The sequence below is a fragment of the Streptococcus mitis genome, assembly GCF_002860865.1.
Lineage (GTDB): Bacteria > Bacillota > Bacilli > Lactobacillales > Streptococcaceae > Streptococcus > Streptococcus mitis_AT.
Window position 1 is genome coordinate 1 of the sequence record NZ_PKIE01000001.1, and the last position, 57,671, is coordinate 57,671.

General features: G+C 40.8%; 53 protein-coding genes and 1 pseudogene (1 of these 54 running past the window's edge). 48 read left to right on the top strand and 6 right to left on the bottom strand.

Annotated elements, in window-relative coordinates:
* On the bottom strand, nucleotides 1–3,644 hold a 3,644-nt coding region (locus tag CYK18_RS11220; protein ID WP_374702256.1), incomplete at its 3' end, for a hypothetical protein.
* Between the two features lie 94 nt (nucleotides 3,645–3,738).
* Here CYK18_RS11220 and CYK18_RS11225 point away from each other — a divergent pair.
* The 17 genes and pseudogenes from CYK18_RS11225 (at nucleotide 3,739) to asp5 (ending at nucleotide 20,574) form a co-directional block, all read left to right on the top strand.
* Nucleotides 3,739–3,915: an LPXTG cell wall anchor domain-containing protein gene (locus tag CYK18_RS11225; protein WP_261229883.1), complete on the top strand. Its 177-nt coding sequence runs from the start codon at nucleotides 3,739–3,741 to the stop codon at nucleotides 3,913–3,915.
* A 267-nt stretch (nucleotides 3,916–4,182) separates the two neighbouring features.
* Nucleotides 4,183–5,016, top strand: a pseudogene (locus CYK18_RS00025) (IS630 family transposase).
* Nucleotides 5,013–5,171, top strand: coding sequence for an IS66 family transposase zinc-finger binding domain-containing protein (locus tag CYK18_RS10910; protein ID WP_180947984.1), 159 nt, complete (start codon nucleotides 5,013–5,015; stop codon nucleotides 5,169–5,171). Before CYK18_RS00025 ends, CYK18_RS10910 begins: the two are co-directional and overlap by 4 nt.
* A gap of 226 nt (nucleotides 5,172–5,397) precedes the next feature.
* On the top strand, nucleotides 5,398–5,868 hold the full coding sequence (locus CYK18_RS00035; RefSeq protein WP_101784368.1) for a hypothetical protein: 471 nt from the start codon (nucleotides 5,398–5,400) through the stop codon (nucleotides 5,866–5,868).
* A gap of 5 nt (nucleotides 5,869–5,873) precedes the next feature.
* Entirely contained in the window at nucleotides 5,874–6,104 is a 231-nt protein-coding gene (locus CYK18_RS00040) for a glycosyltransferase family 2 protein (RefSeq protein ID WP_101784370.1), read from the top strand.
* Entirely contained in the window at nucleotides 6,095–7,372 is a 1,278-nt protein-coding gene (locus CYK18_RS00045; protein WP_101784372.1) for a hypothetical protein, read from the top strand. Before CYK18_RS00040 ends, CYK18_RS00045 begins: the two co-directional genes overlap by 10 nt.
* Nucleotides 7,359–8,870, top strand: coding sequence for a glycosyltransferase (locus tag CYK18_RS00050; protein WP_101784374.1), 1,512 nt, complete (start codon nucleotides 7,359–7,361; stop codon nucleotides 8,868–8,870). Before CYK18_RS00045 ends, CYK18_RS00050 begins: the two co-directional genes overlap by 14 nt.
* Before the next feature lie 252 nt (nucleotides 8,871–9,122).
* Nucleotides 9,123–10,007 (top strand): glycosyltransferase family 2 protein, encoded by an 885-nt coding sequence (locus CYK18_RS00055; protein WP_101784376.1) that lies wholly within the window; start codon nucleotides 9,123–9,125, stop codon nucleotides 10,005–10,007.
* Between the two features lie 189 nt (nucleotides 10,008–10,196).
* A complete protein-coding gene (secY2, locus tag CYK18_RS00060; RefSeq protein WP_060805473.1) occupies nucleotides 10,197–11,411 on the top strand; it encodes an accessory Sec system protein translocase subunit SecY2 in 1,215 nt (404 codons plus the stop codon).
* Between the two features lie 9 nt (nucleotides 11,412–11,420).
* Nucleotides 11,421–13,001 carry an accessory Sec system protein Asp1 gene (gene asp1, locus CYK18_RS00065; protein ID WP_101784378.1) on the top strand — a complete coding sequence of 527 codons (1,581 nt, stop codon included), beginning with the start codon at nucleotides 11,421–11,423 and terminating at the stop codon, nucleotides 12,999–13,001.
* Nucleotides 12,985–14,520, top strand: a complete 1,536-nt coding sequence (asp2, locus tag CYK18_RS00070; RefSeq protein WP_101784380.1) for an accessory Sec system protein Asp2 — start codon at nucleotides 12,985–12,987, stop codon at nucleotides 14,518–14,520. Before asp1 ends, asp2 begins: the two co-directional genes overlap by 17 nt.
* Complete coding sequence (gene asp3, locus CYK18_RS00075; protein WP_101784382.1) at nucleotides 14,517–14,957, top strand: accessory Sec system protein Asp3; 441 nt, start codon at nucleotides 14,517–14,519, stop codon at nucleotides 14,955–14,957. Before asp2 ends, asp3 begins: the two co-directional genes overlap by 4 nt.
* On the top strand, nucleotides 14,950–17,310 hold the full coding sequence (gene secA2, locus CYK18_RS00080; protein WP_474104089.1) for an accessory Sec system translocase SecA2: 2,361 nt from the start codon (nucleotides 14,950–14,952) through the stop codon (nucleotides 17,308–17,310). Before asp3 ends, secA2 begins: the two co-directional genes overlap by 8 nt.
* Before the next feature lie 12 nt (nucleotides 17,311–17,322).
* On the top strand, nucleotides 17,323–18,843 hold the full coding sequence (gtfA, locus tag CYK18_RS00085) for an accessory Sec system glycosyltransferase GtfA (protein ID WP_101784386.1): 1,521 nt from the start codon (nucleotides 17,323–17,325) through the stop codon (nucleotides 18,841–18,843).
* A complete protein-coding gene (gene gtfB, locus CYK18_RS00090) occupies nucleotides 18,827–20,164 on the top strand; it encodes an accessory Sec system glycosylation chaperone GtfB (RefSeq protein ID WP_101784388.1) in 1,338 nt (445 codons plus the stop codon). Before gtfA ends, gtfB begins: the two co-directional genes overlap by 17 nt.
* Nucleotide 20,165: 1 nt before the next feature.
* Nucleotides 20,166–20,345: an accessory Sec system protein Asp4 gene (gene asp4, locus CYK18_RS00095; RefSeq protein ID WP_001278708.1), complete on the top strand. Its 180-nt coding sequence runs from the start codon at nucleotides 20,166–20,168 to the stop codon at nucleotides 20,343–20,345.
* Nucleotides 20,346–20,349: 4 nt separating this feature from the next.
* Nucleotides 20,350–20,574 carry an accessory Sec system protein Asp5 gene (gene asp5, locus CYK18_RS00100; RefSeq protein ID WP_050230870.1) on the top strand — a complete coding sequence of 75 codons (225 nt, stop codon included), beginning with the start codon at nucleotides 20,350–20,352 and terminating at the stop codon, nucleotides 20,572–20,574.
* Nucleotides 20,575–20,738: 164 nt separating this feature from the next.
* Here the strand turns inward: asp5 and CYK18_RS00110 are convergent, their stop codons facing one another.
* Both CYK18_RS00110 and sstT read right to left on the bottom strand, forming a co-directional pair.
* The gene (locus CYK18_RS00110; protein WP_101784390.1) at nucleotides 20,739–21,692 is read right to left on the bottom strand and encodes an aromatic acid exporter family protein; all 954 of its coding nucleotides are present in this window, start codon (nucleotides 21,690–21,692) and stop codon (nucleotides 20,739–20,741) included.
* A gap of 67 nt (nucleotides 21,693–21,759) precedes the next feature.
* On the bottom strand, nucleotides 21,760–22,965 hold the full coding sequence (gene sstT / locus CYK18_RS00115; RefSeq protein WP_101784392.1) for a serine/threonine transporter SstT: 1,206 nt from the start codon (nucleotides 22,963–22,965) through the stop codon (nucleotides 21,760–21,762).
* Nucleotides 22,966–23,116: 151 nt separating this feature from the next.
* Here sstT and CYK18_RS00120 point away from each other — a divergent pair, with 151 nt between their 5' ends.
* The 25 genes from CYK18_RS00120 (at nucleotide 23,117) to CYK18_RS00240 (ending at nucleotide 45,692) form a co-directional block, all read left to right on the top strand.
* Nucleotides 23,117–23,683, top strand: a complete 567-nt coding sequence (locus tag CYK18_RS00120; protein ID WP_001154854.1) for a mechanosensitive ion channel family protein — start codon at nucleotides 23,117–23,119, stop codon at nucleotides 23,681–23,683.
* 51 nt (nucleotides 23,684–23,734) lie between these two features.
* Nucleotides 23,735–24,643, top strand: coding sequence for a magnesium transporter CorA family protein (locus CYK18_RS00125; protein ID WP_033678022.1), 909 nt, complete (start codon nucleotides 23,735–23,737; stop codon nucleotides 24,641–24,643).
* 14 nt (nucleotides 24,644–24,657) lie between these two features.
* Complete coding sequence (locus CYK18_RS00130; protein WP_101784394.1) at nucleotides 24,658–25,185, top strand: YqeG family HAD IIIA-type phosphatase; 528 nt, start codon at nucleotides 24,658–24,660, stop codon at nucleotides 25,183–25,185.
* A 2-nt stretch (nucleotides 25,186–25,187) separates the two neighbouring features.
* Entirely contained in the window at nucleotides 25,188–26,294 is a 1,107-nt protein-coding gene (gene yqeH, locus CYK18_RS00135; RefSeq protein WP_101784396.1) for a ribosome biogenesis GTPase YqeH, read from the top strand.
* A 212-nt stretch (nucleotides 26,295–26,506) separates the two neighbouring features.
* Nucleotides 26,507–26,818: a ribosome assembly RNA-binding protein YhbY gene (gene yhbY, locus CYK18_RS00140; protein ID WP_000060169.1), complete on the top strand. Its 312-nt coding sequence runs from the start codon at nucleotides 26,507–26,509 to the stop codon at nucleotides 26,816–26,818.
* 51 nt (nucleotides 26,819–26,869) lie between these two features.
* Nucleotides 26,870–27,502, top strand: a complete 633-nt coding sequence (locus CYK18_RS00145; protein ID WP_060805462.1) for a nicotinate-nucleotide adenylyltransferase — start codon at nucleotides 26,870–26,872, stop codon at nucleotides 27,500–27,502.
* Nucleotides 27,499–28,092, top strand: coding sequence for a bis(5'-nucleosyl)-tetraphosphatase (symmetrical) YqeK (gene yqeK / locus CYK18_RS00150; RefSeq protein ID WP_101784398.1), 594 nt, complete (start codon nucleotides 27,499–27,501; stop codon nucleotides 28,090–28,092). Before CYK18_RS00145 ends, yqeK begins: the two co-directional genes overlap by 4 nt.
* Nucleotides 28,093–28,593 (top strand): cysteine hydrolase family protein, encoded by a 501-nt coding sequence (locus CYK18_RS00155; protein WP_101784400.1) that lies wholly within the window; start codon nucleotides 28,093–28,095, stop codon nucleotides 28,591–28,593.
* 12 nt (nucleotides 28,594–28,605) lie between these two features.
* Nucleotides 28,606–28,959, top strand: a complete 354-nt coding sequence (gene rsfS, locus CYK18_RS00160) for a ribosome silencing factor (protein ID WP_101776495.1) — start codon at nucleotides 28,606–28,608, stop codon at nucleotides 28,957–28,959.
* Nucleotides 28,960–29,067: 108 nt separating this feature from the next.
* On the top strand, nucleotides 29,068–29,808 hold the full coding sequence (locus CYK18_RS00165) for a class I SAM-dependent DNA methyltransferase (RefSeq protein ID WP_025170714.1): 741 nt from the start codon (nucleotides 29,068–29,070) through the stop codon (nucleotides 29,806–29,808).
* A gap of 9 nt (nucleotides 29,809–29,817) precedes the next feature.
* A complete protein-coding gene (locus tag CYK18_RS00170; protein ID WP_101784402.1) occupies nucleotides 29,818–30,915 on the top strand; it encodes a nucleotidyltransferase in 1,098 nt (365 codons plus the stop codon).
* Between the two features lie 131 nt (nucleotides 30,916–31,046).
* The gene (locus CYK18_RS00175) at nucleotides 31,047–31,301 is read left to right on the top strand and encodes a type II toxin-antitoxin system Phd/YefM family antitoxin (protein WP_000388572.1); all 255 of its coding nucleotides are present in this window, start codon (nucleotides 31,047–31,049) and stop codon (nucleotides 31,299–31,301) included.
* A gap of 3 nt (nucleotides 31,302–31,304) precedes the next feature.
* Nucleotides 31,305–31,559: a Txe/YoeB family addiction module toxin gene (locus CYK18_RS00180; RefSeq protein ID WP_101784404.1), complete on the top strand. Its 255-nt coding sequence runs from the start codon at nucleotides 31,305–31,307 to the stop codon at nucleotides 31,557–31,559.
* Between the two features lie 198 nt (nucleotides 31,560–31,757).
* Nucleotides 31,758–33,371, top strand: a complete 1,614-nt coding sequence (locus CYK18_RS00185) for a ribonuclease Y (RefSeq protein WP_101784406.1) — start codon at nucleotides 31,758–31,760, stop codon at nucleotides 33,369–33,371.
* A gap of 128 nt (nucleotides 33,372–33,499) precedes the next feature.
* Nucleotides 33,500–34,126, top strand: a complete 627-nt coding sequence (gmk, locus tag CYK18_RS00190; RefSeq protein WP_000775041.1) for a guanylate kinase — start codon at nucleotides 33,500–33,502, stop codon at nucleotides 34,124–34,126.
* A 24-nt stretch (nucleotides 34,127–34,150) separates the two neighbouring features.
* Nucleotides 34,151–34,465, top strand: coding sequence for a DNA-directed RNA polymerase subunit omega (rpoZ, locus tag CYK18_RS00195; RefSeq protein WP_000979235.1), 315 nt, complete (start codon nucleotides 34,151–34,153; stop codon nucleotides 34,463–34,465).
* 65 nt (nucleotides 34,466–34,530) lie between these two features.
* Nucleotides 34,531–36,927, top strand: a complete 2,397-nt coding sequence (locus CYK18_RS00200; RefSeq protein WP_101784409.1) for a primosomal protein N' — start codon at nucleotides 34,531–34,533, stop codon at nucleotides 36,925–36,927.
* Between the two features lie 12 nt (nucleotides 36,928–36,939).
* Nucleotides 36,940–37,875 (top strand): methionyl-tRNA formyltransferase, encoded by a 936-nt coding sequence (gene fmt / locus CYK18_RS00205; RefSeq protein WP_101784412.1) that lies wholly within the window; start codon nucleotides 36,940–36,942, stop codon nucleotides 37,873–37,875.
* Nucleotides 37,868–39,181, top strand: a complete 1,314-nt coding sequence (gene rsmB / locus CYK18_RS00210) for a 16S rRNA (cytosine(967)-C(5))-methyltransferase RsmB (RefSeq protein WP_180947985.1) — start codon at nucleotides 37,868–37,870, stop codon at nucleotides 39,179–39,181. The genes fmt and rsmB overlap by 8 nt, the downstream gene beginning before the upstream one ends.
* Before the next feature lie 14 nt (nucleotides 39,182–39,195).
* Nucleotides 39,196–39,936: a Stp1/IreP family PP2C-type Ser/Thr phosphatase gene (locus CYK18_RS00215; RefSeq protein WP_000406242.1), complete on the top strand. Its 741-nt coding sequence runs from the start codon at nucleotides 39,196–39,198 to the stop codon at nucleotides 39,934–39,936.
* A complete protein-coding gene (gene pknB / locus CYK18_RS00220) occupies nucleotides 39,933–41,834 on the top strand; it encodes a Stk1 family PASTA domain-containing Ser/Thr kinase (RefSeq protein WP_000614551.1) in 1,902 nt (633 codons plus the stop codon). Before CYK18_RS00215 ends, pknB begins: the two co-directional genes overlap by 4 nt.
* An 88-nt stretch (nucleotides 41,835–41,922) precedes the next feature.
* Complete coding sequence (locus CYK18_RS00225) at nucleotides 41,923–42,681, top strand: threonine/serine exporter family protein (RefSeq protein ID WP_101784416.1); 759 nt, start codon at nucleotides 41,923–41,925, stop codon at nucleotides 42,679–42,681.
* Between the two features lies 1 nt (nucleotide 42,682).
* Complete coding sequence (locus CYK18_RS00230) at nucleotides 42,683–43,132, top strand: threonine/serine exporter family protein (RefSeq protein ID WP_020901615.1); 450 nt, start codon at nucleotides 42,683–42,685, stop codon at nucleotides 43,130–43,132.
* Between the two features lie 113 nt (nucleotides 43,133–43,245).
* A complete protein-coding gene (locus CYK18_RS00235) occupies nucleotides 43,246–44,418 on the top strand; it encodes a hydroxymethylglutaryl-CoA synthase (protein WP_180948005.1) in 1,173 nt (390 codons plus the stop codon).
* Complete coding sequence (locus tag CYK18_RS00240) at nucleotides 44,418–45,692, top strand: hydroxymethylglutaryl-CoA reductase, degradative (RefSeq protein WP_101784420.1); 1,275 nt, start codon at nucleotides 44,418–44,420, stop codon at nucleotides 45,690–45,692. The genes CYK18_RS00235 and CYK18_RS00240 overlap by 1 nt, the downstream gene beginning before the upstream one ends.
* A gap of 35 nt (nucleotides 45,693–45,727) precedes the next feature.
* On the opposite strand, the gene CYK18_RS00245 is transcribed toward CYK18_RS00240, so the two are convergent.
* Together CYK18_RS00245 and CYK18_RS00250 are read right to left on the bottom strand one after the other, a co-directional pair.
* Complete coding sequence (locus CYK18_RS00245; protein ID WP_101784422.1) at nucleotides 45,728–46,693, bottom strand: LacI family DNA-binding transcriptional regulator; 966 nt, start codon at nucleotides 46,691–46,693, stop codon at nucleotides 45,728–45,730.
* Nucleotides 46,674–48,128 (bottom strand): sucrose-6-phosphate hydrolase, encoded by a 1,455-nt coding sequence (locus tag CYK18_RS00250; protein ID WP_101784425.1) that lies wholly within the window; start codon nucleotides 48,126–48,128, stop codon nucleotides 46,674–46,676. The genes CYK18_RS00245 and CYK18_RS00250 overlap by 20 nt, the downstream gene beginning before the upstream one ends.
* Nucleotides 48,129–48,507: 379 nt before the next feature.
* Here CYK18_RS00250 and CYK18_RS00265 point away from each other — a divergent pair, with 379 nt between their 5' ends.
* Together CYK18_RS00265 and scrK are read left to right on the top strand one after the other, a co-directional pair.
* Nucleotides 48,508–50,394, top strand: a complete 1,887-nt coding sequence (locus CYK18_RS00265; RefSeq protein WP_084862947.1) for a sucrose-specific PTS transporter subunit IIBC — start codon at nucleotides 48,508–48,510, stop codon at nucleotides 50,392–50,394.
* A gap of 149 nt (nucleotides 50,395–50,543) precedes the next feature.
* Entirely contained in the window at nucleotides 50,544–51,431 is an 888-nt protein-coding gene (gene scrK, locus CYK18_RS00270) for a fructokinase ScrK (RefSeq protein ID WP_000164310.1), read from the top strand.
* 42 nt (nucleotides 51,432–51,473) lie between these two features.
* Here scrK and CYK18_RS00275 read toward each other — a convergent pair whose 3' ends face one another.
* Nucleotides 51,474–52,091 carry a TVP38/TMEM64 family protein gene (locus CYK18_RS00275; RefSeq protein ID WP_000076185.1) on the bottom strand — a complete coding sequence of 206 codons (618 nt, stop codon included), beginning with the start codon at nucleotides 52,089–52,091 and terminating at the stop codon, nucleotides 51,474–51,476.
* Nucleotides 52,092–52,238: 147 nt separating this feature from the next.
* Here CYK18_RS00275 and CYK18_RS00280 point away from each other — a divergent pair, with 147 nt between their 5' ends.
* From CYK18_RS00280 to CYK18_RS00295, 4 genes are all read left to right on the top strand, one after another.
* Nucleotides 52,239–55,229 carry a type I restriction endonuclease subunit R gene (locus CYK18_RS00280; RefSeq protein ID WP_101784427.1) on the top strand — a complete coding sequence of 997 codons (2,991 nt, stop codon included), beginning with the start codon at nucleotides 52,239–52,241 and terminating at the stop codon, nucleotides 55,227–55,229.
* Nucleotides 55,230–55,250: 21 nt separating this feature from the next.
* A complete protein-coding gene (locus CYK18_RS00285) occupies nucleotides 55,251–55,814 on the top strand; it encodes a hypothetical protein (protein ID WP_101784430.1) in 564 nt (187 codons plus the stop codon).
* Between the two features lie 122 nt (nucleotides 55,815–55,936).
* Nucleotides 55,937–56,980 carry an AAA family ATPase gene (locus CYK18_RS00290; RefSeq protein WP_000730173.1) on the top strand — a complete coding sequence of 348 codons (1,044 nt, stop codon included), beginning with the start codon at nucleotides 55,937–55,939 and terminating at the stop codon, nucleotides 56,978–56,980.
* 3 nt (nucleotides 56,981–56,983) lie between these two features.
* Nucleotides 56,984–57,671: the 5' portion of a S8 family peptidase gene (locus CYK18_RS00295; protein WP_001004235.1), read on the top strand. The gene runs 1,538 nt beyond the window's last position; only the first 688 of its 2,226 coding nucleotides appear in the window; it begins with the start codon at nucleotides 56,984–56,986; its stop codon lies beyond the right edge, outside the window.

The following is a 57,671-nucleotide window of genomic DNA, read 5'->3' on the forward strand; positions in this document are numbered from 1 at the left end:
AGCACATCGGCTTCAACAAGCGCAAGCACGTCAGCAAGTACGTCAGCTTCAACAAGTGCAAGCACGAAAAAAAAAAAAAAAAAAAAAAAAAAAAAAAAAAAAAAAAAAAAAACATCGGCTTCAACAAGCGCAAGCACATCAGCAAGCACTTCAACAAGCACTTCAACAGCTTCAACAAGCGCAAGCACATCAGCAAGTACGTCAGCTTCAACAAGTGCAAGCACTTCAACAAGCACATCGGCTTCAACAAGTGCAAGCACATCAGCAAGTACGTCAGCTAGCACATCGACTTCAACAAGCGCAAGCACATCAGCAAGCACGTCAGCTTCAACAAGCGTAAGTACTTCAGCAAGCACATCAGCAAGTACGTCAGCTAGCACATCGACTTCAACAAGTGCAAGCACATCAGCAAGTACGTCAGCTTCAACAAGTGCAAGCACTTCAACAAGCACATCGGCTTCAACAAGCGCAAGCACATCAACAAGCACATCGGCTTCAACAAGCGCAAGCACATCAGCAAGTACGTCAGCTTCAACAAGTGCAAGCACATCAGCAAGTACGTCAGCTTCAACAAGTGCAAGCACTTCAACAAGTGCAAGCACTTCAACAAGTGCAAGCACATCAACAAGCACATCGGCTTCAACGAGCGCAAGTACGTCAGCTTCAACAAGTGCAAGCACTTCAACAAGTACGTCAGCTTCAACAAGCGCAAGCACATCAGCAAGTACATCAGCTTCAACAAGCGCAAGCACGTCAGCAAGCACGTCAGCGTCAACAAGCGCAAGTACATCAGCAAGTACGTCAGCTTCAACAAGCGCAAGCACATCAGCAAGTACGTCAGCTTCAACAAGTGCAAGCACTTCAACAAGCACATCGGCTTCAACAAGTGCAAGCACTTCAACAAGTACGTCAGCTTCAACAAGCGCAAGCACATCAGCAAGTACGTCAGCTTCAACAAGTGCAAGCACTTCAGCAAGCACATCGGCTTCAACAAGTGCAAGCACATCAGCAAGTACGTCAGCTTCAACAAGTGCAAGCACTTCAACAAGCACATCGGCTTCAACAAGCGTAAGTACTTCAGCAAGCACATCAGCAAGTACATCAGCTTCAACAAGCGCAAGCACGTCAGCAAGCACGTCAGCGTCAACGAGCGCAAGTACATCAGCAAGTACGTCAGCTTCAACAAGTGCAAGCACTTCAACAAGCACATCGGCTTCAACAAGCGCAAGCACATCAGCAAGCACTTCAACAAGCACTTCAACAAGCACATCGGCTTCAACAAGCGCAAGTACATCAGCAAGTACGTCAGCTTCAACAAGCGCAAGCACTTCAACAAGCACGTCAGCTTCAACAAGCGCAAGCACATCAGCAAGTACGTCAGCTTCAACAAGCGCAAGCACATCAGCAAGTACGTCAGCTTCAACAAGTGCAAGCACATCAGCAAGTACGTCAGCTTCAACAAGTGCAAGCACATCAGCAAGTACGTCAGCTTCAACAAGTGCAAGCACTTCAGCAAGCACATCGGCTTCAACAAGTGCAAGCACATCAGCAAGTACGTCAGCTTCAACAAGTGCAAGCACTTCAACAAGCACATCGGCTTCAACAAGTGCAAGCACATCAGCAAGTACGTCAGCTTCAACAAGTGCAAGCACTTCAACAAGCACATCGGCTTCAACAAGCGTAAGTACTTCAGCAAGCACATCAGCAAGTACATCAGCTTCAACAAGCGCAAGCACGTCAGCAAGCACGTCAGCGTCAACGAGCGCAAGTACATCAGCAAGTACGTCAGCTTCAACAAGTGCAAGTACGTCAGCTTCAACAAGCGTAAGTACGTCAGCAAGTACGTCAGCTTCAACAAGTGCAAGCACATCAACAAGCACATCGACTTCAACAAGCGCAAGCACATCAGCAAGCACGTCAGCTTCAACAAGCGTAAGTACTTCAGCAAGCACATCAGCAAGTACATCAGCTTCAACAAGCGCAAGCACGTCAGCAAGCACGTCAGCGTCAACGAGCGCAAGTACATCAGCAAGTACGTCAGCTTCAACAAGTGCAAGCACATCAGCAAGTACGTCAGCTTCAACAAGCGCAAGCACATCAGCAAGTACGTCAGCTTCAACAAGTGCAAGCACTTCAACAAGCACATCGGCTTCAACAAGTGCAAGCACATCAACAAGCACATCGGCTTCAACAAGTGCAAGCACATCAGCTAGCACATCGACTTCAACAAGTGCAAGCACTTCAGCAAGCACATCGGCTTCAACAAGTGCAAGCACATCAGCAAGTACGTCAGCTTCAACAAGTGCAAGCACTTCAACAAGCACATCGGCTTCAACAAGTGCAAGCACATCAGCAAGTACGTCAGCTAGCACATCGACTTCAACAAGCGCAAGCACATCAGCAAGCACGTCAGCTTCAACAAGCGTAAGTACTTCAGCAAGCACATCAGCAAGTACATCAGCTTCAACAAGCGCAAGCACGTCAGCAAGCACGTCAGCGTCAACGAGCGCAAGTACATCAGCAAGTACGTCAGCTTCAACAAGTGCAAGTACGTCAGCTTCAACAAGCGTAAGTACGTCAGCAAGTACGTCAGCTTCAACAAGTGCAAGCACATCAACAAGCACATCGGCTTCAACAAGCGCAAGCACGTCAGCAAGTACGTCAGCTTCAACAAGTGCAAGCACTTCAACAAGCACATCAGCTTCAACAAGCGCAAGCACATCAGCAAGTACGTCAGCTTCAACAAGTGCAAGCACTTCAACAAGCACATCGGCTTCAACGAGCGCAAGTACGTCAGCTTCAACAAGTGCAAGCACTTCAACAAGTACGTCAGCTTCAACAAGCGCAAGCACATCAGCAAGTACGTCAGCTTCAACAAGTGCAAGCACTTCAACAAGCACATCGGCTTCAACAAGTGCAAGCACATCAACAAGCACATCGGCTTCAACAAGCGCAAGCACATCAGCAAGCACTTCAACAAGCACATCGGCTTCAACAAGCGCAAGTACATCAGCAAGTACGTCAGCTTCAACAAGTGCAAGCACATCAGCAAGTACGTCAGCTTCAACAAGTGCAAGCACTTCAACAAGCACATCGGCTTCAACAAGTGCAAGCACATCAGCAAGTACGTCAGCTAGCACATCGACTTCAACAAGTGCAAGCACTTCAACAAGTACGTCAGCTTCAACAAGTGCAAGCACTTCAACAAGCACATCGGCTTCAACAAGTGCAAGCACATCAGCAAGTACGTCAGCTTCAACAAGTGCAAGTACGTCAGCTTCAACAAGCGCAAGTACATCAGCAAGTACATCAGCTTCAACAAGCGTAAGTACATCGGCTAGCACATCAGCTTCAACAAGCGCAAGCACATCAGCAAGTACGTCGACTTCAACAAGTACAAGCACATCAGCAAGTACATCAGCTTCAACAAGCGTAAGTACGTCAGCAAGTACGTCAGCTTCAACAAGTGCAAGCACATCAGCAAGTACGTCAGCTTCAACAAGTGCTTCTGTTGTAACAAGTAAGGGGCTTCCAGAAATCAGCTCGCTCGATAGTTTAGATATCAATAGTATTATTGCATCAGATTCAGTAAGTACATCCGTATCGACAAGTGCTAGTACGTCAGCTTCAACAAGTGCAAGCACATCAGCTTCAACAAGTGCAAGTACATCAGCTTCAACAAGCGTAAGTACGTCAGCAAGTACGTCAGCTTCAACGAGCGCAAGTACTTCAACGTCAATGATTCATTCGAATTCAACTAGTCAAGCTCCTCAAACTGAAACGGCTAAAACACGTAAGCAATTGCCAAATACTGGTGAAACTTCATCAATCTCATCTGCTGTCTTAGGACTTGTAGCAGGTTTAACTGGATTAGGTTTAGTAGCTAAACGACGTAAACGTGATGAGGAAGAATAAGTCTTGTTCTAGATAATCGAAATAGACTAATTAGGTTATCGTAAACCTCCAAAAGTTAAAAACTTTTGGAGGTTTTTAGTATACTGACATGTCGTGCATCTGAGGAAGATGGAGATGTTCCCAGTTGAAAGAGAAGAAATACATACAAACGTAAAAATACTAAAGGAAGACGTCAAGCTCTTTTGACCCAATTTTATTGATAAGAAGTTCATCATCAACTATAATAAAATGAACCAAAAATAGTACACAATGTGGCATAATATTCTTATGGTATATTCAATAGCTTTTCGTAAAAAAGTTCTCGCTTATTGTGAGCGAACAGGTAGTATAACAGAAGCATCACAGGTTTTCCAAATCTCACGTAACACCATTTATGGCTGGTTAAAGTTAAAAGAGAAAACAGGAGAGCTAAACCATCAAGTAAAAGAAACAAAACTAAGAAAGGTTGATATAGATAGACTTAAAAAACACCTTACTGACAATCCAGATGCTTATTTGACTGAAATAGCTTCTGAATTTGGCTGTCATCCAACTACCATCCACTATGCTCTTAAAGCTATGGACTACACTCGAAAAAAAAGAACCATACCTACTATGAACAAGCTCCAGAAAAAGTAGCTTTATTTCTTAAGAATTTTAATAGTTTAAAGCACTTAGCACCTGTTTATATTGATGAAACAGGATTCGATACTTATTTTTATTGAGGACATGGTCGCTCATTAAAAGGTCAGTTCATAAGAGGTAAGGTATCAGAGGATTTCTTTGGTTGCAGGTCTAACAAATGGTGAGTTAATCGCTCCAATGACTTACGAAGAGGCGATGACGAGCGACTTTTTTGAAGCTTAGTTTCATAAGTTTTTCTTACCGACATTAAATACACCATCAGTTATTATTATGGATAATGCAAGATTCCATAGAATGGGTAAGCTAGAACTCTTGTGTGAAGAATTTGGGAATAAACTTTTACCTCTTCCTCCCTACTCACCTGAGTACAATCCTATTGAGAAAACATGGGCTCATATCAAAAAGCACCTCAAAAAGGTATTACCAAGTTGCACTACCTTTTATGAAGCTCTCTTGTCCTACTCTTGTTTTAGTTGACTATAGAATACTGCATTTGTCCTTACTGTCAGGGAAATCTAAAAGAGATTGGAGCGACTATTCAACGACAAGAATTGAACTTTGTTCCTTCGCAATTAAAAATAGTTGATTATATCCAATGTGCTTACAATACAATGGATATATCATACATCTGATGTATCATAAATATCGATTTTTAGTATACTTTATTATAGGATGATTTTTACTGTATAAGTTGGAAAATAGCTGTTTTTTTGATATAATATGTTTTGTATTATATATGGTATAAAATACGTTTGAAGAGATTTCTTACTTTCTGTCATTCACTATACTACAGGCTTGAAGCCGTGGCATCAACATCATTTTAATCGATTCAGAGAAGAATGGTGGTTTTACTATGGATTGTCTTGGGATGATGTTATACTTAGAAAATATCCTGCCAAAGAAGGATGGAGTGCTCTTGCTTCACTCCCTCCTTATCAAACAGCTATTTATACGAATACCGTGAACTTGCCTGAAGCAGATAATCTGATTAAAGCTCTTCCACAAGTGAATTTTAATATTTTGGCCCACTGCTATTTTGCACCAGAAATTTTAATGTTGGAAAAGTATAAAAATGTAACCCTTTTTCCGTGCTTTGATCCTTTGATGCATGAAAAAGTTTTCAATCAGTTAGATTTTTATCTAGATATTAACTATGAGGGTGAAATTTATAACATTATCCAAAAAGTAGCAGATAAGGGAATTCCTTTCTATTCTTTCCAAGCAACAAATCATGGACATGAAATACCTCACTATGTTTTTGAAAATCAGGATGTTCAAGAGATGATTCAGCATATCAAAAACTATTTGAATGCTCTAGAAAATAAGTAGAATGAATGCAAACAGAACCATTAATTAGTGTTATCGTACCAGTGTGTAATGTAGCACCTTATCTAGAACTAGCCTTAGATAGTATAAGATACCAGTCTTATCAAAATTTAGAAATTATTTTAATTAATGATGGTTCAACGGATGATTCAGAAAGTATTTGTAAAGATTTTGCATCTCAAGATGCAAGATTTAGATACATTTATCAAGAGAATGGGAAAAGTAAAAGATGTTTGTAATCGCAAAAAAAACAGATGATAAAGTTTCAAAAATTAAGGAAATTTTTCAAAATCTAGAGAAATCATTAACTGTATTCTACATTGATTGTTTTGACAATCTAGATAATCTTGAACAAGGGGAATTGACAGCACTGACATACTTCCTAATGAAAGAAAAGGGTCAACCTCTCTTTGTTAACAATTTACCTCTGCCCCCTTACTGGGAGATAACGACAGATGGTTTAGAAGGTTATGTTTATGACCAAAGTAAAAAGAAAGCACGAATAAAGTTTCGTCAACCACAATCAGAGCGTACTATTGCGAGGGTTTACTGGTATGATGAAGAAGAAACGTGCATCTGGATAGATTATTACAGTGCTTATGGCTGGAAAGTTTGTCGTGAACTTTTAGATGAAGAAGAAAAGAGTGTACTGAGAACTATTTACAACTCAGAAGGGAGAGAACTTCTAGTAGAGTGGTTACAACAAGATAAAATAGCTTACTTTGATTCACAGCAGAGTCCAACTATCTATCCGAATCGTCATTCTTTTCTCCTTAAAGTATTAGAAGAGATAGTAGAGAGAGAAGATATTTTAATTTTGGGAGAAGAGATTCTCTCGCTTCTTCCCTCAGGAAAGAAAGAAAATTACTATTATTTGGCAGATGATATAATAGAGGCTGATAAGATTGCAGACCGAGTTAATCAGGTTCTAGTAATGTCCCCTCGAAGTTCTGATCTTTCTCCTTACACACATCTATATGGGTTTGCTTTAAATAAGCCAGTTCCGGTTAGGCCACAAGCTATGATTATTACAAATTCTGAATGGATAGAAGGTTTAGAACAATTATTGATTCAATTTCCAGAGATTGATTTCCATGTAGGAGCAGTTACAGAGATGGGAAGTCGTATTACTAATTTATCTATCTATTCTAATATGCACATACATCCAGGAATGAGTTATCGACTTTTTCAAGAATTACTGGATAGCAGTAGTTTCTATTTTGATATTCAGTATGATATTGAAATTCTTGCCTCTTCTTTACGTGCGGTTGAAAGAGGAATATTACTTTATACATTGGACAATCTGACTCATCATGAAGAATATAAAAAATTAGAAACTTGTTGCGATACAATAGAGTCTCTCATTCAAAATGTACGCCAAGTTATAGAAAATCCTGATAAGTATTATCAACTTTCTAGAAATCAAGCTCAAATATTAGGGATAACTAGTTTAGAAGATTATCGTAGTTTATTTGGTAGATGGGAGAGAAAATTTGACTGTTTATAATTTTAATCTATTGCTAGGGTTTGAGCCAAATGGAGTAGATGTTGCACAAGCACATCGCCTTAAAATGTTTCGCAAGTTAGGTGTAGAGACATATTTTGTATTTACCCATTGGCCAAATAGGGATCAATTAGATTATTTTTTATCCAAAGGTTATCGATACAATGAACTTCTTTTTGCTCAACTTTTGTTTACGGATCAGTTAGTAATAGAACCCATTCTTTCTTCGAGTGAGATGGAAATGCTTTTGGGATTGGAGAAGTCACAACAAATTGATAGTTCTGACGAAAGTCAATCTTATAAACTAGATAATGGAGAAGTTATCGTTTTTCGGTACAGTAAATATTATTTAGATAAGGTTCAGTATGTGGATTATTTTTCAGAAGGATATTTACTAAGAAGGGAAATGTACTCTACAAGAAAACTAGTAACTGATTATTTTGTATTGAACTATCAAAATAATCACATTTCAGCTGAACTAGGAAAACGTGTTTATCATAACCAAGACGGAAGTGTAGCATTAGAGGAAATTTCTCAGAAAGAGAAACGTCTTTATCTATTAAAAGATAATAGACTAATAACACATGAAGAGCTGATAACTTTTTTTATAAATAAGCTCAATCTAAAAGAAAGAGATATTGTTCTGATGGATAGGGCTTCGAATATTGATTTTGCTCGTCCACTATTGGAGCAATCATCAGGTGCAAAACTAGGACTAGTGTTCCATTCGGAACATACTTTTGGTGAGCATCCCTTTAGCTATGAATATTACTACCCTGTAAAGTATGCTAATCGTTTTGACTTTATGATTACATCTACTAAGTTACAGGCAGAAATTTTGAAGGAGTCTTTTCAAAAAGAAGGACAGCAAGCTCCCAAAATTTATACTATTCCAGTAGGGAGTTTGAATTCTTTACGATATGCAGACAAAGTTAGGCAACCACAAAAAATTATGACGGCTTCAAGATTGATTTATTCAAAGCGAGTAGATTTAGCTATTAGAGCAGTTGTTTTAGCGCATCAAAAGGGTGCGAATATTGATTTTTCTATCTTTGGTCAAGGTATGGAATATAATGGGTTGAAAGAATTGATTTGCGAATATTCGGCAGAGGATTATATCCATCTAAAAGGGTATGCGAGATTGGATGACGAGTACATAAAACATAGTATTTATCTAACAGCTTCTACAACTGAGACTTTTGGTTTGACTTTGATGGAAGCTGTTGGATCAGGATTGGCTATTGTTGGATTTGATGTGAGATATGGTAATCCTACCTTTATACTAGATGGTAAAAATGGTTATTTAGTTCCTTTTGAAGGAAGAAGTGATCAGGAGTTGGTAGAGGATATGGCTCAGAGATTAGTTGAACTATCTTCTAAAGATATGGAGGATTTTTATAGCAATTCTTATCAGTTGGCGAGTGAGTACTTAGAGGAAAGTATTGTAGAGCTATGGAATGGTTTTCTTGGAGATCAGACTTCAAGAATAGCTATATCTTAGAGAGTTCAATATTCTAATGATAAATTTATAAAAGAGAGAGGGATATGAGTCTGGAAACGAAAGCAATCTATCAATCATGAGGAATAGATTGCGAAAATTATCGATGAAGTTTATCGTCTTAGAAAAACTATTTTTGATTTTGATAATACTTGTCATAATGTGTTGAGAGGTTCCTTTATTTGTGATCACTCTTATCCTGAAAATATGGTGTTTAAAATAGATAATTTGATAGATAATAAGGAGTTGACTTAGATGAAAGAAGAGTTAATTAGCGTAGTTGTTCCTATTTATAATGTGGAAAAATATCTTCGTCTTTGTTTAGATAGTTTATTGATGCAAACATATACTAATTTCGAAGTGTTAATGATTAACGATGGATCACCAGATGATTCAGCAAATATTTGTAAGGAGTATTTGGCTAAAGATAGACGCTTTCAGTACTTTGAAAAAGAAAATGGTGGTTTGTCAGATGCAAGAAATTATGGGATAGAATGTTCTAAAGGAGAATATATTACCTTCGTTGATTCAGATGATTGGTTAAAGGAAACATTTCTAGCAGATTTATATGAAGCTATTACTAGAACAGGAGCAGATATAGCTCTATCAACCTATATAAAATATGATGATTCAACATCTGTTTATGAGGTCCCAATTTTAGGGGAGTACTATGAGCGTATTTGGACGTCTGATGAGTGGATTAGAGAGTTACCCAAGATTGAAATGGAAGACAATTCCTTTTCTGTTACATGGGCAAAATTATTTAAAAGAGATATGTTTAATGTTATTCGTTTCCCAAAAGGTAAATTAATTGAGGATACTAGAACAAATATTAAATTATTTCTAGAGGCTTCAAGAATCACCTATATTCATAAAGGTTTGTACTTTTATCGGATAAGAGGGGGATCGATTATACAAACTATTACAGAAAAATTATTAGAAGATGTACTGGATACTTTAGTAGAACGACTGTGTCTTGTTACGATAAAAGGTTTGTACTCAGATATTTATAAGAATGCTCTTTTGGAGTCACTAAAGTTTAGAAGTTATCAAGCTTATACTTGTGGTTTAGAGAATACGGAAATCTATCGAAGATATCAAGAAATGCTTTACTTAATTGAAAAGATGGATGAAGAATGATTCTGTTTTGATTAAAATAGACAGCTTAAATTGAGGTCTTTCAGTTTAATTTAGTTTTTCTAGTAGTTCATTTGAAATCCTACCGTAAAGAGTTCTCATCTTGATTATTAGAGTTATTTTGAGATAATATTTCTATTATTAGTAGGGATAATTATTTATTTTATGATTGAAAATATGAAAGGACTTGTCATGAAAAACTATTTTTCATCTATAATAACAAAAAGTCTAATGACTTTCTCTTTGATTTTTATTTATGTACTAGGAAGTCATTTGACGTTACCATTTATTGATGTAAATAGTAGGGACTTTTTAGGTGGTTCAACAGCTTATCTTGCCTTTTCGACGGCTATTACAGGCGGAAATCTCCGCAGTCTTTCCTTACTTTCTGTTGGGATTTCTCCGTGGATGTCCTCTATGATTTTGTGGCAAATGTTTTCCTTTTCAAAACATTTAGGCTTGTCTTCGATGTCGATGGAGACTCAGGATAGGTGTCGGATGTATTTAACACTGTTTATAGCTATCATTCAATCTTTGGCTATTTCCTTAAATCTTCCGGTTCAACCGGCTTACTCTTTTGAACTTGTCCTGTTCTTAAATACAATGTTATTGACTGCAGGAACTTTTTTTTCGATTTGGCTAACTGATATCAATTCTAGCAATGGGGTTGGTGGAGTTATGGTTATATTGTTAACGAGTATGGTATTAAATATTCCGCAGGATTTGATTGAAATATCTAAACAAATCAATATATCGACATCTATTTTGATGTTTTTAAGTCTTATGGGTGTTTTCTTTGCTTATCTACTAGCCCTATTTTATAGAGCTCGCTATCGCATACCGGTTAATAAGATTGGTTTAAATAGTCGTTTTAAGAGATATTCATATTTTGAAGTGATGCTTAACCCAGCTGGAGGGATGCCTTACATGTATTTGATGAGCTTTTTATCTTTGCCAACCTATATTCTTTTGTTGTTACAGACGCTTTTCCCTGCAAATTTAATATTCTCTGAAATTGCAGCAAAGTATACAGTTGGAAAACCACTCTGGATTTATATGTATATCGGATTTCTTTTTCTTTTTAGTATCTTATTTGCTTTTGTAAATATGAGCGGAGAACAAATTGCAGAACGTATGAAAAAGTCTGGAGAATATATCTATGGAATCTATCCTGGTGAAGAAACTAGTCGATTTATGAATAGAATAATTTTTCGTTTTTCTATTATAGGTGCTTTCTTTAATGTGATTATGGCAGGTGGTCCCATGCTTTTTGTTTTATATGATGAAAAGTTATTGAGGATTGCTATGATTCCGGGTTTATTTTTGATGTTTGGTGGTATGATTTTTACAATCAGAGATGAGGTGAAAGCTCTGAGATTAAATGAAACATATAAACCATTGATTTAGGAGGATATCATGTATTATTTTATTCCAGCTTGGTATGGTTCAAATCGTCAATGGCACGCTGATTTGACTCCGTGGTACTATTCTAACTTTAAACTTGAATTTGATGATACTTTCAATCAAATTAGACTTTTTCAAAGACAAGGTCTACCGTCTCGACTATTAGTATTATCCTATCAGCCACATTTACGTTATTTTTTACACAGACATGGTGTCCTAGAGACAGAAGTCTATCCTATATTTGATGATTTGCAAGATTTGCATGATATACACAGCCAGGTTCTGAATATAAGAGATATAGAGTGGGATAGTGATTGTCAATTTATTTATAGTCCTTTTGCAATAGTAGTACAAAAAAATGGTAAAAAATATGCTAAAGTGGAGCATGGTGTAGAAGGATTTATCAGTGAAATCCAATATTTTGATCTCGATGGGCAAATAAGTACACATTATATAATGGACGATCGTGGCTTTGTGTCTAGTGTCATTTATTTTGATAATGGCCAGCCTATCTATCAAGACTATTTAGATCCTAAAGGTATTTGGCGATTTAGGGAGTATTTAAATGAGAGAGGCCGAGTAGAGGTAAATCCAATATTTGGTTACCGTTTTAAACAGCTTTACTACACTGATATGAGTCAACTAATCGCAGAATATTTTGATAAATACCTGCAAAAGAAACAGGAAAAACAGGATATTTTTATCATTCCGTCACATCCTTATCATGATCAGTTTATCTTTGATCATATTCCAAGTGACAATCCTAAAATTTTGAGTCTCTTTATAAATCGGAATTCACAGAATACCTTTGGAGAGTTATCAGTATCGGTTGATCGAGCTAGTTTAGTGTTAGTGGATAGAGAGGATAGTTTACAACTTTTACAGGAACTATATCCTGAACTTTCTAATAAATTTTACCATCTTTCTCCTTTTGATACGCGTTTACGACTAGGTCGAAGTCAGACTCGAAAAGAATCGATTATTTACTATCAACTTGATTTCAACGAAGAAATTGATAGGGAAGCATTGACTCAAGTTTTGTTATTTATTGCTGAAACTAAAAATACAGAGGTCATTTTTGGAGCCTTTTCTGCTAGTCAGGAACAAATGGATGAAGTGGAAAGCTTTGTAAATGAAATCATTCAGGGACAAATCCATACTGACAGCTTGGAAAAAGGCCTAGACTATGGTGGTGCAGAAAATCCACTAGAGGAAAACCAGGAGCAAGAACTGCGTTTTCAATTTGTCAATATGAATGATGAATTGGATTTGATTAAGACACTCGAGTTTGTTCGTTTGATTGTGGATCTCAATAAACAACCCCACCTCTATACTCAAATAGCAGGTATCAGTGCGGGAATTCCTCAGATTAATCTAGTTGAGACCGTCTATGTGGAACATTTAAAAAACGGTTATTTGATTTCAGATGTGACAGAATTTTCCAAGGCGGCACATTACTATACAGATAAACTGAAAGAGTGGAATCAAGCATTAGTATACTCTATTGATAAAATCAAAGAACACACTGGACAAAGATTCTTAGATAAGTTGCATCACTGGATTGAGGAGGTTACAGATGTCAAAGGATTATAAAATCCTACAGATAGGAATTGATAATTGGGCTCATCATTATGATATTCCTGAAAATATGGATTGGTACTATTTCTGTCCCAACTCATCGCTTGCCCTTCGTAAAATGATGGAAATGGATAGCATCACAAATTTTCATGCAATCTTGATAGAGGAGGGTCAGTATCTAGCTGATTTACTACCTTTTAGTTATCAGATTGCACCTTATACTCTTTTTTATGATCAAGGTTTTAAAACGACAGAATTGAGTATTCTTGATTTCTTAAAAAAGAGATGTGCTCAGGCTATAGATTTCTCAGATCCCCAGCAATTACTAAATGATTTATCAACTTCTCTCTTTGGCGGGGGATACGGAGATAAATTATTTCCATCAACAATACAAATACATCCCTCTTTTGAAGGTTCTATTTCCTATCAAGGATTTGAACATGTGATTTTAGAGGGAAATTTTAGTGACACTTTTTCTCAGGTTGCCCATTGGACCTACAATACCATGATTGGAGAAAATCTCCCTATTGAATTGTGGTTAGAGTACGAAAAACAAGGGGATTGTGAGTTTAGATTAGTGATTCGCAAAATATGGTCTGGGGCTGTTGACGAATTTTTTGAGGAGGAAATTTATAGTGAGGATGACCTTCAACAAGCGATTGTTATAGATAATAAGGAAACAAGTTTTTATATAACGGTATCTATTGAGGCACGAGGCAAAGGGAAACTTAAACTAGGGAATCTTCACCAGCGTTGGAGTAGAAAACAGTTTGGAAAGTTTGTTCTTGGTGGTAATATTTTACACGATAGTATACGTGATGAGATTAATTATTTCTTTCATCCTGGAGACTTTAAACCTCCTTTGGCAGTATACTTTGCGGGATATCGTCCTGCAGAGGGCTTTGAAGGATATTTCATGATGAAAAATTTAGGATGTCCTTTTCTTCTTTTTTCAGATCCTCGTTTGGAGGGGGGAGCTTTTTATCTTGGTAGTGAAGAATTAGAAAATAAGATTAAGGAAACAATTCAATACTATTTAGACTATCTTGGTTTGACTTCTAAAGATTTAATTTTATCAGGTTTATCAATGGGAACTTTTCCATCGCTCTACTATGGAGCCGCTTTTGAGCCACGTGCAGTTATTATCGGGAAGCCATTAGCTAATATTGGGACTATTGCAAGAAGAGGGCGCTTAGAGGCACCAGGAGTATTTAATACAGGATTTGATGTTCTGAGACATCAGACGGGCGGAGTTAGCTACCAGGATATGGAGAATTTAGATCGACGTTTTTGGAATGTGTTTAAAAAGGCTAACTTTACACAGACAACGTTTGGCCTCTCCTATATGAAAGACGAAGATATGGACAGTAAGGCATATGATCAGTTAGTAGAACATCTTTGTTATACAGGAGCTAAGATTCTATCTAAGGGTACATCGGGGCGACACAATGATGATACGGGTACAAATGTTACTTGGTTTTTACATTTTTATAATATGATCTTGGAAGAGGATTTTAAAAGGAGAGATAAATGATTATTAATCAAAGAGAAAGTATCTCTTGGGGAGAAGTACAGGGGACATTTATGTATGGTAGCGAAATAATATATCATAAGGATAAACACATTAGTTTATCTAATCCCTTGGTACCATCAGGAGAAATCTTAAAAACTTGGTTCTCCAGTGTGAACTATCAAGCCTTTAGAGCCCAGCCTAGTCTCCCTTTACTTAAAAGAAAACAGGATTATCAGTTGTGCATGAATTTTGATTGTCATCCTGAAAATGGCATATATATAAAGATTTCTTTTTTGGATAGATATGGGGATATTATTGAAGAGAAGATTGAAAAAATGAAAGTTTTTGATTTTACTTATCCAGCAGATACCTATACCTATCAAGTTTCCCTTCTAAGTGCTGGATTTGAGTCTTTAGATTTCTATTCTTTTTCTATTGAGGAGATGAATCGTGTTTAAAGATTTTCAACTTAGAAAAGTCAAAAGGATTTTAAAAAAGATTAATGCTCTTAAAGAAAAGATGGAATATCTCTCAGACCAAGAACTCGCGGCAAAAACGGTGGAGTTTCGCCAACGTCTTGCTGATGGAGCCACTCTTGATGACCTATTGGTAGAAGCTTTTGCAGTTGTTCGTGAAGCGGATAAACGCGTATTGGGAATGTTCCCTTATGATGTCCAAGTTATGGGAGGAATTGTTATCCATCAGGGAAATGTTGCTGAGATGAATACAGGTGAGGGGAAAACCTTGACGGCTACTATGCCTGTTTATCTCAATGCCCTGACAGGTAAAGGTACCATGCTGATTACCACCAATGACTATCTAGCCAAACGGGATGCTGAGGAGATGGGACAAGTGTACCGCTTCTTAGGATTGACAATTGGAGTCCCATTTACAGATGATCCTAAAGAGCAGATGACACCAGAAGAGAAAAAAAGAATTTATGCGTCGGATATTATTTATACAACTAATAGCAATTTAGGTTTTGATTTTTTGAATGATAATTTAGCTTCTAATCAAGAAGGTAAGTTTTTGCAACCTTTCAATTATGTTATTATTGATGAGATTGATGATATCTTATTGGATAGCGCACAGACACCTCTTATTATTGCTGGATCTCCTCGTGTTCAATCTAATTACTACGGTATTATTGATACGCTTGTAACGACCTTGGTAGAGGGGGAGGATTATATCTTTAAGGAGGAAAAGGATGAGATCTGGCTCACTACTAAGGGAGCTAAGGTTGCTGAAAGCTTTTTAGGAATAGATCATTTGTACAAGGAAGAACATGCGGTTTTTGCTCGCCATTTAGTTTATGCGATTCGAGCCCATAAACTCTTTACTAAAGACAAGGACTATGTCATTCGTGGTAATGAGATGGTACTGGTTGATAAGGGAACAGGACGTCTATTAGAGATGACTAAACTGCAGGGAGGACTCCATCAAGCGATTGAAGCAAAGGAACATGTCAAATTATCTCCAGAAACACGGGCCATGGCTTCAATCACCTATCAGAGCCTTTTTAAGATGTTTAATAAGATATCTGGTATGACAGGAACAGGTAAGGTTGCAGAAAAAGAGTTTATTGAAACCTACAATATGTCTGTAGTACGTATTCCAACCAATCGTCCTAGACAACGGATTGACTATCCAGATAATCTATATATCACTTTACCTGAAAAAGTGTATGCGTCCTTGGAGTACATCAAGGAATACCATGCTAAGGGAAATCCCCTACTTGTTTTTGTAGGCTCGGTTGAGATGTCTCAACTTTATTCGTCACTCTTGCTCCGAGAGGGAATTGCTCATAATGTTTTAAATGCTAATAATGCAGCGCGTGAAGCTCAGATTATTTCTGAGTCAGGTCAGATGGGGGCTGTGACAGTGGCTACATCTATGGCAGGACGTGGTACGGATATCAAGCTTGGTAAGGGAGTTGCAGAACTTGGAGGCTTGATTGTTATTGGGACAGAGCGGATGGAAAGTCAACGAATCGACCTGCAAATTCGTGGACGTTCTGGCCGTCAGGGAGATCCTGGTATGAGTAAGTTTTTTGTATCCTTAGAAGATGATGTTATTAAGAAATTTGGGCCATCTTGGGTGCATAAAAAATATAAAGATTATCAGGTTAAAGATATGACTCAACCGGAAGTATTGAAAGGGCGCAAATATCGAAAACTAGTTGAAAGGGCCCAGCAGTCAAGTGATAGTGCTGGCCGTTCGGCGCGTCGTCAGACTCTAGAATATGCTGAGAGTATGAATATTCAACGGGATATGGTCTATAAAGAAAGAAATCGTCTAATAGATGGTTCTCGTGACTTAGAGGATGTTGTTGAGAAAATCATTGCTAGCTACATAGAGCAAGTGACCTCTTCAAGTTATGAAAGCCGAGAGTTACTCTTCCACTTTATCGTTACCAATATTAGTTTTCATACTAAAGAGGTTCCAGATAATATAGATGTGACTGACAAAACTGCAGTTCGTAGCTTTATGAAGCAGGTGATTGCTAGAGAACTTTCTGAAAAGAAAGAATTGCTTGAGCAACATGGCTTATATGAACAGTTTTTACGACTCTCTATGCTCAAGGCTATTGATGACAACTGGGTTGAGCAGGTAGACTATCTACAACAGTTATCTATGGCTATCGGTGGTCAATCTGCTAGTCAGAAAAATCCAATCGTAGAGTATTATCAAGAAGCCTATGCGGGCTTTGAAGCTATGAAAGAACAAATCCGTGCGGATATGGTGCGTAATCTCCTGATGGGCTTGGTTGAAGTCACTCCTAAAGGTGAGATTATGACTCATTTCCCATAAAAAGAGGAACATATGACAATTTACAATATAAATTTAGGAATTGGCTGGGCTAGTAGTGGTGTTGAATACGCTCAAGCCTATCGTGCTGGTATTTTTCGTAGACTGAAACTGGCGTCGAAGTTTATCTTTACAGATATGATTTTAGCCGATAATATTCAGCACTTAACATCCAATATTGGTTTTGATGATGATCAAGTTATCTGGCTTTATAATCATTTCACTGATATTAAGATTGCACCGACTAGCGTGACAGTGGATGATATTTTGGCTTATTTTGAAGGTATAGAGGAACGAAGGGAAAAAAATGGCAAGGTCTTACGTATTTTCTTTTCTGACGAAGACAAGTTTATCACTTGTTATTTAGTAGATGAGAAAAAAGACCTTGTTCAACACGTAGAGTATGTATTTGCAGGCAATCTTGTACGCAAAGATTACTTCTCGTACACACGCTATTGCACAGAATATTTTGCTCCTAAGGACAATGTGGCGACACTCTATCAAAGAACCTTCTACAATGAAGATGGTACTTCTGCTTATGATATGTTCATGAATCAAGGGACTGAAGAAGTCTACCGTTTCAAGGATCGAATTTTATATGGGAAGCCTGCCTTGATACGTTATTTCATGAAGACTCTTCGTTTAAGTAAATCAGATCTAGTGATTTTGGATCGTGAGACAGGGATTGGTCAGGTGGTCTTTGAAGAAGCGCAAGCGGCGCATCTAGCGGTAGTTGTTCATGCAGAGCATTATAGTGAAAATGCTACAAACGAGGACTATATCCTTTGGAACAACTACTATGACTATCAGTTTACCAATGCAGATAAGGTTGATCTTTTTATCGTTTCAACGGATCGCCAAAAGGAAGTCTTAGAGCAACAGTTTGCTCACTATACTACGCATGCTCCTAAGATTGTAACCATTCCAGTTGGAAGTGTTGATGAATTAACAAAACCACAAGAGAGTCGTAAACCATTTTCTCTCATTACAGCTTCTCGTCTAGCCAAGGAAAAACACATTGATTGGCTTGTGAAAGCTGTGATTGAAGCTCATAAGGAGTTACCGGAACTAACTTTTGATATTTATGGGAGCGGCGGAGAAGATTCTCTTCTTCGAGAAATTATTGCAAATCATCAGGCTGAGGATTATATTCAGCTCAAGGGGCATGCGGAACTTTCGCAGATTTATAGTCAGTATGAGGTATATTTGACAGCTTCTACTAGCGAAGGATTTGGTTTGACCTTGATGGAAGCTATTAGTTCAGGTTTGCCATTGATTGGCTTTGATGTTCCATATGGAAATCAAACTTTCATTGAAGACGGTAAAAATGGCTACTTGATTCCAAGCTCATCTGACCATGTGGAGGATGAAATTAAGAAAGCTTATGCAGAAAAGATTTGCCAACTTTATTTGGAGAATCGTTTGGAAGGTATGAGAGAGAAGTCATACCAGATAGCAGAGTCATTCTTGACTCAAGAGATTCTAAACACATGGGAAGAAACAATCAAGGAGGTAGTGGATGATTCAGTTATTTGATGTATATAATCAAGAAAGCCAAGATTTGAACTATAGTCTGACTGAAGCTGGACTGTCTGATTTGGCTGTGGTTATTGAACCAGACGGATTCTTACCGGATGGAGTTGTCTCCCCTTTTACCTATTATTTGGGTTATGACAGTGGTAAACCCTTATATTTTAACCAAGTTCCTGTACCAGACTTTTGGGAAATTGCTGGCGATAATCAGTCTGCAATGATTAATGACCTCAATCAAGAACGGGCAGTGATTCATTTTGCAGATGGTTTACAGGCGCGTTTGGTAAAAAAAGTCGAATGGAAAACACCAGCAGGTCGAATTTTTCAAGTAGATCACTATAATCGTTTCGGGATTTGCTTTGCTAAAACCACCTATGATGTTTCTGGTCAAGCTATTATGACTTCCTATCGGGACGTAGATCAAAAGGAAGTTATTTTGGAAAACCATATCACAGGTGATATTCTTTTGACCTTAGAAGGACAAGGCTTGCGTCATTTTTCTAATCGAGTAGCTTTTATCATAGATTTCCTACAAGGTTTGAATGTGAATCTTAACCACATTATCTTTAATAGCTTATCTACCTCGTTTTTGACATCTTTCCATTTTCCGGATAAATCAGGTCATGATATCCTGGTTTGGCAGGAACCTCTCTATGATGCCATTCCAGGCAATATGCAGTTGATTTTGGAAAGTGATAATGTGCGTACTAAGAAAATCATCATTCCCAATAAGGCAACTTATGAGCGCGCTTTAGAATTGACTGACGAGAAATACCATAATCAGTTTGTGCATTTGGGTTACCATTATCAGTTCAAACGTGATAATTTCCTAAGACGAGATGCCTTAATTTTGACTAATTCAGATCAGATTGAGCAAGTGGAAGCAATCGTAGAAGCCTTGCCTGATGTCACTTTCCGTATCGCAGCGGTGACAGAGATGTCTTCTAAGTTATTAGACATGCTTCGCTATCCTAATGTGGTCCTTTACCAGAACGCTAGTCCACAGAAGATTCAAGAACTGTATCAATTGTCGGATATTTACTTGGATATAAACCACAGCAATGAGTTATTGCAGTCGGTGCGTCAGGCCTTTGAGCACAATCTCTTGATTCTTGGATTTAATCAGACGGTACACAATAGACTCTATATCGCTCCTGATCATCTATTTGAAAGTAGTGAAGTTTCTGCTTTGGTTGAGACCATTAAACTGGCCCTTTCAGATGTTGATCAAATGCGTCAGGCACTTGGAAAGCAAGGCCAACATGCAAATTATGTTGACTTGGTGCGATATCAGGAAACCATGCAAACTGTTTTAGGAGGCTAACATGTCAGACGAAGATTTATTTTACAAAGACGTTGAAGGTCGCATGGAAGAGTTGAAACAAAAACCCATCAAGAAGGAAAAAGAAACCCGAGGGGAAAAGATTAGTAAGACTTTTTCACTCTTACTGGGCTTGATGATTCTGATTGGTTTGCTCTTTACTTTGCTGGGAATCTTGAGGTAGGCCTATGATTGAAATACTAATTGTTTTAGCTATTGTCCTATCTATTGCTTTGATTGTATTGGTAACCATACAACCCCGTCAAAATCAACTATTTTCCATGGATGCCACTAGTAATATTGGTAAACCAAGTTACTGGCAGAGCAACACCTTGGTAAAGGTGCTCACTTTATTGGTGAGTTTGGCCTTATTCGTTTTACTATTAACCTTTATGGTAATAACTTACAAATAAAAGAAAACTTCAGATATTCACCTTTTGTGATTGGTCTGAAGTTTTCTTTTTTTTACTTAATGAAAATCAAAGAGCAAACTAGGAAGCTAGCCGCAGGCTGCTCAAAACAGTGTCTTGAGGTTGTAGATAAGACTGACGTAGTTTGAAGAGATTTTCGAAGAGTATTACTGTCCATATTTTTGGTAAAAGTCAACTTTTACTTGGATGAAGGTTTTGGCTTCGCGTAGGAGTTGAAGAAGGGTGGCGCGGGTTTCAAATTCTTCTCTTGTTTTGGGTAGACTGCGGTTGCGAAAGACTTCTAGATAGCGTTCAATTTCATCTAGTAAATCAGAAGCAGGATTGGTCTGGCTCAGTTGACCTGCAATTTTTGAAAAGAGTTGGGCTAAAATCAGGCTCTCACTGGCAGCTAGGTGACAGGTGTTGATCTGCTGGGCCATGTTTCTCAGGATACGACTTTGACGCTGTCTCATCTCAAAGTAGTGGATATGGTAGTCGGTCTGGTGAAAGAGGTGGTCAGAGTGATCTAAATATACCAGTCTGAGGGCTTCTTCCAAAAGGGTGTCTAATTCTTCCACCAGCTGTGCTCGGTTGCGTCCATCTCCTCTGGATAAATAATATTTGAAGCGCTGGAGGATATCTTTTAACTTTTCTTCTACCAGCGTGTGGTAGTGCTGGATTTCCTCTTCTCGGGAAGGCATGTAGAGATTGACCAGTAAGGCAAATCCTGTACCGATTGCAAAGAGAAGGAATTCATTGACTAGAAGGTCTGGGGAGGTTGACTCTTGAACCAAGAGATGGCTCACCAAAACAGTGCTTGGAGTGATGCCAATTTCCCAGCCCATCTTGTAGGCTAGGGGCACATAAAGCGCCAGATAGAGGCCAAGGCTCCAGATATGAAATCCACTCAAGTGAAAAGCCAAAACTCCAATAGCCAGAGCTAGAAGCATAGAAAAAAGTCGATTGCGGGCTAGTTTTAAGGTACTTCTACGAGTATCAGATAAGCTTAAGAGAGCGATAATTCCGGCCGAAACTGCTGAAGAAAGATTGAGGAAATAAGCAAGAAGACAGGCAAGGCAGGTAGCTAAGATGAGCTTAGTCGTACGTTGGCTAATAGACATAAGAATTTCCTAATAAGTTAGAATAAAAGCGTAAAAGACAAGACCTGAGCAGGCTTGTCTTTATGGATTATTTTTTACGGGCTGCTGCATATTCGGCAACGGCGGTAAAGAGGACGTCTGTAGAAGAGTTGAGGGCTGTTTCACATGAGTCTTGGATGACACCAATCACAAATCCAACCCCAACAACTTGCATGGCAATATCGTTAGAAATACCGAAAAGGCTACAAGCAACTGGGATAAGAAGGAGGGAACCACCGGCAATACCAGAAGCACCACAGGCTGAAATAGCTGCTACCACACTAAGGACAAAAGCTGTCGCAAAGTCAACAGGGATTCCAAGAGTATTTACTGCAGCAAGAGTCAAAACGTTAATAGTAATCGCTGCCCCGGCCATGTTGATAGTAGAACCAAGTGGGATAGAAACAGAATAGGTATCTGGATCCAGTCCAAGGTCGTGACAAAGTTTCATGTTGACAGGGATGTTAGCCGCAGAACTACGAGTGAAGAAGGCTGTCACACCGCTAACACGCAAACATTTCCAAACGAGGGGATAAGGATTTCTCTTCATAAAGAGAAATGCAATCAATGGATTGACAACCAGAGCCACAAAGAACATAGTTGTCACCAAGAGGGCAAGCAAGATTCCGTAGTTGGCTAGGCTTCCGATTCCCTTATCAGAGATAGTTTTGAAGACAAGACCAAGGATTCCAAATGGTGCTAGGTTGATAATCCATTCGACAATTTTAGAAGTCACATCAGCCATAGTTTTCAGCAATTCTTTACTATTTTTGCTGGCTTCTCTCATAGCAATACCGAAGATAACTGCCCAAGATAGGATTCCAATGTAGTTGGCAGTGACGAGGGCGTTAACTGGATTGTCAACTAGTTTGAGCAAGAGGTTGCTGAGGACCTGTCCAATCCCATCTGGTGGAGTAATTTCTGTATTGGCACTATTCAAGGTAATTTCAACTGGAACGATGAAACTTGCTAGTACAGCGATGAGGGCGGCAGCAAAGGTTCCAACCAAGTAAAGGAAGATAACGGTTTTCATATTGCTATCTTGTCCTTTTTTATGTTGGGAAAGGGCATTGGCAACGAGGGCAAAGACTAGAATCGGTGCGATGGCTTTGAGGCCACCAACAAAGAGATCTCCGAGTAGGCCAATTCCTGAAATGTTAGGAAGTGTCAGTCCTAGAGTTCCTCCAATAAGCATGCCGATCAAGATACGTTTGATCAGACTTGCCTTATTCCAAGCATGAATGATTTTTTTCATAACAATCTCCTTTGTTGTGTAATGTTTATGATTATAGTATAAATATGAACTAAAATCAAGAATTTTCTGTCTATTTTTGAAATTATTTTTGAATATTTATGGAGAATGACACTTTATGAAAGTATGGTATAATAAATGAAAGGAGTTTTCTATGCAAGAATTTATTCAAACCTATCTCAATAAGCTTGATGTTACAGCGATTATCGAGAATATCTTAACCAAGTTACTTTCTCTTTTATTCTTATTTTTACTCTTTTATATAGCTAAGAAATTGCTCCATACCATGGTGCAGAGAATTGTTAAACCATCTCTAAAAATGTCTCGTCATGATGTCGGGCGTCAGAAAACCATCTCACGTCTGTTAGAAAATGTGTTTAATTATACCCTTTATTTCTTTTTACTCTACTGCATTTTGTCGATTTTAGGTTTGCCAGTTTCTAGTTTGCTGGCAGGTGCTGGAATCGCTGGGGTGGCTATTGGGATGGGAGCCCAAGGTTTTCTGTCTGATGTTATCAATGGCTTTTTCATCCTCTTCGAACGTCAACTGGATGTGGGGGATGAGGTTGTTCTGACAAATGGGCCTATTACTGTCTCGGGAAAGGTCGTCAGCGTTGGTATTCGAACAACACAACTCAGAGGAGAAGATCAGGTTCTGCACTTCGTCCCCAATCGGAATATCACTGTTGTCAGCAATTTCTCTCGTACAGACCAGGCCTGAAATTTTAGTAGATTTATGGTACAATAGAAAGAGTTTGGTAAAGGAGAGAAGATGTTTTTAGAAAAACAGTTGGGCAATGGTTGTACCTGGATTAACCTAGATTTGGACAAGTTGAAAAAACTAGAGGACCTTTCTGAAATCTACGGTTTGGACAAGGAAACGATTGAATACGCACTGGATAGGAATGAGCGTGCCCACATGGATTATCACCGCGAAAATGGGACTGTGACCTTTATCTACAATGTCTTGAACTTGAAAAAGGATAAGGCCTACTACGAAGCCTTTCCCATGACCTTTATCGTGGAACATCGTCGCCTGATTACCATTAGTAATACCAAGAACGCCTATGTCATTGAACAGATGACCCGTTATCTGGAGAGTCATGACACGCTTTCGATTTACAAGTTTCTCTTTGCCAGTCTGGAAATCATCAGCAATGCCTACTACCCTGTCATCGAGCAGATGGACAAGAGTAAGGATGAGGTTAATGGTCTCTTGCGTCAGCGGACGACCAAGAAAAATCTCTTTGCCCTTTCCGACTTGGAGACCGGTATGGTTTATCTTACTGCGGCTGCCAAGCAAAATCGCATGTTGTTGGAGCATATTCAAGGTCATGCCCTTTATCGTAGTTTTAACGAAATTGAGAGAGAACAGTTTGATGATGCCATGATTGAGGCTCATCAGCTGGTGTCCATGACAGACTTGATTTCACAAGTCCTTCAACAACTATCAGCATCTTACAACAACATCCTAAACAACAATCTGAATGATAATTTGACAACTTTGACCATCATTTCAGTCTTGCTAGCGGTTTTGGCAGTAGTGACAGGCTTTTTCGGAATGAATGTTCCGCTCCCTTTAACAGATGAGCCCCATGCTTGGCTCTACATCAGTTTAGCCAGTGCTGGGTTGTGGATTGTTTTGTCATTGTTATTAAGGAAAATTGCGAAAAAAAGTTAAGAAAAGGAGCCAGAATGGCGATTGAAAACTATATGCCAGATTTTGCTGTGGAAGCAGTCTATGATCTGACAGTCCCAAGCCTGCAGGCGCAGGGAATCAAGGCTGTTTTGGTCGATTTGGATAATACCCTCATTGCTTGGAACAACCCTGATGGGACGCCAGAGATGAAGCAATGGCTACATGATCTCCGTGACGCGGGCATTCGCATCATCGTGGTATCAAATAACACCAAAAAACGCGTCCAACGAGCAGTTGAGAAATTTGGGATTGACTACGTTTATTGGGCTCTGAAGCCCTTCACATTTGGGATTGATCGTGCTATGAAGGAATTCCACTATGAGAAAAGTGAAGTAGTCATGGTTGGCGACCAGCTCATGACAGATATACGAGCAGCCCACCGTGCAGGTATTCGCTCGATTTTAGTCAAACCCTTGGTCCAACATGACTCGATCAAAACGCAGATTAACCGAGCTCGTGAGCGCCGTGTCATGCGAAAAATCACTGAACAGTACGGACCGATTACATATAAAAAAGGAATTTAACTATGGAAGAAATTCTCTGTATTGGTTGTGGAGCAACCATTCAGACGACAGATAAGGCTGGTCTTGGTTTTACCCCCCAGTCGGCACTTGAAAAAGGTTTGGAGACTGGCGAAGTCTATTGCCAACGCTGTTTCCGTCTCCGCCACTATAATGAGATCACGGATGTTCAGTTGACAGACGATGATTTCCTCAAGCTCTTACACGAGGTGGGAGACAGTGATGCCTTAGTGGTCAATGTCATTGATATCTTTGACTTTAATGGCTCTGTCATCCCAGGCTTGCCACGTTTTGTATCAGGCAATGATGTCCTCTTGGTAGGAAATAAAAAAGATATCCTGCCCAAGTCTGTTAAACCAGGCAAGATTAGCCAGTGGCTCATGGAACGTGCCCACGAAGAAGGTCTTCGTCCAGTCGATGTCGTCCTAACTTCAGCCCAAAACAAGCATGCCATTAAGGAAGTCATTGACAAAATCGAGCATTACCGTAAGGGACGCGATGTCTATGTGGTCGGTGTAACCAACGTTGGAAAATCAACTCTTATCAATGCCATTATCCAAGAGATCACGGGTGACCAGAACGTCATCACAACTTCTCGTTTTCCAGGAACAACCTTGGACAAGATTGAGATTCCGCTTGACGACGGATCTTATATCTACGATACGCCGGGAATCATCCACCGTCACCAGATGGCCCACTACTTGACGGCTAAAAACCTCAAGTATGTCAGTCCTAAAAAGGAAATCAAGCCTAAAACCTATCAGCTCAATCCTGAACAAACTCTGTTTTTAGGAGGCTTGGGACGATTTGACTTCATATCAGGAGAAAAGCAAGGTTTCACTGCCTTCTTTGACAATGAATTGAAACTCCACCGAACCAAGCTCGAAGGAGCGAGTGCCTTTTACGACAAGCACCTCGGAACTCTTCTGACACCACCAAATAGCAAGGAAAAAGAAGATTTCCCAAAATTAGTTCAACATGTCTTTAATATCAAGGACAAGACAGACCTAGTCATCTCAGGACTCGGCTGGATCCGCGTAACAGGCACCGCCAAAGTTGCCGTCTGGGCACCAGAAGGCGTCGCAGTCGTCACACGAAAAGCAATTATTTAAAATGAAATCACTGAGCGAACAAAGTGAGCTCATAAAAAGATAGTTATTGCCGTGGTGTCTTGCCAATCTATTGATTGGCAAGGGGCACAATTGAGACCAAGGCTCAATTGTGAGGTCAGGAAATCCATTTTTCAAAGATGAGATCTTTGGAAAATTAGTTCCGACCGTCCCTCACCACCTAAAATAACTATCAAAAAACAAGGAAGAAAATTATGTCATTAACATCAAAACAACGTGCCTTCCTCAACAGCCAGGCACATACCCTCAAACCCATCATCCAAATCGGGAAAAATGGACTGAACGACCAAATCAAAACTAGCGTCCGTCAAGCTCTTGACGCTCGTGAATTGATCAAGGTAACTCTTTTACAAAACACAGATGAAAATATCCACGAAGTCGCTGAAATTTTGGAAGAAGAAATCGGTGTGGATACAGTCCAAAAAATCGGACGCATCTTGATTTTGTTTAAACAGTCTAGCAAGAAAGAGAATCGCAAGATTTCTAAAAAAGTCAAAGAAATCTAGGAAACCTACTCCAAATAACTGTTTTTACAGAGAAATAAAGGAGACTAGCCTATGGCAATCGAACTATTGACTCCCTTTACCAAGGTAGAGTTGGAGCCAGAAATCAAGGAGAAAAAACGCAAACAAGTCGGGATTTTAGGGGGGAATTTTAACCCTGTTCACAATGCCCATCTCATTGTTGCGGACCAAGTACGGCAACAGTTGGGACTGGACCAGGTTCTGCTCATGCCTGAATACCAACCTCCTCACGTAGATAAAAAAGAAACCATCCCTGAACACCATCGCCTCAAGATGTTGGAGTTGGCTATCGAGGGGATTGAAGGCCTAGCCATTGAAACCATCGAGTTGGAGCGTAAGGGTATTTCCTACACCTACGACACCATGAAAATCTTGACAGAGCAACATCCTGACACGGATTATTACTTTATTATCGGAGCTGATATGGTGGACTATCTGCCTAAGTGGTATCGAATTGATGAGCTGGTAGACATGGTTCAGTTTGTGGGGGTTCAGCGCCCACGCTACAAGGCTGGAACTTCTTACCCAGTTATCTGGGTGGATGTGCCTCTCATGGATATCTCATCCAGCATGGTGCGTGACTTCATGGCCCAAGGTCGGAAACCCAACTTTCTCCTACCTCAGCCTGTGCTAGATTACATCGAGAAGGAGGGGCTCTACTGGTGACCTATCAAGACTATATCAACTGCTCTCGTGAGGCTTTGTTGGAAAAAATGGCAGAGCTTCTACCTGAAAAACGTTTAACTCATTGTCTAGGTGTGGAGCGTGCAGCCATAGAACTGGCCCAGCGATTTGGAGTCGATACCGAGAAAGCAGGACTAGCAGGCCTTCTTCATGACTACGCTAAGAAGCTGTCAGATCAGGAATTTTTGGGCTTGATTGACCATTATCAGCTAGATCCTGATCTCAAAAACTGGGGCAATAATGTTTGGCATGGAATGGTTGGCATCTACAAGATTCAGGAAGATTTGGATTTGCATGATCCGGAAATCTTGCGAGCTATTGAAATCCATACAGTCGGAGCTGGTCAGATGACCGACTTAGATAAGGTTATCTACGTCGCAGACTACATCGAGCACAATCGCGCCTTTCCAGGAGTAGATGTGGCGCGTGAGATTGCAAGTTTGTCACTTAATAAGGCAGTAGCTTATGAGACAGCTCGCACTGTGGAGCATCTAGCTCATCAGGGATTCCCTATCTATCCCCAAACCCTTGAAACCTATAACGCCTTTGTGAACTATTTGAAAGAGGACTAAATGAAGACGGCTTTTATAATCATTGATGTTCAGAATATTTTAGTGGAAACAGGTTTTAAGACAGAGAGACTATTGGAAAAAATTTCTTATTTACAAAACCAAGCTAGAAGCAAGAATATCGAAATTATCTATGTTCAACATATTGAGGATTTTGAAGCTCAAACATCAGAAGATTGGCAGATATCTGGACTTTTAAATCGAAAACCTAATGAAAAGGTCTTTCAGAAGAAGTATAACAGTATTTTCAAAGAAACTGGTTTAAAAGAATACTTGGATAAACAGGGGATTGAAAAATTAGTTTTATGTGGTATGCAGACAGAATATTGTGTGGATACCTCTGTCAAGGTTGCCTTTGAATATGGCTATCAGCTTATTATTCCAGAAGGAACTTGCACAACGTTTGATGGGGATGACATTCCAGCAGAAACGATTAATGAATTTTATGAGGACATTTGGGAGGAGCGCTTTGCAGATGTCCTAGATTACAAACATATTTTCTAAAAAGAGGACTAAATGAACGAAAAAGAATTACTAGAACTAGTCGTGAAAGCGGCTGATGAGAAACGTGCGGAGGATATCCTCGCACTTGACGTACAAGATTTGACTAGTGTGACGGACTACTTTGTCATCACTAGCTCTATGAATAGCCGTCAGTTGGATGCTATCGCTGACAATATCCGTGAAAAAGTAGCTCAAGCAGGCTTTAAAGGCAGTCATGTCGAAGGCGATGCAGCTGGAGGCTGGGTTTTGCTAGACCTAGGTGCTATCGTTGTGCATATCTTCTCAGAAGAAATGCGTGCCCACTATAACCTAGAAAAACTATGGCATGAGGCGGATTCAGTAGATATTTCAGAAGCTCTTGCTTAGAAGATGAACTCAGTTGTAGTCAACTGGGTTTCTTTGCTTATTTTAGAAAATTGATGGAAAGGTAAAGAGCGAGTGGTGTTTGCCATAGAGGCTCTTGGTATCATGATTATGGCAACTTATGAAACCTTTGCGGCGGTCTATGATGCGGTCATGGATGACAGTTTATACGATAAATGGACTGATTTTTCTCTGCGTCATTTGCCTAAGACCAAGGAGAAAAAGAAACTTTTGGAATTGGCTTGTGGGACAGGTATCCAGTCTGTTCGCTTCTCTCAGGCTGGTTTTGATGTGACTGGACTTGACTTGAGTGGGGATATGTTGAAGATTGCGGAGAAGAGAGCGACTTCAGCCAAGCAAAAGATTGATTTTATTGAAGGCAATATGCTGGATTTGTCCAAGGCAGGTCAATATGATTTTGTCACTTGTTATTCGGACTCAATCTGTTACATGCAGGATGAGGTGGAAGTCGGGGACGTTTTTAAAGAAGTCTATAATGCTCTCAACGAAGATGGTGTCTTTATCTTTGATGTGCATTCGACCTACCAGACGGACGAGGTTTTTCCAGGCTATTCCTACCATGAAAATGCGGAAGATTTCGCTATGCTTTGGGATACCTATGAGGATGCGACGCCTCACTCCATCGTGCATGAGTTGACTTTCTTTGTCAAGGAAGCGGATGGCTCCTTTAGTCGTCACGATGAAGTGCATGAGGAGCGGACCTATGAGGTCTTGACCTATGATATTTTGCTGGAACAGGCCGGATTTAAGTCTTTCAAACTCTATGCAGACTTTGAGGACAAAGAGCCTACAGAAACTAGCACCCGTTGGTTTTTTGTCGCGCAGAAGTAGGAGATTACTATGACAATCACGGGTATTATCGCGGAGTTTAATCCTTTTCATAATGGACACAAATACCTGCTGGATCAGGCTGAGGGGCTGAAAATCGTAGCTATGTCAGGGAATTTCATGCAACGAGGAGAGCCTGCAATTGTGGATAAGTGGACACGGGCCCAGATGGCACTGGAAAATGGCGCAGACTTGGTAGTGGAATTGCCATTTTTAGTCAGTGTTCAGGCGGCAGATTTCTTTGGCCAAGGAGCTGTGAATATCTTAGCCCAGTTAAGAATTGATAACCTAACCTTTGGGACGGAGGAAGTTCTAGATTATCAAAAAATCGCTGACTTATACACAGAGAAAGGTGCTGAGATGGAGCAATTTGTGGAAAATCTGCCTGATTCCCTTTCCTATCCCCAGAAGACCCAAGCCATGTGGAAAGAATTTGCAGATCTTGATTTTTCAGGCAATACACCCAATCATGTCCTTGCTCTTGCTTATGCCAAGGCGGTTGCTGGACGAAACATCAAGCTCCATCCGATTCAGCGTCAGGGGGCTGGTTACCATTCTGTGGACAAGGATGTGGACTTTGCCTCGGCGACGGCCCTCCGTCAGCACCAGAAGGACCAAGACTTCTTAGACCACTTTATGCCTTCTGTTGCCCTTTTTGAGCAGGCTAGTAAGGTGAGCTGGGATGACTATTTTCCCTTGCTCCGCTATCAAATCTTGTCAAATCTCGACCTAACCACTATCTATCAGGTTAATGAAGAAATAGCTGTGCGCATTAATGAAGCTATTAAAACAGCCCAGTCTGTGGAAGAATTGGTTGAAGCGGTTGCGACCAAGCGGTACACCAAGGCGCGTGTCAGACGCCTCTTAACCTATATCTTGGTGCAGGCTAGAGAAAGTGACTTGCCAGAAGGGATTCATGTCCTTGGATTTACTGAAAAAGGCAGGCAACACCTTAAGTCTCTGAAAGGGCAGGTCAATCTAGTCAGCCGAATTGGTAAAGAACCCTGGGATGCCATGACTCAAAAGGCAGACCAGATTTATCAACTTGGAAATCCAAGTATAGCAGAGCAGAATTTTGGAAGAGTGCCGTTTATAATAGAAACAAACTAAGTCTACTGAAAGGTAGGCTTTTTGAGATTTTTTACGAATAAATAGATAGAAAAGAAAATCTTGTACAAGTTCCTGACAATTTCTTTCTTTTCGTGTATAATAGTGGAAAAGAGGTAAAACGAGGTATGGTTATGGAAGCAGTTCTTTACTCAACATTCCGAAATCATTTAAAAGACTACATGAAGAAGGTAAATGATGAATTTGAGCCTTTGACGGTGGTCAATAAAAATCCAGACGAGGACATTGTAGTACTTTCAAAGAGTGAGTGGGATAGTATTCAGGAAACCCTGAGAATTGCTCAAAATAAGGAACTTTCTGATAAGGTTTTGCGAGGAATGGCTCAAGTCCGTGCTGGAAGTACTCAGGTCCATGTTATTGAGGAGTGAGAAATGCTACTCAAGTTTACAGAAGATGCGTGGGCAGATTATTGCTACTGGCAAACTCAGGACAAGAAAACGTTAAAAAGAATCAATAAACTAATCAAGGATATTCAACGTGATCCCTTTACAGGAATAGGTAAGCCAGAACCACTCAAGTATGACTACCAAGGAGCCTGGTCACGTCGTATCGACGCAGAAAATCGCTTGATTTATATGATGGATGGAGATGGCGTGGCTTTCTTGTCCTTTAAAGATCATTACTAAGTCTACTGAAAGGTGGGCTTTTTTTAATCTCTGCGAAACAACTGTTTCTAATCAACAAGGATTTAACAATTTTATTTAGTGATTATGACCTAAATTCCTCAAAACATATTCTATTTTAAGTTTGTGAAAATCACTTTTTTATGGTAGAATGTAAAAGAATGTATGTCATTCGGAATAACAATAAAATGAGGTAAAAACATGGAAATCATGTCGCTTGCGATTGCTGTTTTTGCCGTCATCATTGGTTTAGTCATTGGATATGTCAGCATCTCAGCTAAGATGAAATCATCTCAGGAAGCTGCGGAGTTGATGCTTTTAAATGCTGAACAAGAAGCAACTAATTTACGTGGACAAGCTGAGCGTGAAGCAGATTTACTTGTTAATGAAGCCAAGCGTGAAAGCAAGTCTCTTAAAAAAGAAGCACTATTGGAGGCCAAAGAAGAAGCCAGAAAATACCGTGAAGAAGTGGACGCTGAATTCAAATCAGAACGTCAAGAACTCAAACAAATCGAAAGTCGTTTGACAGAGAGAGCTACTAGCCTCGACCGTAAGGACGACAATTTGACGAGTAAAGAACAAACACTTGAACAAAAAGAACAAAGTATTTCTGATAGAGCGAAAAACCTTGATGCGCGTGAAGAGCAATTAGAGGAAGTCGAAAGACAAAAAGAAGCAGAACTAGAGCGTATTAGTGCCCTGTCTCAGGCAGAAGCACGAGATATTATCTTGGCACAGACAGAGGAAAACTTGACCAAGGAGATTGCTAGCCGTATTCGCGAAGCTGAGCAAGAGGTCAAGGAACGTTCTGACAAAATGGCTAAGGACATCTTGGTTCAAGCTATGCAACGTATCGCTGGTGAATATGTAGCGGAGTCAACAAACTCAACGGTTCATCTGCCAGACGATACTATGAAGGGACGCATTATTGGTCGTGAAGGTCGTAACATTCGTACCTTTGAAAGTTTGACAGGGGTTGATGTCATTATCGACGATACGCCAGAAGTGGTGACCTTGTCAGGTTTTGACCCGATTCGTCGTGAAATTGCCCGTATGACTATGGAAATGTTGCTCAAGGATGGTCGTATCCACCCAGCTCGTATCGAAGAGTTGGTTGAGAAAAACCGTCAAGAGATTGACAATAAGATTCGTGAATACGGTGAGGCTGCTGCCTATGAAATTGGGGCACCAAACCTTCATCCAGACTTGATGAAAATCATGGGTCGCTTGCAGTTCCGTACTTCATATGGACAAAATGTCTTGCGTCATTCGATTGAGGTTGCTAAGTTGGCTGGTATCATGGCGAGCGAACTTGGTGAAAATGCGGCTCTTGCCCGTCGTGCTGGATTCCTTCACGATATCGGGAAAGCTATTGACCGCGAGGTTGAAGGTAGCCACGTTGAAATCGGTATGGAATTGGCTCGCAAGTACAAGGAACATCCAGTTGTGGTGAATACGATTGCTAGCCACCACGGTGATGTTGAGCCTGAGAGCGTCATTGCAGTGATCGTCGCTGCAGCAGATGCCTTGAGTGCAGCTCGTCCAGGTGCTCGTAGTGAGTCTCTTGAAAGCTATATCAAGCGTCTTCATGATTTGGAAGAAATTGCGAACGGCTTTGAAGGGGTACAAAATAGCTTTGCCCTTCAAGCAGGACGTGAAATCCGTATCATGGTCAATCCAGGACAAATCAAGGACGACAAAGTCACAATCTTGGCTCACAAAGTTCGTGAGAAAATTGAAAACAATCTCGATTACCCAGGAAATATCAAGGTAACCGTGATTCGTGAGCTTCGTGCAGTAGATTATGCTAAATAAATAAGAAAGAGCAGTTGAAAAATTACTGCTTTTTTGTTACACTAGATAGAAAGACTGTAAAGGATAATCTGGCTTTTTGCTATTATTCTAGAGAAATGTTATTTCACAGACTGACTAAAGGAGACACAATGGCAGACCGAGGCTTACTAATCGTTTTTTCTGGTCCTTCAGGGGTTGGAAAAGGAACGGTTAGAAGAGAGATTTTTGAGAGTTCTGAAAACCAATTTCAATACTCTGTATCGATGACGACACGCGCACAACGTCCTGGAGAAGTGGACGGTGTTGACTATTTCTTCCGTACTCGCGAAGAGTTTGAAGAGCTGATTCGTCAAGGACAGATGTTGGAATACGCAGAATATGTCGGCAACTACTATGGAACTCCTCTGACCTATGTCAATGAAACCTTGGACAAGGGAATCGATGTTTTTCTTGAAATTGAAGTTCAAGGCGCTCTTCAGGTCAAGAAAAAGGTTCCAGATGCTGTCTTTATCTTCCTGACACCACCAGATCTTGATGAATTGCAAGATCGTTTGGTAGGTCGTGGAACAGATAGTGCAGAAGTGATTGCCCAACGAATCGAAAAAGCCAAGGAAGAAATTGCCCTCATGCGTGAGTATGATTATGCGATTGTCAACGATCAGGTGCCCCTAGCTGCTGAGCGTGTCAAACGTGTTATCGAAGCAGAGCACTTCCGTGTGGATCGTGTCATTGGTCACTATCAGGAGATGTTACCAAAGTCTCCAACTACTCGATAAAATTTAGAAAATAGGTACAAGCAAATGATGTTAAAACCCTCTATTGATACCTTGCTCGACAAGGTTCCTTCAAAATATTCACTCGTAATCTTGGAAGCAAAACGTGCCCACGAATTGGAAGCAGGTGCGCCAGCAACTCAAGGTTTCAAGTCTGAAAAATCAACTCTTCGTGCTTTAGAAGAAATCGAATCAGGAAACGTTACAATTCACCCAGATCCAGAAGGAAAACGTGAAGCGGTGCGTCGCCGTATCGAAGAAGAAAAACGCCGCAAAGAAGAAGAAGAAAAGAAAATCAAAGAGCAAATTGCTAAAGAAAAAGAAGATGGTGAAAAAATTTAAGGTTGGGGGGACTCAATCTTATTTTTTCTATTGCAAGAATGTACTGACAAGGAGGAGGTGAGAAGATGGCTATAGCCAAGATTATCGTAGATGTGCCCTTGATGCAGACGGACCAGCCCTATAGTTACAGGATTCCTGAGGAATTTGAGGGAATGCTGGAAGTTGGGATGCGGGTTCATGTGCCTTTTGGTAAGGGAAATCGTCTGATTCAAGGGATTGTTCTTGGTTTGGAGTTCCAATCGGATGAAGAAGAGGCTAATCAAGATTTAAAAGATATTGCAGAGGTGCTGGATTTTTCTCCTGTTCTCACGCAAGAACAACTCTGGCTGGCTGAGGAGCTCCGCAAGTCCGTCTTTTCTTATAAAATCTCCATCCTCAAGGCTATGTTACCAGGGTTTCTGAACTCCAGCTATGACAAGATTCTCTATCCTCTGGCAGGTCTGAGTCATGAAGACCGAGAGCGCTTGTTTGGTTCAGAGGATTCGCTTGCCTTTTCTTCTCTGGATTTAGCTAAGCAAGCTGAAATGATGCGTTTGACTAGAAAAGGCCTGCTTGGTCTGGAGTATCAGGCAGTCGATCAAAAGAAGGTCAAGACCCAGTCTTGGTATGAGGTAGACCTTGTTCAGTTAGAAGGTGTAGAGATTTCTACACGCGCCAAGAAAAAGTTAGAACTGAGAGACTATTTGCTGTCTCATCCAGAGAGTGCTTCCTTGGCTAGTTTGTTAGAGTCCTACTCGCGGGAGCAAGTCAACTTCTTTGTGGAACAAGGTGCTGTGACCATAGTCCAAAAGGAAGTGCAACGCTCAGCTGCTTATTTTGAAGGCATTGAGGCAAGTCGGCCTTTGGAATTGAATCCAGAGCAAAGACAGGCGTGTGATGCGGTTGTCAGTGCGATTGGCAGTCATCAGCCACCCTTCCTCCTTCAAGGGATTACAGGAAGTGGGAAGACCGAGGTTTACTTGCAGATTATCCAAGGAGCCTTGGACAAGGTCAAGACAGCTATTTTGCTGGTACCTGAGATTTCCCTGACTCCACAAATGACGGAGCGTTTTATTGCTCGATTTGGTGAGAAAGTGGCCATTCTTCACTCAGGCTTGTCTAATGGTGAAAAATATGATGAATGGCGCAAAGTGGAACGTGGCGATGCTCAAGTTGTGGTTGGTGCCAGATCGGCCATCTTTGCTCCGTTGAAAAATCTAGGTGTTATGATTATCGATGAAGAGCATGAAGCGACTTATAAGCAGGACAGTAATCCCCGTTATCATGCTAGAGAGGTAGCTATTTTACGGGCTCAGTATAATCAAGCAGCCCTGGTACTTGGTTCAGCAACTCCTAGTCTGGAAAGCCGTGCTCGCGCTGGCAAAGGTGTCTATCAACATTTACGTCTGACCCAACGCGCCAATCCTTTAGCTAGGATCCCTGAGGTTCAAGTGGTTGACTTTCGTGACTATATTGGACAAAACGAGACGTCAAACTTTACGCCTCCCTTGCTAGAAGCCATTCAAGATCGTCTAGCTAAAAAAGAGCAGGTAGTTCTTATGCTCAATCGCCGTGGTTATTCTAGCTTTGTTATGTGTCGGGAGTGTGGAACGGTGGATACTTGTCCCAACTGTGACATTTCCTTGACCTTGCACATGGATACCAAGACTATGAACTGCCATTATTGTGGTTTTTCGAAGGATATTCCTCACGTTTGCCCCAACTGTAAGAGTCGCAGTATTCGTTACTACGGGACGGGAACTCAGAAGGCTTATGACGAGCTAGCAGAACTCTTTCCGCAAGCCCGTATTTTGCGGATGGATGTGGATACGACCCGTAAGAAAGGTAGTCACCAAGCTCTTCTTGACCAGTTTGGACGAGGTGAAGCGGACATATTGCTTGGTACACAGATGATTGCTAAGGGATTGGATTTTCCAAATGTAACCCTAGTCGGAGTGCTCAATGCGGATACGGCATTGAATCTACCAGATTTCCGTTCTTCTGAGAGAACCTTCCAACTTTTGACTCAGGTGGCAGGTCGGGCAGGACGTGCTGAAAAAGTTGGGCAGGTCTTGATTCAGTCTTACAATCCTCAGCACTATGCTATTCGATTTGCAAAAGACCAGGACTACGAAGGCTTTTATGCCTATGAAATGGGTATCAGACGACAACTTGGTTATCCGCCTTACTATTTCACCATTGGCATTACCCTTTCTCATAAGAAAGAAGAAGAGGTTGTCAAACGTGCTTATGAAGTCATGAACATTTTGCGATCAGGCTTGTCAGAGACCAGTCACATTCTGGGGCCGACGCCTAAACCTATTGCCCGTACCCACAACCTCTATCATTACCAGATTTTAATTAAATACCGTTTAGAAGATGAGCTGGGGACGACCCTCAACCAGGTTTTGGCCTTGACTCAAGAACGGGAAAATAGTGAGCTCCGTCTCAGCATTGACCATGAGCCACAGCAATTTTTATAAGAAGGAGAAGATATGACAAAATTAATCTTTATGGGGACACCCGACTTTTCAGCAACAGTCTTAAAAGGTCTTTTGACAGATGACCGTTACGAAATTCTAGCCGTTGTGACCCAGCCAGACCGTGCTGTAGGCCGTAAAAAAGTTATCCAAGAAACACCAGTCAAGCAGGCTGCCAAGGAAGCAGGTCTTCCTATCTATCAACCTGAAAAATTATCTGGAAGTCCAGAGATGGAAGCTATTATGAAGCTAGGAGCAGATGGAATTGTGACTGCTGCTTTTGGGCAGTTTCTCCCAAGTAAACTCCTTGATAGCATGGATTTTGCGATCAACGTTCACGCTTCCCTCCTTCCTAAACATCGTGGTGGTGCGCCTATCCATTATGCCTTGATTCAAGGTGATGAGGAAGCTGGTGTGACCATTATGGAAATGGTTAAGGAAATGGATGCAGGAGATATGATTTCTCGTCGCAGTATTCCAATCATGGATGAGGACAATGTTGGCACCTTGTTTGAGAAATTAGCGTTAGTTGGTCGCGCTTTGCTTTTAGACACTCTGCCGGCCTATATTGCTGGGGAAATCAAACCTGAACCACAGGATCCAAGTCAGGTTACTTTCTCGCCAAATATCAAGCCAGAGGAAGAAAAACTGGACTGGAACAAAACCAATCGTCAACTTTTTAACCAGATCCGTGGGATGAACCCGTGGCCTGTTGCCCATACTTTCCTTAAGGGCGACCGCTTTAAGATTTATGAAGCTCTAGCTGTAGAAGGTCAGGGAAATCCAGGTGAGATCCTCTCTATTGGCAAGAAAGAATTGATTGTTGCAACGGCAGAAGGAGCTTTATCTCTCAAACAAGTGCAGCCAGCGGGTAAACCTAAGATGGACATTGCTTCCTTCCTCAACGGAGTTGGACGTACATTGACTGTAGGAGAACGATTTGGTGACTAAAGTAGAAACGGCTAGAAGTTTAGCCCTAGCGGTATTAGAAGATGTCTTTATCAATCAAGCATACTCAAATATCGCCTTAAATAAGCATCTCAAGGGAAGTCAGCTCTCTGCAGCAGACAAGGGTTTGGTAACCGAGCTGGTCTATGGAACGGTAGCCCGCAAACTCACCTTAGAATGGTATCTATCACACTTTATCGAAGACAGAGACCAGTTAGACAGTTGGCTTTATGTCCTTCTTCTCATGAGTGCCTACCAGATCCGCTATTTGAACAAGATCCCAGACCATGCTGTGGTCAATGAAGCAGTAGAATTGGCCAAAGTCCGTAAAAAAGGCAGTGAAAAATTGGTCAACGCCGTCCTTCGCCGTATCTTGCGTGAAGGGTGGCCAGATATTGCTAGCATCAAACGAAAAAACAAGCGTGATTCCATTGCCTATTCCCTTCCGGTTTGGTTGGTGTCTAAACTTAAGGAAGAATACGGAGAAGAGCGAGCGCAAGCTATTTTTGAAAGCCTTTTGGTGCGAAACAAAGCCAGTATTCGTGTGACTGATTTAAGCCGAAAAGAGGAAATCCAAACCTTGTTGGAGGCCAGTGATTCATCCTTGTCTCCTTCTGGTTTGGTTAAGGAGCAGGGGCATTTTGCAGGCCATGATTTGTTTGCGGAGGGAGCCATTACCATCCAAGACGAGTCCAGTCAGCTGGTTGCTCCGACGCTTGATTTACAAGGCAATGAGCAGGTTCTAGATGCCTGTGCGGCTCCGGGTGGGAAAACAGCCCATATAGCCTCTTATCTCACGACAGGTCAGGTTACTGCTCTGGACCTTTACGATCACAAGTTGGACTTAATCCAAGAAAATGCGGAGCGTTTAGGGGTTGCAGAACGGGTTCAAAGGCAAAAATTGGATGCCAGAAAGGTGCATGAGTTTTTTGGTCAGGATTCATTTGATAAGATTTTGGTAGATGCTCCCTGTTCAGGGATCGGTCTTCTGCGCCGAAAACCAGATATCAAATACAATAAAGAAACGGCAGATTTCGCGTCCTTACAGGAAATTCAGCTAGAAATATTAGGTAGTGTTTGTCAAACACTACGCAAAGGTGGTATAATAACTTATAGTACCTGTACTATTGTCTCAGAGGAGAATTTTCAAGTCGTTGAGGCGTTTTTAGAAAGTCATCCTGAGTTCGAGCAGGTAAAACTAGAACATGAATGTAAGGATATCATGAAAGACGACTGTATCCTCATTACACCTGAATTGTATGGAAGTGATGGATTCTTCATCAGTCAATTTCGCAAGATATCGGATTAGGAAGGAACTGACACATGGAAATTTCATTATTAACAGATGTTGGTCAGAAACGAACAAATAACCAAGACTATGTCAACCACTATGTCAATAGAGCTGGGCGTACCATGATTATTTTAGCTGATGGGATGGGAGGTCATCGCGCAGGGAATATCGCTAGTGAAATGGCGGTAACAGACCTAGGTATAGCTTGGGTTGATACCCAAATCGATACAGTCAATGAAGTGCGTGAATGGTTCGCTAATTACCTAGAAATTGAAAATCAAAAGATTCATCAACTTGGGCAAGATGATGCCTATAAAGGAATGGGAACAACTCTAGAAGCTGTTGCTATTATTGGCAATCAGGCTATCTATGCTCATATTGGAGATTCTCGTATCGGTTTGATTCGTGGAGAAGAATACCACCAGTTAACGAGCGATCATTCCTTGGTCAATGAATTGCTTAAAGCAGGTCAATTGACACCAGAAGAAGCAGCTAGCCATCCACAGAAAAATATTATTACTCAATCTATCGGTCAAAAAGATGAAGTTCAACCTGATTTTGGAATGATTACCCTTGAGCCAGGTGACTATCTCTTGCTCAATAGTGATGGTTTGACCAACATGATTTCAGGAAGTGAGATTTGTGATATTGTAACCAGTGATATTCCTTTGGCAGATAAAACAGCGACGCTCGTACGTTTTGCTAACAATGCAGGAGGTTTAGACAACATTACGGTTGCCCTTGTTTCTATGAACGAGGAGGATGCAGAATGATCCAAATCGGCAAGATTTTTGCCGGACGCTATCGGATTGTGAAACAGATTGGCCGAGGAGGCATGGCAGATGTCTATTTGGCCAAGGATTTAATTCTAGACGGAGAAGAAGTGGCAGTGAAGGTCCTGAGGACCAACTACCAGACGGACCCGATAGCTGTAGCTCGTTTTCAGCGTGAAGCGAGAGCTATGGCAGATCTAGACCATCCTCATATCGTTCGGATAACAGATATTGGTGAGGAAGACGGTCAACAGTATCTTGCAATGGAGTATGTTGCTGGACTAGACCTTAAACGCTATATCAAGGAACACTATCCTCTTTCTAATGAAGAAGCAGTCCGTATCATGGGGCAAATCCTCCTAGCCATGCGTTTGGCCCATACTAGAGGAATTGTTCACAGGGACTTGAAACCTCAAAATATCCTTTTGACACCAGATGGGACTGCCAAGGTCACAGACTTTGGGATTGCTGTAGCCTTTGCAGAGACAAGTCTGACTCAGACTAACTCTATGCTGGGTTCGGTTCATTACTTGTCACCAGAGCAGGCGCGTGGTTCTAAGGCTACTGTACAGAGTGATATCTATGCCATGGGGATTATTTTCTATGAGATGCTGACAGGCCATATCCCTTATGACGGGGATAGTGCGGTGACCATCGCCCTTCAGCATTTCCAGAAACCACTGCCATCAGTTATTGATGAAAATCCATCTGTGCCTCAGGCTTTGGAGAATGTTGTTATCAAGGCAACTGCCAAGAAATTGACAGATCGTTATCAGTCAGTTGCAGAGATGTATGTGGACTTGTCTAGTAGCTTATCTTACAATCGTCGCAATGAGCCTAAACTGGTATTTAATGATACTACTAAGGCGGACACCAAGACACTACCGAAGGTATCCCAGAGTACCTTGACTTCGATTCCTAAGGTGCAAACACAAAGTCCGAAGCCACAGACTGCGAAACCGAGTCAGCAGGTTTCAGAAGACAATTACGCAAGCAAGCCTGTTAAGAAACGGAAATTTAGAGTTCGTTATATGATTTTGTTGGCCAGCATTGTATTGGTGGCAGCCTCTCTGATTTGGATACTATCCAGAACTCCTGCAACCATTGCCATTCCAGATGTGGCAGGTCAGACAGTTGCGGAAGCCAAGGAAACGCTCAAGAAAGCCAATTTTGAGATTGGCGAGGAGAAATCAGAGGCTAGTGAAAAGGTGGAAGAAGGGCGGATTATCCGTACAGATCCTGAAGCTGGAAAGACTCGAAAAGAAGGTTCGAAAATCAATTTGGTTGTCTCATCAGGCAAGCAATCTTTCCAATTGAGTAACTATATCGGCCGTAAATCGACAGATGTTATAGCAGAACTCAAGCAGAAGAAGGTTCCTGAAAATCTCATCAAAATTGAGGAAGAAGAATCAAGTGAGAGCGAAGCAGGAACTGTTCTCAGACAGAGTCCAGCTGCTGGAACAACCTATGATTTGAGCAAGGCCTCAACGATTACCTTAACCGTTGCTAAGAAAGTAACCAGCGTTTCTATGCCAAGTTATAAAGGATCTAGTCTTGAATTTACTAAAAATAATCTTGTTCAAATTGTTGGGATTAAGGAAGCCAATATTGAAGTTGTAGAAGTGTCGACAGCTCCTGATGGAACTGCTGAGGGTACAGTCGTTGAACAGAGTCCAAAAGCGGGTGAAAAGGTTGATTTGACTAAGACGCGTGTCAAGATTTCAATCTACAAACCAAAAACACCACCGTCAACGTCATCATCAGCACCATCCCAACGTGGAAACCAAGGTTCTACTACGACACCAAGTCAGGGGAACCAACAAGGAAATCAACGAGGGAATGCACCTGCTACTACTCAATCAAGTAGTGAAGGGAACCACGAAAATTCTCGTGATTAAACGAATCTTTGTCATGATTTCATGGCAAAGATTTTTTTTGACTCTAGATTTGTGATAGAATAGAAGGAGTTGATAAAAGGAGGAAAGCATGGAAGAATCAAAAGAATTAAATGCCGTTATTGATGTGATTATGTTAGCTGGAACCATTCTCCTCAAAAGTGGTTCAGAGATTCATCGCGTAGAAGATACCATGATTCGGATTGCGCATTCGCAGGGGATTGTGGATTGTAATGTTCTTGCCATGCCTGCCGCTATCTTTTTCTCGATTGAAAATACCAATATTTCGCGTATGAAGCGCGTTACCTCCTCTTCTTATAACATCGAAAAAGTCTGCGATGTGAACCAGATTTCTCGTCAGCTGGTTGGGGGGCGGATTGATTTAGAGACAGCCTTCAAGCAATTGACGGCCATACAAGCTCAATCGCTTCCCTATACCAAGTTGCAGGTGACTCTGGCTGCGACCTTTAGTGCTCCTTTCTTTTCAGTTATGTTTAGTGGAAACATCTACGACGCACTTGGGGCAGGAGTGGCTACCTTATTTGGTTTTGCCTTTTCTCTCTATGTGGAAAAATTTATCCGAATTCCCTTTGTGACGGCCTTTGCTGGAGCCTTTGTCTTTGGGATGATAGCCCAGTTTTGGGCTCGCTACACAGGTTTTCCCTCAACAGCAGATTTGATTATAGCTGGTGCTGTCATGCCTTTTGTACCAGGTATTGCCTTGACCAATGCGGTTCGTGATATTATGACCAACCACATAAACTCTGGTATGAGTAAGATGTTTGAATCTCTACTCATTACCCTTGCTTTAGGGGCAGGAACTTCTGTCGCCTTGGTATTGATGAATTAATATGACACTAACAACCTTTTTATTACAAGCAGTAGCAAGTCTTCTTGCTATTATTACCTTTCTAATCGTACTCAATGTTCAGCGGTCCATGCTCTTACCAGGAGGAATTTTGGGCATGGCTGTCTGGCTGATTTATCTCTTGCTCAAGGAACCGACCAATGTTATTGTGGCTACTTTTATTGCAGCCATTATTGGTTCTTGTGTCAGCCAGATTTTAAGTATTCTTTATAAGACACCTGCTGTGGTCTTTATCTTAGCCATCTTGGCACCTCTGGTTCCGGGTTATCTCTCCTATCGGACAACTGCCTTTTTTGTGACAGGAGATTACAGTCATGCCATTGCTAGTGCAACCTTGGTTGTTATGCTGGCTTTGGTGATTTCCATTGGAATGGCTAGCGGAACAGTGATTCTCAGGCTTTATTCTCACTTACGAAAACAGCATAATGGTTAGAATAATAAGAGACTTGATTTGGTGAATCAAGTCTTTTTTCTCTCTTTTACTGCTATTTGTGATAAAATAGTATAGAACGATTTTTTACAATGAATGATAAAACAGAGGTAAATATGACAATCGGTATTGATAAGATTGGTTTTGCGACCAGTCAATATGTCTTGAAATTACAAGACTTAGCAGAAGCGAGGGGAATTGACCCTGAAAAATTAAGCAAAGGACTCTTGCTCAAGGAATTGAGTATTGCGCCCCTAACTGAGGATATCGTGACCTTGGCGGCCAGTGCAAGTGATTCTATTTTAACTGAGCAAGAAAGATCAGAAATTGATATGGTCATTGTGGCTACTGAGTCAGGAATTGACCAGAGTAAAGCTGCGGCCGTCTTTGTGCATGGTTTGCTGGGCATCCAGCCCTTTGCTCGTAGTTTCGAGATTAAAGAAGCCTGCTATGGAGCGACAGCGGCCCTTCATTATGCCAAATTGCATGTGGAAAATTCTCCAGAGTCCAAGGTTTTGGTCATTGCCAGTGATATTGCCAAGTACGGTATTGAAACTCCAGGAGAACCAACTCAGGGTGCTGGCAGTGTGGCCATGTTAATTACACAAAATCCACGCATTATGGCCTTTAATAATGACAATGTGGCCCAGACTCGTGACATCATGGATTTCTGGCGTCCAAATTACTCAACAACCCCTTATGTAAATGGTGTTTATTCTACCCAGCAATACTTGGATAGTTTGAAAACGACTTGGCTTGAATATCAAAAACGCTACCAGCTTACTTTGGGTGATTTTGCAGCTGTATGCTTCCACTTGCCTTACCCTAAATTAGCGCTAAAAGGCTTGAAAAAAATCATGGATAAGAGCCTGCCTCAAGAGAAAAAAGACCTCTTGCAAAAGCATTTTGACCAGTCTATTCTCTACAGTCAAAAGGTGGGGAATATCTATACAGGTTCCCTTTTCCTCGGACTTTTGTCTCTCTTGGAAAATACAGATAGCTTGAAGGCTGGGGATAAAATTGCCCTTTATAGTTACGGAAGTGGGGCTGTGGCTGAGTTCTTCAGTGGTGAATTGGTTGAAGGATATGAAGCTTATCTGGATAAAGACCGCTTGAACAAGCTCAACCAACGAACTGCCCTGTCTGTTGCAGACTACGAAAAGGTCTTCTTTGAGGAAGTAGAGTTAGATGAAACAAACTCTGCCCAGTTTACTGGCTATGAAAATCAAGATTTTGCCTTGGTTGAAATTATCGACCACCAACGCCGTTATAGCAAGGTTGAAAAATAATGAAGATAAGTTGGAATGGATTTTCAAAAAAATCATACCAAGAGCGCCTAGAGCTGTTAAAAGCTCAGGCGCTCCTTAGTCCTGAGAGACAAGAGAGTTTGGAGCAGGATGAACAGATGAGTGTGACTGTGGCAGACCAGCTGAGTGAGAATGTGGTGGGAACTTTTTCTTTACCTTATTCGATGGTTCCAGAGGTTCTTGTCAACGGTCAGGAATACACAGTTCCTTATGTGACAGAAGAGCCCTCTGTGGTTGCTGCGGCCAGTTATGCAAGTAAAATTATCAAGCGAGCAGGTGGCTTTACTGCTCAGGTTCATGAGCGCCGGATGATTGGTCAGGTAGCCCTTTATCAAGTTGCTGATCCTGAACAAGTGCAAGAGAAGATTGCCAGCAAGAAAGCAGAACTCTTGGAGCTTGCCAATCAAGCCTATCCTTCTATTGTTAAACGTGGAGGTGGGGCGCGTGATTTGCATGTAGAGCAGATAAAAGGCGAAACAGACTTTCTCGTTGTTTATCTCCATGTCGATACCCAGGAAGCCATGGGTGCTAATATGCTCAACACCATGCTGGAGGCCTTGAAACCAGTCTTAGAAGAACTCAGTCAGGGTCAAAGTCTTATGGGAATCCTGTCCAACTACGCGACCGATTCTCTGGTGACTGCAAGTTGTCGTATCGCCTTTCGCTACTTGAGCCGCCAAAAGGAGCAAGGACGGGAGATTGCGGAGAAAATAGCTTTGGCTAGTCAGTTTGCGCAGGCTGATCCTTACCGAGCTGCTACTCATAATAAAGGGATTTTTAATGGTATAGATGCCATTTTAATAGCCACTGGTAATGACTGGCGTGCTATTGAGGCAGGAGCTCATGCTTTTGCCAGTCGAGACGGGCGCTATCAAGGTCTTAGTCAATGGACGCTGGACCTTGAAAGAGAAGAATTAGTTGGTGAGATGACCCTGCCCATGCCTGTGGCGACCAAGGGTGGCTCTATCGGTCTCAACCCTCGTGTAGCCCTCAGTCATGAACTACTGGGAAATCCTTCTGCCAAAGAATTAGCTCAGATTATCGTGGCTATCGGGCTTGCCCAAAACTTTGCTGCCCTGAAAGCTTTGGTGAGTACAGGAATCCAGCAAGGCCACATGAAATTGCAGGCCAAATCCTTAGCTCTCCTAGCAGGAGCCAGTGAATCCGAGGTAGCTCCCCTAGTCGAGCGCCTCATCGCAGATAAAACCTTTAATCTAGAAACTGCCCAGCGTTATCTAGAAAACTTAAGATCATAAAAAACTCAGACGAATTGGTCTGAGTTTTCTTGTGCTTAAATACTTTTTCCTGGTAATAATGTAACTGGTAAGAAGTAACCAGTTGTCGCGACTTCCTTGCCTTCGATTTTTTGCAAGAGAAGGTCAACAGTGAGGCAGGCAATCTCTTCCAAGGGTTGCTTAATAGTAGCCAGTTGAGGATAGTAATTCTCGATAAAATAGGTACCATCGTAACCGATGACCTTGAGCTCTTCTGGGACAGAAATGCCCAATTCTTGAGCAATTTTAATGACTAGAATAGAGGTCAAATCATCCGAAGCAAAAATGGCATCTGGTTTTTGACGGGTCAAGATATTCTTGATTTCCATTTCTTTTCTGACAGGAGAAAAGTCACTGGAAACATTGATAATAGGTGCTTTGGGGAGTACGGATGCAAAGCCAGCGTGGCGTAGCCCAGTTGGCGAATTGGAATTGTCATTCCCTGTAATCATAATGATAGACTGGGCGCCTGTCTTAACCAAGGTCTGGGCAGCAAGAACCCCACCAGCATAGTTGTCAGAGGAGACGACAGGAATGTCTGGTGACAGATTGCGGTCGAAGGAAATAATTGGTGCTGTCACGCGATTGTAGTCTTCTATTCCCAAGTTGTGACTACCAGAAATGATGCCGTCTACCTGATTGGCTTCCAACATTTCGATGTATTCACGTTCCTTCTCAGAGTCGTGTTCGCTGTTGCAGATGATGGTCTTGTAACCATTTTTAAAGAGTTGGTGTTCCAGCTTATCAATTAATTCTGCATAGAAAACGTTGGAAATATTAGGGAAAATCAAACCGATTAATTTGGCTGATTTTCCTTGCAAGCTACGAGCTAGGTTGTTGGGTTTATAGCCCAATTCTCGCATGGCTTCATTGACTTTTTGAATGGTTTTTTCAGAGAGATAACCTTTTTTGTTGATAACCCGAGAAACGGTAGTAGGGCTGACGCCTGCAAGTTTGGCGACATCAGTTAGTTTTGCGACCATAATCTAATTCATAGTAAGTTCCAGTTGGTGTTCCAGATTTAATCAGGATACCATTTTGGTCCGCATGTGGGAAGACACGACCAGAAAATACTTTTTCTCCTTTATTGATGAAAACTTCAAAGACAGAGTTATCGATGAAGATTGTAGCAGTAGTAGCTTGATTGTCGATAGGGCAAGAACGAATTGTCCCAAATTCTTGGGCATACTGTTCACCAGCCTGGCTACGATCTACTGTCACTTGACCATTTACAAGATCAAAGTTGATGGAAAGTCCCTTGCCTTCTTTATCAGCAAGTAAGACAATCTCGCTCTGGCTATTAGCTTCCAAGCTGAGTTCAAGTTCGTAAGTGTTATTGGTTTGAGCACGATTTGAGAAGGCTTCTTCAGAGGCACGAAGGTCCTTGATAGCTGTGACTGGGTATTGGTAGAGTTTACCGTCTTTGATAGTGAGTTCTTTGACCAAAGAGAAGGTTCCTTGGTGGTCAAAACGGTCAGATGGATATGAAACATCAGGCAAGCCAAGCCAGCTAACAGCTAGAGCGCGTCCATCAGGAGCGTTGAAGGCTTGAGTTGCATAGGCTTCGAAACCATAGTCCATGTTTTGAAGTTGAGACACATCTACCATTTTGGCATTTTCAGGGTCAAAGGAAGCCCCAATCTTATACATATTTGGATAGATATTGTCGTAGTCTAGAACATCTTTATCCAATCCTTGTGGGCAGTAGAGAAGGACAGGTTGCTCGCCTACAAAGACCAGGTTTGGACATTCCATCATGTAGGCAGTGCGGTCGTTAGCAAAGTCAAGGTCGCCAACTGCTTGCCAGTTTGTGTAGTCGTTGTCTACAGCCTTGTAGAGACGGACGAAGCCTTTTTTCTCCAAGTCCTGTCCACCGACGATAGCATAGTATTGGCCCTTGAAGTTAAAAATTTGCGGATCACGGAAGTGGTCAGTAGAGTCTGCTGGCTGGTCGATCAAGATCTTATCAATCTTTGTAATCTTGCCATCCTTGTCCATCAAAGCTCCGATCTGGTATGGGTGACGGATCCAGTTTTCATCACGAACATTTCCTGTATAAAATAGGAACAAGTTATCGCCAAACTGCATGGCAGAACCAGAGTAGGCACCGTGGCTATCTAATGGAGTGTCAGGCAAAACTTTGACTCCAGTTTCTGTGAAATGAACCAAGTCCTCACTTTCCAATTGAACCCAAGATTTCAAACCATGGGCTGCACCAAAAGGAAAGTTCTGATAAAAAACAATCCACTTTCCATCAAAGTAAGAAAAGCCATTTGGGTCGTTTAGGAGTCCTGTTTTTGGCTCAACATGGTAATGAGTATGCCATGGAGATTGTGCCATATTTTCTTTTATATGTTGAATTTCTTCTTGCGTCCAATCTTGATAAAGTCTGTAACGACGCTCAGTTGTCCATTTCATTCATTCATTCCTCCAAAAATCTTATCACTTTTAATAGTAACCGTTTTCGGAAAAAAAAGCAAGCCTTTTATGTTAAAAAAAAGAAAAAACTGTCAAACGTTTGTCACAAAATAAATGCAGGAAATCAATCAAATTTTCACGAAAATATGAAAGAGAATGAAACAAAACCCTTTTAAATAAGATTTTAAACTTATTTTTTCAAGGAATACCTGATAAAACAGTCAAAATCAATCAATCTAAAGCATGCTTACTAAGTGGATAGAATATTTTTTCTGCAAAACGCTTGACATATTTCTAAAACATGATAAAATAATAGTCGTAGGGCGGATAAAATCGCTTTCAAACAAGAACAAAATTTTATATAAGGAGATTTTTGCAAATGAACAATCAGGAAATTGCAAAAAAAGTCATCGATGCCTTGGGCGGACGTGAAAATGTCAACAGTGTTGCCCACTGTGCGACTCGTCTTCGTGTCATGGTCAAAGATGAAGGAAAAATCAATAAAGAAGTGATTGAGAACTTGGAAAAAGTTCAAGGTGCTTTCTTTAACTCAGGTCAATACCAAATCATCTTTGGTACAGGTACAGTTAACAAAATGTACGATGAAGTTGTTGCACTTGGTTTGCCAACATCATCTAAAGATGATATGAAAGCAGAAGCTGCCAAACAAGGGAACTGGTTCCAACGTGCTATCCGTACTTTCGGTGACGTTTTCGTTCCAATCATCCCAGTTATCGTAGCAACAGGTCTTTTCATGGGTGTACGTGGTCTATTGACTGCTCTTGGAATGACACTTCCAGCTGACGTGACAACTTACACGCAAATCTTGACAGATACAGCCTTTATCATCTTGCCAGGTTTGGTTGTGTGGTCAACCTTCCGTGTATTCGGTGGAAATCCAGCCGTTGGTATCGTTCTTGGTATGATGCTTGTTTCTGACTCGCTTCCAAACGCTTGGGCAGTCGCTTCAGGTGGTGAAGTAACAGCTATGAACTTCTTTGGTTTCATCCCTGTTGTTGGTTTGCAAGGTTCTGTTCTTCCAGCCTTCATCATCGGGGTTGTCGGAGCTAAATTTGAAAAAGCTGTCCGCAAGGTTGTTCCAGATGTCATTGACCTCTTGGTAACGCCATTTGTTACACTTTTGGTCATGTCTATCCTTGGACTCTTTGTCATTGGACCGGTCTTCCACGTCGTTGAAAACTACATCCTTATCGCTACAAAAGCGATCCTCAGCTTGCCATTTGGTCTTGGTGGTTTCTTGATCGGTGGGGTTCACCAATTGATTGTCGTGTCAGGTGTGCACCACATTTTCAACTTGCTTGAAGTTCAATTGCTTGCTGCTGACCATGCTAACCCATTCAACGCGATCATCACAGCTGCTATGACAGCTCAAGGTGCTGCGACTGTTGCGGTTGGTGTTAAAACTAAAAATCCAAAACTAAAAACACTTGCTTTCCCAGCTGCTCTTTCTGCCTTCCTAGGTATTACAGAGCCTGCTATTTTCGGGGTTAACTTGCGTTTCCGTAAACCATTCTTCCTTTCATTGATTGCTGGTGCAATCGGTGGTGGATTGGCTTCTATCCTTGGACTTGCAGGTACTGGTAATGGTATCACCGTCATCCCTGGTACAATGCTTTACATCGGTAACGGACAACTTGCACAATACCTTCTTATGGTAGCTGTATCATTCGTTCTTGGTTTCGCTCTTACTTATATGTTTGGTTATGAGGATGAAAAAGAAGTTGCTACTGAAGTAGAGACAGAACGTTTGGTCCAAGAAGAAACAACTGGTAACATTCCAGCAACTCTTCAAAATGAAACACTTGTAACTCCTATCGTTGGTGACGTTGTTGCTCTTGCTGATGTTAATGACCCAGTATTCTCAAGTGGAGCTATGGGACAAGGTATCGCTGTGAAACCTAGCCAAGGTGTGGTATATGCACCAGCTGATGCTGAAGTTTCAATTGCCTTTCCAACAGGACACGCTTTTGGTTTGAAAACAACTGATGGTGCTGAAGTTTTGATCCACGTTGGTATTGACACTGTATCTATGAATGGTGAAGGTTTTGAAGCAAAAGTTGCTCAAGGTGACAAGGTGAAAGCTGGCGATGTTCTTGGAACCTTTGACTCAAACAAAATTGCTGCAGCTGGACTTGATGATACAACAATGGTTATCGTTACAAATACAGCTGACTACGCTTCAGTAGCTCCAGTCGCAACAGGTTCAGTTGCGAAGGGGGATGCTGTGATCGAAGTGAAAATCTAATCAATCCTCTCTAATGTGAAAACGAACAAATGACATGTTTGTTCGTTTTTGCTTGAATGGTAAGATTTACAGAGGAAAATCTAAAAAATAGAGAAATTTAGACTTTCGAAATATGCTATAATAAAGAAAATAAAAACAAGAGGTTTATCATGACAAAATTATATGGAAGCTTGGAAGCGGGCGGTACAAAGTTTGTCTGTGCTGTCGGTGATGAAAACTTTAACGTTGTAGAAAAAACACAATTTCCAACAACAACTCCAATCGAAACAATCGATAAAACCATTGAGTTCTTCTCGAAATTCGATAATCTTGCTGGTCTTGCAGTTGGTTCATTTGGTCCGATTGATATTGATAAAAACTCAAAAACTTATGGCTTTATCACAACGACTCCAAAACCAAACTGGGCAAATGTGGACTTGCTTGGTGCCCTTCGTCGCGCTCTAAACGTGCCAATGTACTTCACTACAGACGTAAACAGCTCTGCTTATGGTGAAGTGGTTGCCCGTAACAATGCTGGTGGCCGTATCGAAAACTTGGTTTATTACACAATCGGTACAGGTATCGGTGCAGGTGTCATCCAACGTGGCGAGTTTATCGGTGGTGTGGGTCACCCTGAGATGGGTCACTACTATGTGGCTAGACACCCAATGGATATTGAAAAAGAGTTTAAGGGCGTTTGTCCTTTCCATAAGGGATGTTTGGAAGGCTATGCAGCTGGTCCAAGTTTGGAAGCTCGTACAGGTGTTCGTGGGGAAAATATTGAACTCAATAACCCTGTTTGGGATGTTCAAGCCTACTATATCGCTCAAGCTGCGGTTAATGCGACAGTGACTTTCCGCCCAGACGTGATTGTCTTTGGTGGAGGGGTCATGGCTCAACAACACATGCTGGACCGTGTCCGTGAGAAATTTACATCTCTTCTCAATGGTTACCTACCAGTACCAGATGTGCGTGATTACATTGTAACGCCCGCAGTCGCAGGAAATGGTTCTGCCACACTTGGGAACTTTGTTCTTGCAAAAGAAGTTTCAAAATAAAGCACAAAATCCGCTTGGGAAACCAAACGGATTTTTTACATGTCAAAGCATTTGCCAGAAGAAGTCGATAATATAGGTTAGACCGTAGGTATAAACCACGAGGGTAAAGGGTTTGGTCAGAATGATGATGGTCATATAGCGCTTGAAACTCATCTTGGTCAGGGCAGCCAGCATACAGAGAAAGTCAGCTGGACTAATGGGCCAAATCATCATAAAAATAAAGAAACGGTCAAAACGATTGCCCTTATCCAACCAGCCGATATACTTGTCATAGGTGCGCTTACTGACGACAGACTGAACAAAGGCAGCTCCGTAGAGGCGCACCAGATAAAAGATAATGGCACAGCCAATCACGATTCCGATATAGTTGTAGATAGTACCGATGATGTGACCGTAGATAAAGACCCCAGCGACGGAGGTCAAGGCTCCTGGAATGATAGGAACGACAGTCTGTAAAATCTGTAAAAAGATAAAGAGAGGTGGCCCCCAGATACCTGCCTGCTGGATAAAGGCAGAGAGGGTTTCCTTAGACTGTAAAATCCCAGCCTGATAAGCCCAAATACAGAAAATCAAACTCCCAACCCCACCGACAATCGATGAGATGTTGATAACTCGCTGCAGAAGGGGAGAAACAGCTTTCATTTGTTTATCCTGTGACATGTAAACTCCTCATAGATAGTATATTTCTACTATACCATATTTTGGAGGAGAAAGGGGGAATGAGTGTTTTTGCTATAGGAAGAGTGATGGATTTTGAGCCTAAACATGCTATAATAAAGGGAGCAGATAAGTAGCAAAGGAGAGAGTATGATGCAGGTAAAACCAGAACTGGAGATAGAAAAACAACTAATCAACCAACTGGTGACTGGGGAAAGTCAATGGACTTACAGAGAAGGCCTTAAAACAGAAGAGCAATTATGGGAAAACTTCTTTGAAAAGCTAGCCCAGAACAATGTGGCTCTATTGGCAGATCATCCCCTGACAGAACAGGAAAAACGCCAGATAAAGAATCAACTGAACTTTGTTAGCTACTATGATGCGACCAAGTGGTTGGTCGGCGAAAATGGCATTGCCAAGGTTGAGGTTCAGAGAGAAGATGCTAGTTTGGGGACTATCCGTTTATCTGTCATTTGGCGAGACAATATCGCAGCTGGTAAGTCTAGTTATGAGGTTGTCAACCAAGTCGAGAGAGATAAGATAAATCCTCAGGATCAAGACCGCAGGCTAGATGTGACCCTCTTGATCAATGGTCTTCCAATGATTCAGATCGAGCTTAAAAGTCCCCGAGTTGCTTTTTTAGATGCCTTTCATCAAATCAAGAAGTATGACCGCGAAGGCAAGTTCCGTGGCATCTACTCTAGCTTACAGATGTTTGTTGTGACCAATAAAGTAGACACACGCTATATTGCTGCAGCTAGGGAAAATAAACTCAACAAGCAATTTCTAACCAAGTGGGTGGATAAAGACAACCAACCCATAACGAGCTTGACCAGCTTTGCCCACGAAGTCCTTTCCATACCTCGTGCTCATCAGATGGTCATGCAGTATTCTGTTCTTGATGATAGTAAGAAGGCTCTTATCCTTCTGCGTCCCTACCAGATCCATGCAATCGAAGCAGTGCAAGAAGCTTCTCGCCAGCAAGCATCAGGATATGTCTGGCACACGACAGGTTCAGGTAAGACCTTGACCTCCTATAAGGTAGCTCGGAATCTCCTCCAGATTCCATCCATCCAAAAGACGATTTTTGTCGTTGACCGCAGAGACTTGGACCAACAGACTACTTCGTCATTTCTCTCCTATGCGACCAATGATGTCATTGATATTGATGAGACGGATAATACCCATGATTTGGTCAAGCGACTAGGAAGTAATGATAAGCGTGTGGTGGTAACAACTATCCAGAAAATCACCACTATGATGCGTAAGTTTGAGCAAGGTCTTTACCAAAGAGATGCGGACAAAATCAGGGGCCTCCGAGTGGCCTTTGTCGTGGATGAATGCCACCGTGCCGTAACACCTCAAACACAAAAAGACATTAAGGCCTTTTTTCCACAGTCTCTCTGGTATGGTTTTACAGGCACACCTATCTTTAAGGAGAATAAACGCCAGCAGGTCGGTGACCTAGCTCAGACCACCCAACAGCAATACGGTGACCGTCTCCATGAGTATACAGTCAAGGAAGCCATCCATGATGGTGCTGTTTTAGGCTTTAAGGTAGATTATCGCAATACCCTCATCACGGATAAGTCTGAAAATGACATACCAGATACTGTCTACGAGGATGAGGAGCATATGCTGGAAGTCTTGGATGCCATTATCAATAAATCCCGTCAACAGCTAGGCTTCCAAAAAGGAGTAGGTAAGACCTACAATGCCATCCTGACCGTCAAATCCATCCCTCAAGCCCAAGCCTACTACGACCTCCTCAAACTGGTCAAGGCTGGGGAGACGAGAGTCAAGGTATCGGAAAGGGTCAAGCAGGTTCTTCCTGACTTTCCAAAGGCGACCATCACCTACTCTATTACGGAGAATGAAGAAGAGTCAAGAGCCAATCAAGACCACATGAAGCAAGTCTTAGAGGACTACAACCAAGAGTTTGATACCCATTTTACCATGGCGGATCTTCGTGGCTTTAATACGGATGTCAATAACCGCCTAGCTCGAAAGCAGGACAAATACCTCTATCGCAATGAACAGTTGGACTTGGTTATCGTGGTCAATCGTCTCTTAACAGGATTTGATGCCCCTTGTCTGTCAACTCTTTTTATTGACCGCAAGCCTATGCAACCGCAGGACTTGATTCAGGCTTTTAGCCGAACCAACCGTATTTTTGATAGCAGTAAGACCTACGGTCATATCATCACCTTCCAAAAGCCTCTAGCCTTTAAGGAAGCAGTAGATAATGCCCTCAAGCTCTACTCAAATGGTGGTGAAAACGAGGTTCTAGCACCGAGTTGGGAAGAGGAAAAGAGGAACTTTTTACGGAGTTGCAGTGATTTCCAAAATCTCATCACAGATGATCCTGAGGAAGGACTCCAAATCGAGCAAGTCTCTACGCCTGAGTTGAGGAAACTAGCTAAAACCTATCAAGCCTTTGATAAATACCTAGCCTCTATCCGAGTGTACAAAGAGTATGATGAGGAAGAGCTTTACAGTCAGACAGGACTTGATGGAGAAAAGTTGGAAAGGTATCTGGGACTTTATCGAAATGTCCTTGCAGAATTAAAAAGCCGAGTAGAGGATGATGACGATGGTGAACCACTTGATATCCACTATGAACTGGAGTCTATCCAAGTGGACGAGATTAACTATGCCTATATCTTGACCTTGATCCAAAGCCTGATTGAACAAGGTCAAAGTCAAGAAAAGAACCTAAGCGCTCAAGATAGGGAAGCCGTGGATAACTATATTCAGAGTCTTGAGAAGACCAATCCAAATCTTGCACAGATTATCACTGAACTTTGGAGAGAGGTACAAGAACATCCAGCAAGTTATCGTGGTCAGTCTATCGCAAATATCTTGGATCAGATGATAGAGGCGGTTATCCAGCAACATATTCAAGTCTTTAGCAAGTGCTGGTATGTCGGGGAGGATGAACTCCGTTACTATGTCGAACACTACCGTAAGGGAGCTAAAAAACAACTAGGAGAAAGCCAGCTGACCAAGAGCCAGCGTTATCATGACTATAAGCTAGAGGTGGCGGATGCCCTCAATCCTCTCCTCTATAAAAAACAAATCAAGGAAGCCTATACCCAGCTAGTAGAGGAAGTCATTGAGCCTTTGAGGGTTGGAAGATAGTAAAACTTTGGAGGAAAAAGTATGAATTGGACTACCATTTTTGCGGGAATCGCAGCATTTGTTTCAATTGTGAATGTTTTTGTAACTATTAGAAATAATAAGGCTCAAATAGAAGCCCAGATTATCTCAAGTTCTCGTGTTCAGTGGATTAAGGAAGTTAGAGAAATCTACTCGAATTTTATTAAATTAAGTACAGAGTTTCATAATGAGTTATTGTTTTTAAGAGTATGTGATAATGAAGAAAATTTTGATAAAAATTTTAATATGTTGAGAGGAAATTTGTGGTCAAGTTATTATCAATTAATTTCTTATTTCCCCAAAAAAGACAGTGATGGAAGAAACTTTGAGATTGTAAGTATATTTAATGAATTAGTTAATTTTCTGGAAGAAAAATTAGAGTATTCCTATGGAGATATCACTTTTTCGGAGTTTGTACCAAGTTTTCAGGAATTGCAAAGATATGATGTTCCTGAACAATATAAAGCTATGCTGAATATAGTTTCTGATGAATTTTCTTGTTATATGAAAGCGGAATGGGTGAAAGCAAAATTAGAGGTGGAGAACCAATTTAAGTTCTCCAAGTAATAAAATAACAGGTGTTGTCTAGTAAAGTACAATGCCTGTTATTTTTGTTTATCTGTCCCTAAATTGACATTTTTGTCCCATGGTGTTATACTTAGTTTAGTATTTAAAATGGAGGTCTAGCAATGAAAAAAAAGCAAGTGATTAACTTAATTAGGTATTTTACAGAGAAGAATGAGTCTGGATTCAGGACTGAAGCGTATGAAATAGCAAAATCATTTGATAAAAGTGGAGACTATCAGTTAGCTGAATATATAATGGCATTGCTATCAGATGCTAATACTTTTGTTCCACAAATGAATAAAGAAGATATTGAATCGTTGAGGAAGGTTTCACTGCTGAACTTAGAATCATTGCCTTTGCCAGAACCTATCTCAAAAGATGTGATTGGGATAGTGAATGCTGTTCGGAGGAATATTGGAGTAAATAAGTTTCTCTTTGAAGGGGCACCAGGGACTGGGAAGACAGAGACAACAAAACAAATAACTCGCCTATTGGAACGAGAACTTTATATTGTAGATTTTGAAGCAATAGTTGATAGTAAATTAGGACAAACGTCAAAGAATATTGCTTCACTCTTTAAGGAAATAAATAGTTTTTCTAAACCTAACAGAGTAGTTATATTGTTTGATGAAATAGATGCTATTGCTTTAAATAGATTAGATACCAATGACTTGAGAGAAATGGGAAGAGCAACTTCTGCTATATTAAAGGGAATAGACTCACTAAATAATGAGGTTGTTTTAATTGCTACGACTAATCTGTTTGATGTTTTTGATAAAGCTTTAATAAGACGTTTTGATGCAGTAATTAATTTTAATAATTATAATCAAGATGATTTATTAGATATTTCAAATATTTTAATGAGTGATATTTTAAAAGATTTTAAACAATCTGGGAAAAATAGTAAATTATTGAGAAAGATTATCTCTCTGATGAAACCTATTCCTTATCCAGGTGAACTAAAGAATATTTTAAAGAGTGCAGTAGCTTTTAGCAGTTTAACTGATAAATACGATTATTTGAGGCGAATCTTTACAAATGCATATAAATCTATAGATGAAGTTTCAATTGAAGAATTAAAAGAGCTTGGTTTCACAGTACGTGAAATAGAGATTTTGAAAGGTATTTCAAAAAGTCAGGTTTCAAGAGAGTTAAAAGGATGTTAAAGAATGAATGAATTATTGCAATTAAAGGGGCGTTTTGAGCAAAAATCAAGTAGTGGTCGACCAGGTTCTCCAAAGTTGTTGGCTAATCAAATTGTAAGTGAAAAAAAAATATTAAAATTAAAAAAAGAGCTCGAAGAACTTAAAGAATATTGGTCAAATATCTCATATTTTGAAGGAGCTTTAATTTCAGTAACTTATGTAGATGTTGTTGCAAAAAGTAGAAGAATGAGAGAACTATTTAAAAAAAATAGTAGAATTCAACCAAATGATTGCGTTGTTGGAGCCAAATTTATTGATAAAACTTCTACAGAGAAGCAACATGTTATTACTTATTACGTAGATTTAGATGTTTTGGATGAATCGATTAATACTTTGAATATAGTTGCATCATTACTTATTAAAGATTTCAATGGAGAAATTTCTACAGAAAAATTAAATTCGATTAGTGACAGGACAGATAATTATGAACCAGGAATAATTGCTAGAACAAAATTTTTACAAGCTATTGTAGACATTAGTTCGATTGAAAATTTTGCAATACCCAAAAATGAACTTGATGAACTAAGAACATCAATTATTAGTATCTTTGATACCAAAGTACCTACAAGTGAATTATTAAAGAGGGTTGGTTTAAATGTTCCTGATTACAGAGTGATTGATGAGACAACGATATTATTGACTCCGGATCAGT

What these genes read in the sequence shown, in the direction of transcription:
- CYK18_RS11225 (WP_261229883.1), top strand. Translation starts at nt 3,739, where the DNA reads ATGATTCATTCGAATTCAACTAGTCAAGCTCCTCAAACTGAAACGGCT.
- CYK18_RS00040 (WP_101784370.1), top strand. Translation starts at nt 5,874, where the DNA reads ATGCAAACAGAACCATTAATTAGTGTTATCGTACCAGTGTGTAATGTA.
- CYK18_RS00045 (WP_101784372.1), top strand. Translation starts at nt 6,095, where the DNA reads ATGTTTGTAATCGCAAAAAAAACAGATGATAAAGTTTCAAAAATTAAG.
- CYK18_RS00055 (WP_101784376.1), top strand. Translation starts at nt 9,123, where the DNA reads ATGAAAGAAGAGTTAATTAGCGTAGTTGTTCCTATTTATAATGTGGAA.
- secY2 (WP_060805473.1), top strand. Translation starts at nt 10,197, where the DNA reads ATGAAAAACTATTTTTCATCTATAATAACAAAAAGTCTAATGACTTTC.
- asp1 (WP_101784378.1), top strand. Translation starts at nt 11,421, where the DNA reads ATGTATTATTTTATTCCAGCTTGGTATGGTTCAAATCGTCAATGGCAC.
- asp2 (WP_101784380.1), top strand. Translation starts at nt 12,985, where the DNA reads ATGTCAAAGGATTATAAAATCCTACAGATAGGAATTGATAATTGGGCT.
- asp3 (WP_101784382.1), top strand. Translation starts at nt 14,517, where the DNA reads ATGATTATTAATCAAAGAGAAAGTATCTCTTGGGGAGAAGTACAGGGG.
- gtfA (WP_101784386.1), top strand. Translation starts at nt 17,323, where the DNA reads ATGACAATTTACAATATAAATTTAGGAATTGGCTGGGCTAGTAGTGGT.
- gtfB (WP_101784388.1), top strand. Translation starts at nt 18,827, where the DNA reads ATGATTCAGTTATTTGATGTATATAATCAAGAAAGCCAAGATTTGAAC.
- asp4 (WP_001278708.1), top strand. Translation starts at nt 20,166, where the DNA reads ATGTCAGACGAAGATTTATTTTACAAAGACGTTGAAGGTCGCATGGAA.
- asp5 (WP_050230870.1), top strand. Translation starts at nt 20,350, where the DNA reads ATGATTGAAATACTAATTGTTTTAGCTATTGTCCTATCTATTGCTTTG.
- CYK18_RS00110 (WP_101784390.1), bottom strand. Translation starts at nt 21,692, where the DNA reads ATGTCTATTAGCCAACGTACGACTAAGCTCATCTTAGCTACCTGCCTT.
- sstT (WP_101784392.1), bottom strand. Translation starts at nt 22,965, where the DNA reads ATGAAAAAAATCATTCATGCTTGGAATAAGGCAAGTCTGATCAAACGT.
- CYK18_RS00120 (WP_001154854.1), top strand. Translation starts at nt 23,117, where the DNA reads ATGCAAGAATTTATTCAAACCTATCTCAATAAGCTTGATGTTACAGCG.
- CYK18_RS00125 (WP_033678022.1), top strand. Translation starts at nt 23,735, where the DNA reads ATGTTTTTAGAAAAACAGTTGGGCAATGGTTGTACCTGGATTAACCTA.
- CYK18_RS00130 (WP_101784394.1), top strand. Translation starts at nt 24,658, where the DNA reads ATGGCGATTGAAAACTATATGCCAGATTTTGCTGTGGAAGCAGTCTAT.
- yqeH (WP_101784396.1), top strand. Translation starts at nt 25,188, where the DNA reads ATGGAAGAAATTCTCTGTATTGGTTGTGGAGCAACCATTCAGACGACA.
- yhbY (WP_000060169.1), top strand. Translation starts at nt 26,507, where the DNA reads ATGTCATTAACATCAAAACAACGTGCCTTCCTCAACAGCCAGGCACAT.
- CYK18_RS00145 (WP_060805462.1), top strand. Translation starts at nt 26,870, where the DNA reads ATGGCAATCGAACTATTGACTCCCTTTACCAAGGTAGAGTTGGAGCCA.
- CYK18_RS00155 (WP_101784400.1), top strand. Translation starts at nt 28,093, where the DNA reads ATGAAGACGGCTTTTATAATCATTGATGTTCAGAATATTTTAGTGGAA.
- rsfS (WP_101776495.1), top strand. Translation starts at nt 28,606, where the DNA reads ATGAACGAAAAAGAATTACTAGAACTAGTCGTGAAAGCGGCTGATGAG.
- CYK18_RS00165 (WP_025170714.1), top strand. Translation starts at nt 29,068, where the DNA reads ATGGCAACTTATGAAACCTTTGCGGCGGTCTATGATGCGGTCATGGAT.
- CYK18_RS00170 (WP_101784402.1), top strand. Translation starts at nt 29,818, where the DNA reads ATGACAATCACGGGTATTATCGCGGAGTTTAATCCTTTTCATAATGGA.
- CYK18_RS00175 (WP_000388572.1), top strand. Translation starts at nt 31,047, where the DNA reads ATGGAAGCAGTTCTTTACTCAACATTCCGAAATCATTTAAAAGACTAC.
- CYK18_RS00180 (WP_101784404.1), top strand. Translation starts at nt 31,305, where the DNA reads ATGCTACTCAAGTTTACAGAAGATGCGTGGGCAGATTATTGCTACTGG.
- CYK18_RS00185 (WP_101784406.1), top strand. Translation starts at nt 31,758, where the DNA reads ATGGAAATCATGTCGCTTGCGATTGCTGTTTTTGCCGTCATCATTGGT.
- gmk (WP_000775041.1), top strand. Translation starts at nt 33,500, where the DNA reads ATGGCAGACCGAGGCTTACTAATCGTTTTTTCTGGTCCTTCAGGGGTT.
- rpoZ (WP_000979235.1), top strand. Translation starts at nt 34,151, where the DNA reads ATGATGTTAAAACCCTCTATTGATACCTTGCTCGACAAGGTTCCTTCA.
- CYK18_RS00200 (WP_101784409.1), top strand. Translation starts at nt 34,531, where the DNA reads ATGGCTATAGCCAAGATTATCGTAGATGTGCCCTTGATGCAGACGGAC.
- fmt (WP_101784412.1), top strand. Translation starts at nt 36,940, where the DNA reads ATGACAAAATTAATCTTTATGGGGACACCCGACTTTTCAGCAACAGTC.
- CYK18_RS00215 (WP_000406242.1), top strand. Translation starts at nt 39,196, where the DNA reads ATGGAAATTTCATTATTAACAGATGTTGGTCAGAAACGAACAAATAAC.
- pknB (WP_000614551.1), top strand. Translation starts at nt 39,933, where the DNA reads ATGATCCAAATCGGCAAGATTTTTGCCGGACGCTATCGGATTGTGAAA.
- CYK18_RS00225 (WP_101784416.1), top strand. Translation starts at nt 41,923, where the DNA reads ATGGAAGAATCAAAAGAATTAAATGCCGTTATTGATGTGATTATGTTA.
- CYK18_RS00230 (WP_020901615.1), top strand. Translation starts at nt 42,683, where the DNA reads ATGACACTAACAACCTTTTTATTACAAGCAGTAGCAAGTCTTCTTGCT.
- CYK18_RS00235 (WP_180948005.1), top strand. Translation starts at nt 43,246, where the DNA reads ATGACAATCGGTATTGATAAGATTGGTTTTGCGACCAGTCAATATGTC.
- CYK18_RS00240 (WP_101784420.1), top strand. Translation starts at nt 44,418, where the DNA reads ATGAAGATAAGTTGGAATGGATTTTCAAAAAAATCATACCAAGAGCGC.
- CYK18_RS00245 (WP_101784422.1), bottom strand. Translation starts at nt 46,693, where the DNA reads ATGGTCGCAAAACTAACTGATGTCGCCAAACTTGCAGGCGTCAGCCCT.
- CYK18_RS00250 (WP_101784425.1), bottom strand. Translation starts at nt 48,128, where the DNA reads ATGAAATGGACAACTGAGCGTCGTTACAGACTTTATCAAGATTGGACG.
- CYK18_RS00265 (WP_084862947.1), top strand. Translation starts at nt 48,508, where the DNA reads ATGAACAATCAGGAAATTGCAAAAAAAGTCATCGATGCCTTGGGCGGA.
- scrK (WP_000164310.1), top strand. Translation starts at nt 50,544, where the DNA reads ATGACAAAATTATATGGAAGCTTGGAAGCGGGCGGTACAAAGTTTGTC.
- CYK18_RS00275 (WP_000076185.1), bottom strand. Translation starts at nt 52,091, where the DNA reads ATGTCACAGGATAAACAAATGAAAGCTGTTTCTCCCCTTCTGCAGCGA.
- CYK18_RS00280 (WP_101784427.1), top strand. Translation starts at nt 52,239, where the DNA reads ATGATGCAGGTAAAACCAGAACTGGAGATAGAAAAACAACTAATCAAC.
- CYK18_RS00285 (WP_101784430.1), top strand. Translation starts at nt 55,251, where the DNA reads ATGAATTGGACTACCATTTTTGCGGGAATCGCAGCATTTGTTTCAATT.
- CYK18_RS00290 (WP_000730173.1), top strand. Translation starts at nt 55,937, where the DNA reads ATGAAAAAAAAGCAAGTGATTAACTTAATTAGGTATTTTACAGAGAAG.